Genomic DNA, 57671 nt, shown 5'->3' with positions numbered 1-57671 from the left:
GAACGAGAGGCCACACCGCCGTGCCTTCCGCCACCACACCGTCCCCGCCCTCCGTGCCCAGACCGGCCCCGGCCGCCGAGACCGGCGGCACCGGTCTCGGCACCCGGCTGGCCCTGATCGCGCTGGCCCTCATGTGGCCCACCCAGCTCCTGTCCCTCGCGGGCATGCTGGGAGGCAACGCCCAGGCGTCCGTGGCCCAGCACTTCCACACGACGGAGATCAGCTGGTTCATCCTGGTCAACGCCCTGGTCGCCACGGTCGTGACGCCGTTCGTCGTGAAGCTCGCCGACTTCTACGGCAAGCGCAACGCCATGATCGCCATCACCGCGCTCGGCCTGATCGGCGACATGGTCGCGGCCCTCGCCACGGACTACACCACGCTGCTGATCGGCCGCGGCATCGCCGGCTTCTACGGCCCCATCTCCGCCCTCGCCTACGCGTCCGTCCGTGAGCTCTTCCCGCCCAAGCAGGTCGGCACCGCGAGCGGAATGATCGGCAGCGGGATCGCCTTCGTGGCCCTCGGCGGCCCCTTCCTCACCGGCTGGCTCCTGGACTCCTACAGCTTCCGCGGCGTCCTGTGGGCCCTGGTGGTGGCCACCGCCATCGGGCTGGTGCTGCTGCTCACCGTCGTCCCCGAGACACCCCACCGCGTCGCGCGCACCAAGGTGAACTGGCTCGGCGGTGCCCTCCTCGGCGGCGGCGCGGCAGCCGCCACCTACGGCATCGGCAAGGGCGGCGAGTGGGGCTGGACGGACACCGACACCCTGGGCTTCGTCCTCGGCGGCATCGCGGCCGTGATCCTCTTCGTGGTGACGGATCTCAGGGCGGCCCACCCGCTCTTCGACCTGACCATGATGTCCCGCCGCCCCGTGTGGGCCGTCTTCCTGGCCACGGGACTGATCAGCGCGACGATCTACGGCACCGGAATCATCAGCCAGCTGCTCGTCCTCTTCCCGAAGATCCCCACCATCTCCGACGGCCTCGGCATGACCGCCACCCACTTCGCGATCATCGGCATCCCGGCCAGCATCCTCATCCTCCTCGTCGGCTTCGGCACCGGTGTCGCCCTGCGCAAGGTCGACTCCCGACTGCCCCTCGGACTCGGCGCGCTGCTCGCGGCCGCCGGCTTCCTGCTCCAGCGCCAGTGGCACTACACGGACATGCAGCTGATCCTGCTGGGCACCGTCTCCGCGGTCGCCATGGGGCTGATCGTCGCCTCCGTACCGGTGCTGATCATCGAGGCGGTGTCACCGGAGGAGCAGGCCACGGCCAACGGTCTGCAGGCCATGATCCAGGGCGTGCTCACCACCGTGATCACCCAGCTCGTCTACGTGATCCTCGCCCAGGACGGCGCGGTCATGCAGGGCACCCGGTTCTACCTCGACGCCGGATACAAGAACGCCATGCTCTTCGCCGCCGGGCTGGCCCTGCTGGGACTGCTCTCCGTGGCCCTCGTACCCCGGCTGAGGACGGCCCAGGACGTCGAGGCGGGCGAAGCCGCCCCCGTCTCCTGACACCGACCGGATCCGGGGCGGGCCGCCCGCCACGACCGCCCCGGATCCCCCCACGCACACGGTCACCACGCCCCCGTAGGAAAGGCAGGAACAGTTGATGCCCCGTCGGCAGTGGGTCGATGAAGAGGATGTCGCGCGGCGCCTGGACGCCATGTCCCTCAAAGAGAAGGTGACTCTGCTCACCGGCGGCGACGCCTGGACCCTGACACCGGTCGCCGCCGCCGGCCTCGCCTCCCTCGCCCTCTCCGACGGGCCCGTGGGCCCGCGTGGCACGTCCTTCGGCGGCGACACCCCGCCCGCCCTCCTCTTCCCGAGCCCCAGCTCCCTTTCCGCCGCCTGGGACGAGGACACCGCGTACGACGCCGGCCGTCTGATGGGCCTCAAGGCCAGGGAGATGGGCATCCACGTGCTGCTCGCCCCCACCGTCAACCTGCACCGAACCCCCTTGGGCGGACGCCATTTCGAGTGCTACTCGGAGGACCCGCTCCTCACCACCCGCACCGCGGTGGGCTTCATCAACGGCGTGCAGTCGACCGGTGTGGCCGCCACCGTCAAGCACTTCGTGGGCAACGACTCCGAGACCGAGCGGATGACCTATGACGCCCGGATCGACGAGAAGACGCTGCGCGAGACCTATCTCCCGCCCTTCGAGGCAGCCGTGCGCGAGGCCGGTGCCTGGGTCGTGATAGCCGCCTACAACTCCGTCAACGGCACAACCATGACGGAAAACACCGAGTTGCTGACGGGCGTCCTCAAAGAGGAGTGGGGGTTCGACGGGGTCGTGGTCTCCGACTGGCAGGCGGCCAGGTCCACCGAGGCATCGGCCCTGGCCGGGCTCGATCTGGTCATGCCGGGCCCCGACGGGCCGTGGGGCGCCGCGCTGCTGACCGCGGTCGAGGAGGGCCGCGTTCCCGAGGACGTGATCGACGACAAGGTCCGACGCATCCTGCGACTGGCCGCCCGGGTCGGAGCACTGGACGGCCTGGACACGCCGGAGACCGAACCCGTGCCCGACGACGTTCGCTCCCGCATACGGGATCTGGCCGTCCGCGGTTCCGTGCTGCTGCGCAACGACGGCATGCTGCCCCTGCGCCCCGACACGCTCCGCAAGGTCGCCCTCATCGGCCCCAACGCCGTCCGCTTCGCCCTGCAGGGCGGCGGCAGCGCCCACGTCACCCCCGAACACGTCGTCACTCCCCTCGAAGGACTGCGCCAGGCACTCGGGGACGACGTCGAGATCACCGTCCACCAGGGCGCCTTCCCGCATGCGACGCTCCTCCCGCTGGACGGTGACACCGCCACCGACCCCGTGACGGGCGAGCCGGGTGCACGACTGGAGTACCGGACGGCCGACGGCACTCTGCTCTCGGAGGAGCACAAGGCCCCCGCCCCGCACTGGTTCCCGCTGATCCTCGCCGACGAGGTCGACGAGCTGGTCGTACGCACCCGCCTCACGCTGCGGGAGTCCGGCACCCACCGGCTGTCCGTCCTCGGCCCCGGCCACATCACGCTCCACGTCCCGGGGCACGAACCGCAGACCCACGAGCAGCTCCAGGAAGACCACGACATCGGCTCGCTGCTGCTGTATCCGCCTTCACACACCTTCGGCTTCCCCGCCGCGCAGGGCGACACCGAGGTCGTGGTGCGCTTCCGGCCGCAGCGTCATCTCCCCTACCCCATCACGCTGTTGGGCCTCGGGTACGACACCCCGCACGGCACCGACGAGGAGGAGCTGGCCGCCGCCGTCACCGCTGCCGCGGACGCGGACGCCGTCGTCCTGATGGTAGGGAGCGACGCCCACACCGAGGCCGAGAGCGTCGACCGTACGACGCTCGCCCTGCGCGGACGGCAGGACGAACTCGTCGAACGGGTCTGCGCCGCCAACCCGCGCACGGTCGTCGTCGTCAACGCGGGCGCCCCCTTCCTGCTCCCCTGGGCCGACCGTCCCGCCGCCCTGCTGTGGTCGTGGTTCCCCGGCCAGGAAGGCGCGGCCGCCATAGCCGACGTCCTCACCGGCACCGAGCCCGGCGGCAGGCTGCCCACCACCTTCCCCGCCGCCGAGTCCGACGTACCCGTCCTGTCCACCCGGCCGGTCCACGGAGCACTCGACTACGCGGAGGGCGAACTGATCGGCTACCGCGGCTACGAGGCGGCCGGCACCGCACCTCTGTTCCCCTTCGGCCATGGACTGTCCTACACCACCTGGGACTACCAGGACTTCGTGGTCACCGGCGACATGGAGCGCGGGCTCACGATACGAGTCACCGTCCGCAACTCCGGTGAGCGCGCCGGACGCGAGGTGGTCCAGGCCTATCTGGAGCCGGCCGACGGCTCGGAGCCGCCGCGTCTCATCGGGTTCGCCCCCATCGATGCCGGACCGAGCGAGGCCGTGATCGCCACCGTGGCGGTGCCTCCCCGCGCTCTGGCCGTGCGGAGCGGGGAGGGCTGGGTGCCACGTCCCGGAGCGCACATACTGCGCGTCGGGCGCTCGGTGTCCGACATCCGGCTGACCGCCGCCGTGCCGAGGCCGGCATGATCGAGAGGACGCCCCCTGGAGGGGCCTGCGCCGACCCGAGTGAAGTACGGTCTGAACGTGAGCACACCACGCAGGCCCCGAGGTCCCTACCGCAAAGGCCTCGAACGCCGGGAGCAGATCCTGAAGGCGGCGCTCGACGTGTTCAGCGAGCACGGCGAGCGCGGCTCGTCGCTCAAGGAGATCGCCGACCGTGTGGGCATGTCCCAGGCCGGTGTGCTGCACTACTTCACCTCCCGCGAGGAGCTGCTGCTCGCCGTGCTGGCCGAGCGGGACGCCCTGGACGCCGAGGCGGTCTCCGATGCCGCGTCCCCGGGCGAGGCGATCGCCCGTACCGTGGCGCACAATGCCCGGCAGCCCGGTCTCGTGGACCTGTTCGTCACGCTCTCCGGATCGGCCTCCGACCCGGACCACCCGGCTCACGAGTTCTTCAAGCAGCGGTACGAACACCTGAGCACCCAGATCCGGAACGGTCTGGCCCAAGGCCAGGAACAGGACGTGGTGCGCGGGGACGTCAGTGCCGAGGCGATGGCCCGTCTGCTGCTCGCGGTGTCGGACGGGCTCCAGTTGCAGTGGCTGCTGGAGCCGAGCGTCGACATGACCGCCATGGTCGAGGTGTTCAACCGGATGTGCCTGGCCCTCGGGGATGTGCAGGGCACGGACGCCGGTTCCGCGGGCCCGTCCGCCGACCGCTCCCGCTGACCTCGGCCGGACACCGGCTCGGTCCCGGCTCCCGGCTCCTCTCCTTCGTCGCCGCACACGCGTACGTGCCGCGCACGCTCCTCGCCGCGCATCCGCCCCGTGCCTGTCCGGCGGTTCTCCGCCCCCTTCGTCCTTCACCACCCCAGCCCCGGTAGGCGCGCACACCGCCCACCGGTCTCCGGCCGCACCCGGACATCCGTCGTGCCGCCCTGCCCCCACACCCATCACCGGGACATCCACGCCCGGCGTCACCTCGTGAGGCGACGCCGGGCGGTCCCGGCCCGCGTGAAATCGAGGGAACACCCATGCAACGACTCACCGGCCGCCGCATCCTCGTCACGGGCGCCGCCTCGGGCATAGGCCGCGCGACGGCGCTCCGGCTCCTGTCCGAGGGAGCCCGGGTCGCGGCCACCGACGTCGCCGAGGACGGCCTCGCCGAAACCGCCGGGCTCGCCGCCGAGGCCGGCTCCGCCGAGCAGCTGAGCACCGCCGTACTCGACGTGTCCGACGAGACGGCGGTGCAGAGCGTCGTGGCGGGCACGGTCGCCGAACTCGGCGGGCTGGACGCCGTGGTCAACGTCGCGGGGATGCTGCGCGGCGCGCACACCCACGACTGCTCGCTCGACCTGTGGAACCGGGTCATCGCGGTGAACCTCACCGGAACGTTCCTGGTCACCCGGGCCGCGCTGCCCGCCCTGCTGGAGTCGGGCAACGGCGTGGTGGTCAACTTCAGCTCCACCTCGGCCCAGTTCGCCCACCCCTACATGGCCGCGTACTCCGCCAGCAAGGGCGGCATCCTGTCCTTCACCCACAGCATCGCCCAGGAATACGGCAAGCACGGCCTGCGCGCGGTCAACGTCAACCCCGGCAGCATCTCCAGCGGCATCACCGAGAACATCCACTCCCTCGTTCCCGAGGACATCGACTGGAGCCTGCTCGCCAAGCTCACCCCCGCCGTCGGCGACGGCTTCGGCTCGCCCGACGCCGTCGCCGGTGTGGTCGCCATGCTCGTCTCCGACGACGGCGCCTTCATCACCGGCACCGAGATCCGTATCGATGGCGGCACTCACCAGTAGCCGGCCGCGGGCACGTCGACATCCGGTGCCCGGCCCCTCCCCCTTTCCCGCACACGTACTCGACGTGCCCGCACGGCCGGAGGCCGAGATGACCCAGCACACCGACGAACTCCCGGCGGCCGAGGACGGCACACGGAAGCCCGGCGACGGCCCCGAACCGGTCAGCGGCCGGTTCATCACGCTCTACGTGCTCTCCTATCTGGGCCTGTACGTCGCGGTGATGACCCCGCTGCTGGTGTCGCTCGCGATGCGGCTGGAGACGATCGACCCGCAGGGCAAGACCAGCAGCCTCGGTCTGGTGGTGGGGCTGGGCACCCTGGTCGGCGTCGCGTCCGGTCTGGCGTTCGGGGTGCTCAGCGACAACACCACCTCCCGCCTCGGGCGCCGCAAGCCGTGGATTCTCGCGGGGATGCCCGTGCTGCTGGCCGGTGCGGCGTTGACCGGCGCCGGGACGTCGGTCTCCGTGCTGCTGGCCGGTTTCGTCGTCAGCCAGCTCGGACTGAGTGCCATCATGACGGCCCTGCTGGCGATGCTGCCCGACCAGGTGCCCGAACAGCAGCGGGGCAAGGTCTCGGGGCTGCTCGGCTTCACCGCGCAGATCGCCGGCGTGGCCGGGTTCCAACTCGCCACGCCGCTGCGGGAGTCCGGTGTGCTGCTCTTCCTCGTCCCCGCGGTCATCGCCTGCGTGGCACTGCTCCCCGTCGTCCTCTTCCTGCCGGACCGGCCCGTCCGGCGGCCGGCCGGTGACCGGCAGAGCCTCGCCGGCCTGCTGCGCGGTCTCGCCTTCAACCCCGTGCGGCAGCCTGACCTGGGCTGGGCCTGGGCCGGCCGGTTCCTGATCCAGCTCAGCCTGATGTTCCTGTCGACGTACCAGCTGTACTTCCTCACCGACCACCTCGACTACGAGCTGGAGAAGGTGACAGGCCTGCTCGCGCTCACCGGAGGGGTCGGGTTGCTGATGACGTCCGTCGGCGCCGTCGCCAGCGGCATCCTCTCCGACCGGTTGCGCCGCAGGAAGCCGTTCATCTACGCCGCCGCCACGGCGTTCGCTGCGGGCTTCGCCGTCATCGCCTCGGCCACCTCGTTCGCCCAGGTGTTCGTCGGCTCCCAGATCATCCTGCTGGGAGCGGGGGTCTTCGGCGCCGTGGACATCGCCCTCATCACCGACGTCATCCCCAACCGGGAGACCGAGGGCGCGAAGTACATGAGCGTCTTCGGCATCGCCGCCGCCCTGCCCCAGTCGGTGGCCCCGCTGATCGCTCCGTTCGTCCTCGCCGTCGGCGGCGGCGAGAACTACCCGCTCCTCTTCCTGAGCGCGGCGGGTGTGGCGGTGATCGGCGGGTTGACGGTCCGCCCGATACGGGGCGTGCGCTGACACGAAAAGCTAGCGTAATTCGGTTTTAATAATACGATGTGATCCCGGCCGTTCCCCGCGCCTTCCCGCCTTCCTGTCTTCCCGCCTTCCCGACGATCTCCGAGGAACCGGACCATGCCCCAGCCCCATCCCGAACTCGGCCTCGACCACAAGACCTCGCTGCTCTCCGGACGGGATCTGTGGTCCACCGAATCCGCCGAGGATGCGGGCATCCCCTCGCTCGTCCTGTGCGACGGACCGCACGGCGTCCGTCGCCAGCTGGCGGAGGCCGACCATCTCGGAGTCCACTCCAGCGAGCCCGCCACCTGCTTCCCGCCCGCCGTGTCCCTCGCCTCCAGCTGGGACCCGGACCTCGTGCGCCGTCTCGGTGAGGCGCTGGGACGCGAGGCCCGCGCCCTCGGTGTGGACGTCCTGCTCGGCCCCGGCGTCAACATCAAGCGCTCGCCGCTGTGCGGCCGCAACTTCGAGTACTTCTCCGAGGACCCCCTGCTGAGCGGCGTCCTCGGGGCGGCGCACGTCGAGGGTGTGCAGAGCCAGGGTGTCGGCGCGTCGGTCAAGCACTTCGCGGCCAACAACCAGGAGACCGACCGTATGCGGGTCAGCTCCGACGTCGACGAGCGCACCCTGCGCGAGATCTACTTCCCCGCCTTCGAGCGCATCGTCGAGCAGGCCCGGCCGGCCACCGTCATGTGCTCCTACAACCGCGTCAACGGCGTCCACGCGGCCGAGAACCACTGGCTCCTCACCCAGGTTCTCCGTGAGGAGTGGGGCTTCGACGGACTGGTCGTCTCCGACTGGGGCGCCGTGGGCGACCGCGTCGCCGCGCTGCTGGCCGGGACCGACCTGGAGATGCCGGGCAACGGCGGCGGCACCGACGCCGAGGTCGCTGCGGCGGTGGACCGGGGCGACCTGGACAGGGCCGTCGTGGACACCGCCGTCGGGCGGCTGCGGGCGCTGGCCGAACGGGTCCGGGCTCGGACCGCGCCGGGCGAGGCGGACCCGGGGGCGCAGCACGCTCTCGCCCGTGAGGTCGCCGCCGACTGCCTGGTACTCCTGAAGAACCGGGAGCGGACACTGCCGCTCACGCCGACCGGACGCGTCGCCCTCATCGGCGAGTTCGCGGAGACCCTGCGCTACCAGGGCGGCGGCAGCTCCCATGTCAACGCCACCCGCGTCGACAGCGCGCTGGGCCAGTTGCGCGCCCAACTGCCGGACGCCCACGTGGACTTCGCACCCGGGTACGACATCACGGGACAGGCCGACGCAGTACGGCTGCGCGAGCAGGCCGTCAGGCTCGCGGAGCAGGCGGACATCGCCGTACTCGTCGTGGGTCTGCGTGAGTCCGACGAGTCCGAGGGATTCGACCGCGAGCACATCGAACTGCCGGAAGACCAGGTCGACTTGATCCACGTGGTGGCCGAGAGGGCACGCCGTACCGTCGTCGTGCTGCTCAACGGCGGCGTGGTGAGCCTGGAGGACTGGCACGACGAGGTGGACGCCGTGGTGGAGGCCTGGCTACCCGGCCAGGCCGGCGGCGGCGCGATCGCCGATGTGCTCACCGGGCGGGTCAATCCGTCGGGCCGCCTCGCGGAGACCATCCCGTTCCGGCTCGCGGACACCCCGTCGTACCTCAACTTCCCCGGCGAGCAGGGCCATGTCCGCTACGGCGAGGGCGTGATGGTCGGCTACCGCTACTACGAGACCGCCGACGTGCCCGTCCGCTACCCCTTCGGCCACGGGCTGAGCTACACCACCTTCGAACAGAGCGGCTTCCAGGTCTCCGGCACCGGCCCGGACACGGCGAAGGCCACCGTCACGGTCACCAACACCGGCGACCGCTTCGGCAAGCACGTGGTCCAGATCTACGTCTCCGCGCCCAGGCGCCCCGTCAGCAGCCCGGCCCGGGAGCTGCGCGGATTCGCCAAGGTGGCTCTCGCACCCGGCGAGAGCACCAGCGTCGAGATCGACCTCGACCGCCGCGCCTTCGCCTACTGGGACATCACCCGCGACGGCTGGGCCGTCGCCGCGGGCGAGTACCAAGTGCAGCTCGGCGAGAACGCGCACGACGTCGTCGCCCACGCCACACTGCACCTCACCGGGGACGAGCTGGCGAAGCCGCTCACGATGGACTCCACCGTCGGCGAGTGGTTCGGTCATCCCGCCGTCGGTCCGGCCCTCACCGAGGCGATGATGGCCGGGATGACCGAGGAACAGGCTGCCGCCGCAGCGGAGAACGCGGACGCGATGCGCATGATCCAGTCCATGCCCATGCGCCAGTTCCTGGGCTTCCTGCCGGCCCCGCTGCCCGAGGAGTTCCTGGAGCGGCTCATGGGGATGAGCGCCGTTTCCGCGTGAGCGCCGCGCAGGCGTCTTGCGTACGGCGGGCCGACGGAGGCGGCGGACGACTGGTTCGGCACGGGATCCGTCGATCACCGCCGTGCCGTCGGTGATCGACGCGGACAGCCGATGAGGAACGTCTACGTGGGCGTTGCCGGACGGCGGCGCGGTTTCCATCCCCGGCGGGGCACCGAATCGATGAGGGCGCGGGTGTAGGGGTGTTGCGAACGGTCCAGCACCTCGGTCGTTGTTCCGCGGTCGACGACGCGGCCTTGGCGCATCACCACGATCTCGTCCGCGATGTGGGGGACGACGCCCAGGTCGTGGGTGATGAACAGGTAGGCGACCTGGGTCTGTCGGCGGATGTCCTGGAGGAGGGTGAGGATCTGGGCCTGGACAGAGACGTCGAGTGCGGCGACCGCCTCGTCCAGGACAAGCAGCCGGGGCTGGACGGCCAGCGCGCGGGCGATGGCTGCGCGCTGTCTCTGGCCTCCGGAGAGCGAGCGGGGTCGTGAGATGGCCTGCTGCGGATTCAAACCGACTTGCTCAAGCAGTTCCGTCATCCGCGCTGTACGGGCGGAGCCGCGCAGGTCGGTGTGGAGGGCGAGGACTTCGGTGATGCTGTCGCCGATGCGCTGGTGCCGGTCGAGCGAGGTGTAGGGGTCCTGGAAGACCATCTGCACGTGCTGGGCGAAGCGGCGCCGTTCGGTGGTTCGGGCCCGGGGACCGGGGGGTTGGCGGCCGGCGAGCAGGATCGTGCCGGTGGTCGGCTGTTCCAGCCCGGCGATCATCCGGGCAGTGGTGGTTTTCCCTGATCCGGATTCACCGACCACGGCGAGCGACGCACCCGGGGTGAGAGTGAGACTGACGTCGTCGACGGCGGTGAAGTCACCGAACGTCTTGCGCAGGCCGGTGGCTTCCAGGATGGCCCCAGGAGTGTGCTCAGGCATCACTGGTGCTCCTCTCCGCGGCGCCTGCCGCTGCCCGGGGATGGTGGGGGAAGTGGCAGGCTGCTTGTCCGCTGCCGGCGGGGAGCAGGGCGGGGTGCTGTGTCGTGCAGGTGTCCCGGGCATCGGGGCAACGGGGCGCGAAGGCGCAGCCCGGGCCGGTCTCGAAGGCTGACAGGGGTCTGCCCTTGATGGCCGTCAGCTTCTTGCCGGGGCCGCCCAGGTCGGGGCGGGAGGCCATGAGGGCGCGGGTGTAGGGGTGCTCGGCGTCGGAGAGATGGCCGGAGGGCAGTTCCTCGACGACGGAGCCGGCGTACATCACGGCGATGCGGTCACAGACGGCGGCGGCGAGGGCCAGGTCGTGGGTGATGAACAGCATGGCCAGGCCCCGTTGGAGGCGGGTCTCGTCGATGATGGCCATGACCTCGGCCTGAGTGGTGACGTCCAGGGCGGTGGTGGGCTCGTCGGCGAGCAGCAGTCGGGGCTCGGTGAGCAGCGCGGCGGCGATCATCACACGTTGCAGCAGGCCGCCCGAGAGCTCCGAAGGACGCTGACGCAGTCTGCGGGCCCCATCGGCGATGCCGACCTCTCCCAGGAGCGCGGCGGCCCGGGCCTCGGCCACAGCGCGGCGGACGCCTCGGGTGGTCACGAGGCCCTCGGTGAGGAAATCGCCGATGGTCCGTACCGGATTGATGTGAGCCCGCGGATCCTGGAAGACCATGGCGATCTCGTGAGACCGAATTCCGCGCAGTGCAGCCGGCGCCATGGCGGTGAGCGACCTCCCGTCGAAGCGGACCTCTCCTTCGACTCGGGCTCCTTGCGGCAGCAGGCCGAGCACCGTGCGGGCGGTGAGCGACTTGCCGGATCCCGATTCGCCGACCAGCCCCAGCGCGGCGCCGGCCGGTATGGCGAGGTCGACCCGGTGCAGCACGGTGCGCCGTCGGCGGTCGCCGGTCAAGGTGACGTGAAGGTTCTTCACTTCCAGGAGAGCGTGGGTCCCGGTCATCGGTTGTCTCCCAGGAGCCGTTGGGACAGACTGCCGCCGAGAAGGTTGCAGGCGATGACGAACACGACGATCACCACACCGGCATACAGGGACTGCTCGGGTCGGCCGGCCAGGATGCCGGTGGAGCCGTTCGCGACCATCAGTCCCCACTCGGCGGTCGGGGGCTGGACGCCCAGACCGATGAAGGAGAACGCGGCCACGTCCAGCAGTGCGTAGCCGTAGGAAGTGGCGATCTGGACCAGGACCAGAGGCAGCAGATTGGGCGTCAGATGGCGCAGGCAGATGCGTCGGCCGGAGACTCCGAGCATCCGCAGGGCGGAGACGTACGGCAGTTGGCGCTCACGCAGGGCGGCGCTGCGGACCACCCGCCCGATGAAGGGCAGATAGGCGACGGACAGCGTCACCACGGCCACGGTCAGGCCGGCGCCGAACATGGCAGCGACGACCACGGCCAGGATCAGGCCGGGGAAGCCGAAGACGATGTCCAGCAGGGCGGAGACCAGCCGGTCGTACCAGCCGCCGAGCCAGGCGGCGCTCACCGCGAGGGCGGTGCCGACCAGACCGGCGGTCAGGGTGACGAGTGCCGGTGCCAGGAGGCTGGAGCGGGCGCCGTACAGCAGCCGCGAGAGAATGTCGCGGCCGGCGTCGTCCGTGCCGAGCCAGTGAGCGGAAGAGCTGGGCTGGTAGACAGCGGTCGGGTCGACGGCGTTGGGATCGTAGGGCGCGATCAGCGGGGCGAACACGGCGGTGAGAACCGTCACCGCGACGACCGACCCGGCGACGATCAGCACACATCGCCCACGGATCAGGCCGCGCAGTCGGCCCAGCCGTGTGCTGCCGCGGCCGAGCGCGGCGATCTGGTAGGTGCTCATGAAGTGCCTTCCAGGGAAACACGGTGGTCGAGCGCGACGGTGACCACATCCACGAGGGTGTTGATCGCGACGAACACGACGACGGTGATCAGCGCCAGAGCCTGGACCACCGCGAGGTCCTGTTTGGCCGCGCTCTGGATCAGCAGGGCGCCGATGCCGTTGATGCCAAATGCCTGTTCCACGACAGCGCATCCGGCGATCAGCCCTGCGACGGCGACGCCGGCGACGGAGAAGATCGGTCCGGAGGCGTTGCGCAGGATGTGTTTGCGCACGACGACCCGTTCCGGGATGCCCCGGGCGCGCGCGGTCTGGACATGCTCCGAGACGAGTTCGGTACGCACCGCGGACCGGGTGACCTGGGCGACGTACGCGGTCCAGGCCGCGGCGAGGGCGAGCGCGGGCAGGGTGAGGTGCTCGACGCGCCCGGCGAAGCCGCTGCCCGCGCCGTAGGCCGGGAACCATCTCCACTGCACGGACAGCCACCAGATCAGCAGCACCGACATCACGAACGTGGGCACGGCCATGAAGGCGGTGGTCACCGCGGTCACCACGGTCTCGCCGAGACCGCCGCGCAGGGCCGCGACGGTCCCCAGCACGACACCGGGAACGATGATGAGGACGGCGGCATAGGCGATCAGGAAGAGGGTGTTGCCGATGCGGCCGGTCACCAGGTGAGTGACCGAGTCCCGGTAACTGAGGGACTGACCGGCGTCGCCGTGCAGCATCCCGCTCAGCCAGCGCCAGTACCCCTGGAGGAAGGGATCGTCGAGGTGGTACTGGCGGTGGATCTCTGCGAGCAGGTGGGGATTGGGCGGTTTGCCCCCGCCGATCAGCAGCGTGGCGGGATCGCCGGGTGCGACGAACAGGGCGCTGTAGACGGCGATGCTGGCGACGAGCCCGGTGACGACCAGCATCGCCGTGCGGCGGGCGATGAACCGCCAGATCATGAGGCTGTCTCGCCTGTGCCGCCGAGGTAGGCCGCCCAGGGCATGTTGATGTAGGCGAAGGACGCCGGGGCACCGCTGAGCCGCTTGTTCAGGAACAGGCGCTCGTACGGGGAGGCGATGGAGAGGACCGGCAGGTCCTTGGTGTACAGCGCCTGGGCGCGGACGAACAGTTCCGCCGACGCGTCGGGGTCCAGCGTCGCCTGGGCCTGTCGCTGGAGTGCGGTGACCTCGTCGTTGCTGTAGCGGACCCAGTTCAGCGGCGAGTCCGGTGAGGTGAACAGCACCGCGTAGGAGAGCGGGTCGGGGATCTCCACGTATCCGAGAACGATGGTCGCGTCGAGGCCCTGGCGGAGGGAGGGGTCGTAGAACAGGCCCGACATCTGTGTGGGCTGGAGCTGCTTGATGACCAGCGACAGGCCGATCTTCTTGGCCGCGGCCTGGAGGAAGGTGAGGATCTGCAGGGACTGCTGGTCGCCCGCCGCTGCCGCCACGGTGATGGTGCGCTGCTTCGGGGCGGCCTCGGCGACGAGCTTCTCGGCCTTGCTGATATCGACATCGGGGACGGCCGGCAGCCGGTCGTAGCCCTTGGCGTACACGGACGCAGCCTCGGACTTCTTCCACACCAGTGAGGGGATGAAGGTCTTGAGTTTCTGGGCTGCGCCGTCGTAGACGTTCTTCACCAGGGCGTCACGGTCCAGGATCAGGGAGAGCGCCTGGGTGATCCGGTGGTCGGCGAGCGGGGAGGAGCCACTCATCGGGTAGAGGAACACCGTTTGCGTGGATGGGCCGTAGTGAAGGGTGCCGGCGTCAGAAGCACGCAGAGCCTTCGCGACGGTGGAGGATATCTCGTAGCTGCCGTCGACCTGCCCGGACAGCAAGGCGCTGGTGAGTGTGCTGCTGTCGGTGATGAACTTGAAGGTCAGCTTCTTGACCTTGGGCCGGAGAGAGGTGTCCCAGTAGCGGGCGTTGCGGACCGCCGTGATGGATTCGCCGGATTTCCAGCCGCTCAGCTCGAAGGGCCCGGTGCACATCAGGCCCCCCTTGGGGGTGCCGTAGTCGGAGCCCGCCTTCTTCAGGTACGACGCCTCGCTGACCGCGCCGAACCCGTTGACCAGGTACTTCAGGAACAGTTCGTCGGGGGCTTTGAAGCGGATGGTCACCTGATGGTCACCGCTGGCCTTGATGGTGGTGACACTTGCGAGGACCTGGGCGTTGACGCTCTGGGTGGCGGCTTCGCGCTGCCGGGAGAGGCTGGCGACGACGTCGGTGGCGGTCATGGGGTTGCCGTTCCAGAACGTCACGTCCTTGCGGAGGTCGAGGACGAGGGTCTTCGCGTCCGGACGGTGCCAGGCGGTGGCGAGGCCGGGCGCGATGGAGTAGTCGGGCCTCAGCCTCAGCAGTGGATCGCAGAGGTTGGCCTCCACCGTGTTGGGCGAGTAGTCGCCGACCTTGGCCGGGTCGAGAGTGATCGGCTCGCCCATCGGCAGGTTCCAGGTCACCTCGTCCAGGACGCCGGTGGCGGCCGGGGTGGTGCTGGTCAGCTTCAGGGCATCGGGGGAAGCGGAGCCGGAGGACGTGTCGGCGCCGGACGTACAGGCGGAGACGGTCAGCAGGGTGGACAAGGCGGTGAGCGTGAGGATGGATCTGTGGGCCTGCATAGCGGCGCTCCTAAGGGAGTGGTGTGGTTCGGCCTGGGGCTACGGAGCGCGTGTGGGGACGCGAGAAGAGCGGAAGGAATCAGATCAACACGGGGATGCCGAGGGCGGGAGCACCGTGAGGGTGAGCCTTGAGGGGTGAACGCCACCGGTGCGCAGGGTCTGGGTACCGGGTTTGGTGGTGACGGCTGTCCAGGGGTTCTCGCCGGTGCCCGTCGTCGGGAGGTACAGGGGGAAGTCACTGGCGGCGAGGATCAGAGCGAGCCGGTGTCCGTGGCGCAGTCGGTAGCCGGTGTGCCCCAGGTCGATGGAGATCGCCTCGTCGCTCCCGACGGTGGCTTCGGCGCTGACCTGGCCGCGGACGATCAGACGGGCGTCGCCGTCGGGGGCCAGGTCGAGGAGCTTTGCGAACACGTCGAAGACGGGGGCCGTGCTGGTGACGTGCACCTCGACGGTCACCGGGCCCGCCAGATCGAGTGGACCGGAGGATGCCGGGGCGGTGAAGGCAAGTACGTCTTCGCGTGCGGCGACGGGCGCGAAGTCGGGATGGGTGTGAAGGTGCGCGAATGAGTTCTCGACCAGGGAGGGAACAGGTTCGTCCGGGTCATGGACCCACTGTGCGGACCGCTCCTCGGTGGGCGGGGTCCGGGTGAGAGCGCCGCCGGGCAGCGCATGTGCCGCGGTGGCCGGGTCGGCGAGCCAGAAGGTGCGGGTGTCGCTGCCCGGCGGCGGCCACGCCTCCGCGGTACGCCACCCCTGGTGGCCCAGCTCCCAGCGGACCCTGGGCAGATCCGTGGCCGGCCGGTCCTCCTTCAGGAAGACATCGAAGAATTCGATGGCGGGGTCGGTGTAGCCGGGAAGCATTCTCTCCAGTGCGGCTTCGTCGGCGTTGTGGTCGTCCTCGTCGGCGACCGGCGCATGCCCCAGCCAGTAGTTCTCGTGGTCGACGGCGCCGGCCCACAGGTATTGCGTGGCGGCCCAGGCGGGGCGGGAGGCGAGTTCGGCGTGATCCCGCATGTGGGCGGCACCGATGTTGTCGTACCAGCCGACGCAGTGGAGCACCGGCACAGGCAGGGCGTCGAAGGGGTCCGGCCCGAGCCGGGTGGGCATGCCGGCATGCCGGGGTGCCAGCAGATCGAACCAGAGCGAGCGGGCGCCGATGGCCCGGAACGCCTGCTCGTACTGGTCGATGACCGGGCGCCGGGTGCGGTCGGGCTCGTAGTCGTAGGTGTCGTTGTCGATCCAGTGGTGGGCGAAGTACTCCACGCCCTCCAGCCACACCGGGGGATCGGGCTGTCCCGGCCCAGCGGCTTTCCAGATGCGGTTGAAGTCGGCACTGGTCATCCGGGGAACGATCGCGCGCAGCGCGGGATGCCGGGCGGCGACCGCCGCCCACTGGGTGAATCCGTAGTAGGAGTCGCCGAACATGCCGACCCGTCCGTCGGACCAGGCCTGATGGGTGATCCAGTCGATGGAGTCGTAGCCGTCCTGGGGCTCCTGCAGGAACGGCAGCGTGGTGCCACCGGAACGGAACTTGCCGCGGACGTCCTGCACGACGAGGGCGTAGCCGCGGGCGGTGAAGCGGCGGGCGATGCCGTCGACGAAGACGTACCGGCTGTTCTTGTCGTAGGGCAGACGGATCAGCACGGCAGGATATGTGGCTTGGTCCGCGCCCGCGGAAGGCTCGGGAAGATACACGTCGGTGGCGAGCCGGACACCGTCGCGCATACGGGCGAGGTGCTGGCGGGCACCGGAGGTGAAGGGTGCGGGGCCGACCCGCTGGAAGGTGAAGGGCATGGATGTCTCCCGCCGAACTTTATACAACGGCGTTATGAAACAATGTTGTATGACACCCTGACACTGGTTCGCCCACCGGTCAACACCCTTCGAGGATGCTCATGCCCATTGAGGTAGACGAAGCCCGGCGACTCGACGAGATCGCCGTCGCCACCATCCAGGTCGCCCGCGAACGCGGTGTTCGCGCGGCCACCATTCGCGCCGTGGCGCAGCGGCTCGGCGGCTCCACCGCCATGGTCACCAACTACGTGCCCAGCCGCGCCGATCTGATGATCAACGCACTGCGCCATGCGGAAGACCTCTGGAAGCAGGAGCTGGAGGATGAGGTACTGGACGGACTCGACGGCATGGAGCGGCTGACCGCACTCATCCGCTGGATGTGCACCACCACACAGGACGACGAGGTACTGCGCCGCCTGTTGATGGAGATCCTCAGCGAGGGCCCCAAGGCGGGCGCCGCCGTGGAACGCGTACGTTCCGCGATGGCGCGCAGCAATCACGAAGAGATGAGACTCATGGTGGCGAATGCGGGGCTGCGTGACACCGAGCTGGCCGCGGATGTGCTGCACCTGCTCGTGCGGGGCTGCTGGCTGTCGATGCTGGAGTCCCCGCAGGACTGGTCGACCGACCGCAGCACCCGGGCGGCGCTGGCCGTGCTCGAACTTCTGCGAGGCCCCGAGGGAGAGACGCCCGCGAGCTCTTGACAGCCACAACGACAGTCGGAATCCTGAGCCGACATGCGACATGGTTATATAACACTGTTGTTTCTGGGGTCCTGGCCCCCCATCGGCCGCGCCGCTCACCGGCGGGACCGCATGCCACCGTCGTCAGCGCTCACAGCAGAGGCCGCCCATGCACACCCAAGATCCCGCTTCTGAACTGTGGCAGCTCGGTGCCACCGACCTCGCCGCCGCCATCCGGGCTCGCAAGGTCTCCGCCGTCGAGGTCACACAGTCCTGCCTGAACCGCATCGAGGCGACGAACCCGTATCTGAACGCCTTGGTCGAGGTCCGCCCCGAGGAGGCCCTCGACCAGGCCCGGCGGGCGGACGAGGCCGTCGCGGCGGGAGCCGATCTCGGCCCCTTGCACGGAGTACCTGTCTCCACCAAGATCAATACCGCTCAGCGGGGCCACGCCACGAGCCACGGTGTGCCCGCGTTCGCCGGTGACCTCGCGGCGGACGACGCCGCGTGCGTAGCGGCACTGCGCTCCGCGGGCGCCGTGCTGCTCGGCCGCAGCAACGCGCCCGCCTTCTCCTACCGCTGGTTCTCCACCAACGAACTCCACGGCCGCACGCTCAACCCGTGGAACCCGGCCCTGACCCCCGGCGGCTCCAGCGGAGGCGCGTCCAGCAGCCTCGCCGCGGGGATGACCCCGATCGCGCAGGGCAATGACATCGGCGGCTCGATCCGGTATCCGGCCGGCTGCTGCGGCGTGGTGGGTGTCCGGCCCACAGTCGGGCGGGTGTCCGGGTGGACTCCGCCCAAGTTGGTGGACACCCCGGAGGGTCCCGTCCCCCTCGACATGCCGCCCACCGTCCAGGCCTTCGCAGTCGAAGGCCCTCTCGCCCGCACGGTGGCGGACGCCCGGCTCACGCTGCGCGCGATGACCACCGGTGACCTGCGTGACCCCTATGGCGTCCCCTTGCTGCCGGACACCCGCCCTGGGGCCGGGCGGCTGGTCACCCTGGTCCGAAGCGTAGGGACCGTCCGCAACCACCCGGCCGTCGACCGTGCGTTGGACGTCGCCGCGGCACACCTGGCCGACGCCGGCTACGAGATCGAGGAACACGACGGACTGCCGCTGCTCGCCGAGGCGGCGCGCGTCTGGTCACTGCTCCTCTACGAAGACTTCCGTCTCACGCTTCCACTGATCGAGCAGGTCGGCGATCCCGACATTCGGGAGTCCCTGCGGCTGTCCTTCGCCGCGGCCGCAGCCGTGTGGGGCGAGCGCCCGACCCTTGACACGTACATCGGCGGCTGGGCGCGCCGCGGCTCGCTCATCACCGCACTGCAGGAACTGCTCGGCGCCGACCGGCTCCTGCTCACGCCTGTCTCCGCGGAGCCGGCCTTCGAGCAGGACGCCGATCTGGTCTCCGTCGAGCGTGCGGCTGAACTCGTCGCGGCTCAGTGGCCGATGACAGCTGTGCCCGTGCTCGGCTTTCCCGCTGTCAGCGTTCCGGCCGCGCTCGTCGACAACCTGCCGGTCAACGTCCAACTCATCGGTGGCCGGTTCGAGGAGGAGCGCCTACTCGACGCGGCACAGGCCATCGAGGATCGCACCTCGCCAGGGTTCCCGCGGACGGCCCCGGATTCCGCCCTTCAGTGACATTCGCGCTGAAGCCGCCCCAACAGCAGGGAACTTGACGCGGGATCGGCTGGAATCGACTGCATGCGGCGGGCAGACGGGCCCGGTGCCTCATGGGCGGCGCGGGCGCGCTCCCCTCCTCCTCTTGGGCCCGGCACGAGTTCACGCGAGGGAAATCTGTCGAAAACCTAGCGCTGTTCGGCATTAGGGAATAGGGTTCCGGCCAACCGCGATCCGGTGAACAGGCGCAGCCCCCATCAGCGGGCACCCCTGCGCCGCTCCGCCTTGCCGGACATCCGCCCAGACCCTCTGCTCCGCGCCCGGCATCCGACGCGCGCTCATGGGAGACCGCACATGCACAGACCGAGAAACCTCTTCCGCGCTGTATACGTCGCGCTGACCGCCGCGCTTCTCGCCGCCGGGACCGCCGCACCCTCCGCAGCCGCCGACCTCGACGACTCCCGGCCGCCCCACGGCTGCCGACTGGAGGCCGGACGTACGACCCTCACCGTCTCCTCGGGCGGACTCGACCGTGTCGTGGTGGTCTACGTGCCGCGTCGGGACGCGGGCCGCGGCGATCTGCCCCTGGTGCTCAATCTGCACGGAAGCCAGGGCGCGGCCACCTGGCAACTGGACGGCAGTCAGCTGGAGGAGACCGCCGAGAGCGAAGGCTTCCTGGTGGCGGCACCCCAGGGCGCGATGGTCCTGGGCGCCGGATACCAGTGGAACGTCCCCCATGTCACCGACGGCGACGGGCCGGACGACGAGCAGTTCCTCACCGACACGATCAAGGCGCTCGTCCGCACCGGTTGTGCCGACGAGCGCAGGGTCTACGGGACCGGGTACTCCGGCGGCGCCCGCATGGTGTCCCAGTACGCCTGTGACCACCCTGGGCGTCTGGCCGCGATCGCGGGGGTCGCGGGTCTGCGGGCGGGTGCCCCGGCCGCAGGAGCCGACGGTGGACCGGCGCCCGATCCCCGGACGTGCTCCCCCGACCGCCCTGTTCCGGTCCTGTCGTTCGCCGGCACCGGCGACCAGATCAATCCGTTCGCAGGGGGCGGCTCCCCCTATTGGGGCTACGGCGCCGTCGCGGCCCAGGACCGGTGGGCGGCCCTCAACCACTGCCGTCGAGGCCCTCAGGACACCCAGGTCACCGAGCACGTGACCCGCATCGACCACTCCGCCTGCCGCGGGGGCGCGGATGTCGTCCTGTACGCCATCGAGGGCGGCGGCCACACCTGGCCGGGCGCGACCGTACCCTGGCCACCCGTCCTGGGCACGGTCACCCAGGAGATCAGCGCCAACCAGATCATGTGGCGGTTCTTCCGGGACCACAGCCGCGCCTGAGCGCTCGTACCGGCAGGTGCTCGGGGCCGGGCTCCCGCGTCGGCGGCGGCCTCGCCGTCTGCCACGCCTCTCCGGCCCCCAGCACTCAACAGCCTGCCGGCCTCGCCGTCGTCCGCGTCATGTGCAGGCGGGCATGATCTGCTCGGCGTATGTCCTCAGCTGGTGGTGCTGGATCTCCGCCGCCTCCTCGCCCGGCAGCGCCTGGGCCCAGAACTCCCATACCAGCCAGTCCAGTTCACCACCGCACGTGTTCCGCAGTTCCTCGACCTGGTCCCGCACCTGGTCCGCGGTACCGCAGAAGAGGCCGCCCGCCTCGTACATGCGGCGCGTCAGGGCCCGGGCGTCCTCCAGGCGCATCATGCGGTGCGGGTCGTCGTCCGGGGTGCGGAGGCCCTCGTTGATGCCGAACTCCTGGAAGAAGTTCTGGAACCAGTAGCCCGACGTCCGCACCGCGAGGTCGAAGGCCTCGTCGAAGGTGTCGCCGATGACGATCTTGCGGACGGCACCGATGCCCTGCCCGAGCCGGAGGTCGCGGCCGTGCTCGCGGGCGCTGTCACGGTACAGATCCGCGGCCGTGCGCAGTAGGTCCCGGTTGCCGGAGTGCAGCAGTGTGCGTCCCTTGCGGGCGGACTCGATCGCGGTGGCGGGTGAGCCCACGGTGGGGATGAAGATCTGCGGCCTGCGGAGTGGTTTGGGGAGGACTCCGACCCGGCGGACGGTGCCGTCGGCGTCGACCTCGCCCGGGCCGCCGTACGCACGGGTCCAGTCGGCCACGGGCCAGTTCGGGATGCCGGTGGCCGGGAACGGTACCTGGAAGTGCTTGCCGTCGTGGTGGAAGGAGTCCTCGTCCCAGGCCCGTTCCACCAGGGAGAGGTATTCGTCGAAGATCTCCCGGTTGCGGTCGTCGGCCCCCGGCTGGAAGGCGGAGACGGACTCGTCCTGGGCGAGTGTCTGCATCCAACGGGTCTGGTAGCCGCGGGCGAAGCCCACGCCGAGCCGGTCCGGGAACATGTGGGTGAACAGCGCGATGTCCTCGGCGACGCTGATGGGGTTGTGCGCGGGAAGGATGATGGACAGCGGGACGAACATGATCTGCTCGGTCCGCGCCGCGAGCTTCGCGTAGAGCAACAGGTTGTTGGGCACGCTCTCACCACCCTCCGTCTGAAAGTGGTGCTCCGTGCTGCCGAAGGCGTCGAACCCGAGCCCGTCGGCCCAGTGAGCCAGGCGCTCATAGCCGGTCAGCATGGAGTGGTAGGCCTCGGCGTCCCGCCCGATCGGACGCCTGGCGCTTCGCTCCTCGGGCGTCACGGGGATGGTGGTGGACGGCATCAACAGCGTCTTCACTGGGTCCTACCTTCTCTTGGTGCGGGGCCGAACCGGTCTGCTCCCCCGGTCACTTCGGCCAGGCCCGTGTCCGCCCGTGCCTCGACCCGAGAAGCTTGGAACAGCCCGTTCCACATGAAACAGGATGCCCCATCTCGCGGCTTGGGGCAAGATGCCCCATCTGCTAGCGTCACCGCCATGACCAGGTCGGCCGGTGCACCCAACCCGCAGGTGGCCCGCTCCCGCGCGGCGGCGCTGAACGCCGGCCGGGAGCTTCTCGTGTCCGGCGGCTGGGACGCGGTCACCTACGTGACCGTCGCGGAGCGCAGCGGGGTGGGCCGCACCACGCTCTACCGGCACTGGCCGACGATCGAGCAGTTCCTGCGCGACCTCCTGCTGAGCCAGTGTGCCGTTTCCCATCACTCCCCCGCCGGCGACACACGCGAGGACCTCATCGCGGAACTCGACGGGTTCCGACTGCAGTTGTACGACCCGGCAGTGGTGCGGCCCATGGTCACGATCATGGAACGGGCATCACACGACCCGGAATTCGCCCACCTGGGCGGCGAGTTGTACACGACCTGCTCACACACCGTCGCGCAGATCGTCCAAGCGGCTCAGGAGAACGAGGAAGTCGACGGAACGCTCGACATCTCACGGGCGGTCGCGGAACTGTCGGGCCCCCTCCTCTTCCACCGGCTCCTCGGCCGCGAAGACACGACCCGCGAGTTCGTCATCGGCCTGGTGGACGACTTCCTGCGTGCCCACCGCCCCGGCACCGACAGCGGGTGACACCCACTCGCCCACTGCCGGGTAGCAGCATCGGTGGGCGGTCCTACCCTTGCCGACGTGACACTTTTCGAGGTGAATCCTGCCGAAGCGGACGACGGGTACGCAGGTGCTGTTCCCGGCGCCCCGGCCGGTCCGCTCCTGCGCCCCCAGTCGCTGCTGCTCGCCTTCCTCGGCGATCACATCCTGCAGAAGGGCCCGTTGTGCGTGTACTCGGGCAGCGTCATCGACGTGCTCGGGCGCGTGGGCATCGGGGAGCAGGCCGTCCGCTCCACCCTGACCCGCATGGTGAACCGCGGGCTGCTGCGACGGCAGCGGCACGGGCGCCGCATGTACTTCGGTCTGACCCCGCACGCGACGCGGATCCTCCACGACGGCCACGCCCGCGTCTGGCGCACCGGCGCGGTCAACGACGACTGGAACGGAAGTTGGACCCTGCTCAGCTTCTCACTGCCGGAGGACTGGAAGCGCCAGCGCCACGCCCTGCGTTCCCGGCTCGCCTGGGCCGGCTTCGGCCCTCTGTACAGCGGGCTGTGGATCGCCCCGGGCGACGTCGACGTCTCCGAGATCGTCGCCGAACTCGGCATCGCCGCCCATGTCAAGATCTTCCACGCGCGCGCGGACACCACCACCGACATCGACGTGATGATCCGCGACACCTGGGACCTGGAGACGATCGCCGCCCGCTACACGGCTTTCGAGCGACGCTGGATCACTCACGTCGGTGATCGCTCCGGCGACCCGCTGTCCACGCACCTTCGTCTGGTCGCCGAGTGGCTGGGCACCATCCGCACCGATCCCCGGCTGCCCGCCCGGCACCTGCCGGCCGACTGGCCCGCCCGGTCGGCGGAAGAACTCTTCCGCCGCGTCGCGGACCGGACGTCGGAGGCTGCCCACCGTGTGTCCGCCGACCTGCTGGAGACGGCGCCCCTCGCGTCCGCCTGAGCGGTCTCCGCGCCGACCGGTGTCCCCCTGGGAGCGTCAGCGCCCGGGAGGAACACCGACGGTGGCGGCGACGTACTCGAAGGCCCGGTTCTCCAGGAGTCTCCTGAGCTCATGGGCCAGTTCCCGGGCCGCCTCGCCGCGCCAGTCCGCCGGCAGCAGCACGGTCGGCAGGCCGGGGTCCAGGTAGGGGAAGCGCATCCACTGTTCGAGAGCCAGGGTGTGGACGGCGAAGGCGTCGCCGGGTTCGCAGTCGCCCCCGGCCTCCCGGACGGCGGTCAGCACCGGGGACCACGCGCGCAGGTAGGTGTCGTACGCGAGGGCGAGTCCCTCCAGGTTCCAGGCGCGGCGGGCGAGCGCGGGGGTGTCGCCGAGACCTTCGTGACGGGCGGTGAAGGCGTCGACGTACTGCTCCAGGCCGAGTCGGCGCACCCACTTCAGAACCGAGGGAAGGACCCGGGCCGGAGCGATCCACAGCCCGCTGTCGAGCTGGCCCATGCCGAGCCAGACGAGTCGCTTGCGCAGGGTGTACCGCTTCTCCCGCTCGGCCTCGGGGACGGAGAACGAGACGATGACCCAGCCGTCCTCCAGCGGGGCCGGCTGCCGCGGGGCGTAGACGACCTCGTCGCCCTCGTCGAAGACGAGCCGCGCCTTGGCCGTCGCGGCATAGCCGCGGACCGTGCCGCGTCGCTGCGGCATCAGCAGGTCGCGGCGGGTCATCCGGTCCACGGCCGAGCGTGTCGCCTGGGCCGGCACTCCCAGCCGCTCCATGAGCGTGATCAGGTCGGCCACCGAGGACCAGCCCCCCAGCAGCCGCGAGTAGCGCCCGTAGACGGCCAGGATCAGCAACTGGGTGCTGTTCTTGGCCTCGTCCTGCGGCAGATCCACGCGCAGCCCCATCCCTCGCCTCTCCTTCTGCGGCGCCGCGCCCTCGTTTCCCGCCCGGGGACTGCACACCTCCCGGATTCTATGCCGGACGTCTTCCGACCGGCGTTGATCCGACATAATCTGCCTTTCGGGCCGCCACGGCACCTGACGCACGATCAAGGAGGCGACCCGCGTGAAGCGCGATCTCTACGACACCGACCACGAGGACTTCCGCTCCCTGGCCCGGGCCTTCGTCACCAAGGAGGTCACCCCGCACCTCGCCTCCTGGGAGGCCGCGGGTGAGGTCGACCGGACGCTGTACCGGGCCGCGGGCGCCGCGGGACTGCTCGGGCTGGGGGTGGAGGAGGAGTACGGCGGCAGCGGTGTGGACGACTTCCGCTACCACGCGGTGCTCAATGAGGAGCTGTGCCGCGCAGGCGCCACCTCGGTCGTCATGAACCTCAACGGGTTCACCGACCTGATCGCCCCCTACTTCCGGGACCTCGCCACGCCCGAGCAGAAAGCACGCTGGCTGCCCGGGCTCGCCGACGGCAGCCTGGTCGCGGCCATCGCCATGACCGAGCCGGCCGCCGGCAGCGACCTGCGCGGAATACGCACACGGGCCGAGCGGCTCGTGGACGGCTACCTGCTGAACGGCTCCAAGACCTTCATCAGCAACGGCATCCTCGCCGACCTCGTGGTGGTGGTGGCCCGTACCACCGCCGAGGACGGGCAGGACGGGCTCAGCCTCTTCGTGGTGGAGCGGGGCATGCCCGGCTTCGAGCGCGGCCGCAAACTCCACAAGCTCGGCCTGGCGGCCCAGGACACCGCCGAACTGTCCTTCACCGACGTACGCGTCCCCGCCGCGAACCTGCTCGGTGCGGAGGGGCGGGGCATGGAGTACCTCAAGCGGAACCTGCCGCAGGAGCGTGTCAGCGTCGCCGTGACCGCGGCCGCCACGATGCGGCGGGTCCTGGACACCACGATCGCCCACACCCGGGACCGGGTCGCCTTCGGACGCCCGCTGTCCGAGTTGCAGACGACGCGGTTCACCCTGGCCGAGCTCGCGACCGAGACGGAGATCGCCCAGACCTTCACGGACCGCTGCGTAGGCGAACTGGTCACCGGCCACTTGACGGCCACCCGGGCGGCCATGGCCAAGTGGTGGGTGACCGAGCGACAGCAGCAGCTCGTCTCCCGCTGTCTGCAACTGCACGGCGGATACGGCTACATGACGGAGTACCCCATAGCCAAGGACTTCGTCGACACCCGCGCCGGCACGCTCTACGCGGGCACCACCGAGATCATGAAGGAGATCATCGGCAAGGCACTGGTGCGGTGAGATCCGGCGCCGTGGCCGCCGGCGGACGACAGTCGTGACGGGCGTGCCGGGTGGCGTGACGAACCACCCGAGGGACCGTCGGGCGGCAGTGGCGCTCAGTGCTGCGACGTCCTCGACGTGGCGACGAGGGTGACCGGGGACTGCGCGTTCACACTCGCCTCACCTCCACTGCATCCTCACCGCCTTCCTCCCGAGTCCGACAGCAGCACGACGCCGACGAGCGCCGCGAGCAGGGTGAGGCCCGATGACACGATCAGGCAGAAGCGGAGGCCGTCGAGAAAGGATTCGGACAAGGCCCCCAAGGCCCGGCCGGGGTCATCGCCGAGGTCCGTCATCCGGGACGCCGCCGCCAGCCCGTCGGCGTTCGCGACGCCGGTGATCCGGTGCGCGAGTTCCCCCGTGACGCCGGCGTCACCCAGGTGTTCGGGAAGGGTGCCGGTACCTCTGGCCGTCAGCAGCGTGCCCAGGACGGCGGGGCCGAGTGCGCCACCGACCTGCCGGAAGGCGTTGTTGCCCGCCGAGGCCATACCTGCCCGGTGCCGTGGCACCGCGGCGACGGCGGTCGCGGTCAACGGGGTGAGCACCATGCCCATGCCCGCTCCGAGCAGGGCCAGCCGCCAGGCCAGCGCGCCGAAGGAGGTGTCCGCGTCGATCGAGGCCAGGGCCAGCAGCGCACCCGCGGCGGCCAGCAGACCGGCGGTGATCATGACCCGGGGCGGGATCCTGTGCATCAGACGGCCCGCGAGTACCCCCACGACCAGGGACATCAGGCAGTGGACCAGCAGCGGGTATCCCGCGTGCAGGGTGTCCAGGTGCTGCACCATGCCGAAGTACAGGCTGAGGACGTAGAGAGAGCCGATCAGGCCGAGAAACGTGATCATGGCGATCAGCGCGGTCGCGCTGAAGGCCGGGCGGCGGAACAGCGACAGGTCCAGCATCGGGTCCGGGCTGCGTCGCTCGACCAGGACGAAGGCGATGGCACCGACCACCGCCAGCAGGAACGACCCGACGACCCGGCCCTCGGCGAACGAGGTGGCACCGCCCTCTATGACGCCATGAACGAGCGCGGTGATCGTCACCGCCGCCGTGATCTGTCCGGGCCAGTCCAGCCGACGCTCGTCGGGAGCGCGGAAGTCGGTCACCAGCGGCATGGCGACCGCCAGGGTGACGACCGCCATGGCCACGGTCGGCAGGTAGATCCACTGCCACGTGGTGTGCTCCAGGACCACACCGGCGATCATCGGACCGGCGGACAGCGCGGCCGCCAGCGACGCGGCCCAGAGCCCGACGAACGTCGCCCGCTCGCGCGGTTCGGGCACGGCATGGCTGATCAGGGCGAGCGTCGACGGCAGCAACGCGGCCGAGCCCAGGCCGGCGCACGCCTGTCCCACCCACAGGACCTCCACGGACTGTGCCGACAGTGACACCGCGGCCCCCGCGCAGGCCGTCGCGAGGCCCGCCAGGTACACCTTCCGGTGCCCGTACACGTCACCGAAGACGCCGGCGGTGAGGATGAGCGCCGCCATGGGGAGCTGGAACGCCGAAGAGACCCAGGTGAGCTGGGACGCCGAGGTGTCCAACGCCTGCTGTATGGCCGGCAGGCTCACCGAGACGGTGGTCACCGGCAGGAAGGCCACGAACATGCCGAGACAGGCCATGACCGGCGTGGACGTCCGCGACCCGGAAAATTGCAGATTCCGCATACTCAGCATCCACGCAATGAGCTCGACATCTTCACGCTGGCGCACGCCACCCCGTCCGTAGCAACACGACCGGCGTCGGTGCCTCCCACCGACGCGGGTCGCGCTGGTTGACGCTGTGTGCCGGAGTCGGCACACAGCGGTCCGTGACCGGCTACTGCTTCTCGCCGACCGCCGTCATGACGTGTTCACGCGCGGCACCGCCGAGGCGCCTCAGCCGCTCCAGGTCCACGCCCACGAGCGTGCCGTCCCGCTTCACCACGGTGCCGCGTACGAGGACGGTGTCGACGTTGGAGGTGTCCGCGGACGTCACCACGGTGGAGACCGGATGGTCCGCGCCGGGCATCGTGTTGATGGCGTCGGAACGGATCAGGACGATGTCGGCGTCCTTGCCCACCGAGAGGGTGCCGATACGATCCGCCAGGCCGCAGGCGGCGGCACCGTCGATGGTGGCGAACCGCAGCACGTCCTCGGCCGTCAGCCGTGGAGCGAACGGTTCCCGCGGATCGGCCGGGATCGTGGCGCCACGCGCCTGGGCGAGTGCGGTACGCATCTGGGTGAACATGTCCCCCGGCACGGCGCTCGCGACGTCCGTGCTCAGTGACGGCCGCAGTCCGTGCTCGACGAGCCGGTTGGTCGGCGGGACTCCCTGCCCCATGACGAGTTCGACGTACGGCGCGACCGACACCGTCGCCCCGCACTCGGCCAGCATGTCCAGTTCCCCGTTGTCGACTTCGTTGCCGTGGACGATCGTGGTGTCCGGCCCCAGGAGACCGGCCTCGTACATCACGCGCACCTCGCCGCCCGGCACTGGTGGGATCCCGGGAATACGCACGCCCGCGTGGACCGTGATGCGGGCGTCGAGGCTGCGTGCCAGGTCGAAGTCGTGTTTGGTGACCACCGGATCGACCCCGATCGTCCCACGCAGGGCCAGCGCGAACGTCAGCAGCTGGTCCGAGGACGAGAAGTACTCGCTCCTGACCCGCTCCGCGTCGTGCGGATGTTTCAGCGAGCTGTCCTTGACCCATCGGGCCCCGATGGGCGTGCCGTAGCCGAAGAGGGAGCGGATTCCGGTCTCGCGCAGGGCGGCGACCGCGGCGTCGGCATGGCCCGGTGTGGCGGCGTTGTTGAACCAGTCCACGGTGGTCGTCACACCGGCGTTGAGTGCCTCGTACGAGCCGATGAGATTCCCCGCGTAGATGTCCTCCTCCCGGAAGGCGGGGCCGAGCCGCATGAGGACTTCGCGGAAGTAGTCGCCGAGCGTGCCGTTCGTCAGCACACCACGCAGTACGGCCTGCCAGGTGTGCCGGTGGGTGTCCACGAAGCCGGGCACCGCGATGGTGCCGGAACCGTCGATCCGTTCGGCGTCGTCGGCACCGAGGTTCCGCCCGATCTCTGCTATGCGGCCGTCGACCACGAGGATGTCGCACTCGTCCGCTCCGAGGGACGCCTCGACGTCGGGGTCGAGTGAGACGACCCGGGTGTTCTGGATCAAAAGCTTGTCCACGGTGACCTACTTCCTTTCTTTCCGTACCTGCTCTGTGGCCGGGGTGCCGTCACCGGCGGCCGACAACGTGGTTGGTCAACGATCCGACGCCCTCGACCCGCACGGTGACGACATCGCCGTCGTCGAGGTAGCGGCCGTGGCCCGCGGAGGTGCCGGCGGGGGTGCCGGTGAGGATCACGTCGCCCGCCCGCAGGGGAAGCGTCGCCGACAGGGCGGCTATCTGCTCGGCGAGCGACCAGATCATCTGTTTGGTCGAACTGTCCTGCCGGATCTCGCCGTTCACCCGAGTGGAGAGCCCGGTCAGACCTGGTTGAGGCACGAAACGGGCGGGCACCAGGAGCGATCCGAACGGCTTGAGCGTGCTCTGTCCCTTCGCGATCAGGAAGTTCACCCCGAAGATCGGATGCTTGTGCCACGGATCGCGCACCGACACATCGTTGGCCACCGTGTATCCGGCCACGTACGAGAGGGCCTCCGACTCGGGGATGTCGCTGCCCCCTCGGGCCAGTACGGCGACCAACTCGACCTCGTAGTCGAGCTGTTCGCAGCCGGGCGGGCGCAGGACGTCCTCGCCGTCACCGATCACCGCCGACGGCGGCAGCAGGAAGTGGAACACCCGCTCCCGCGTCTTGTCGGGCGGCGTGGCGCCCATCTCCTCGACATGGTCGTAGTAGTTGGCGCCGCAGGCGTAGATCGTCGCACCGGCTACGGGCACCGGTCGGAGCCCGGCGTGTGACACGGGCTCCCACGTCGTGGGGTCCGCCCGGTCGACGGCGGCCTCGATACGGTCGCACCACCCGTCCCAGTCGGCGAAGAGTTCCTCCAGGCGGGGCGGCGCGTCGGGCAGTAGCGAGTCCAGGCGGCGGGCCACGTCGTCGACGACGACCGTGGGGACGGGGCCGCCCAGGGCGAAACGGGTCACGTTGTCTCCTGACGGGGTCGGTAGGGGGGCAGTTGGCCGGAGTGGCCGAGGCCGCGTGTCTCCTCGGGCCATGCGGCACAGACCGAACCGGTGAGCTGGGTCTGCAGGCACAGCGACGGGGCACACGCGCATCCGACGGGCGGCGCACCGTCCCGGGCCTTGAGCAGCCAGTCGGGGTCGGCGAGCAGCGGGCGGGCCATCGCGACGGCGGTCGCGGCACCCGCGTCGAGAACCTCCCGCACCTGGTCCAGGGTGGAGATTCCACCGCCTGCGAGAACCGGCACGTTCGCGACCTCCGCCAGGGCGTGGGTGTCCGCGCGCTGATAGTCGGGGCCCGCCGACAGGCCCGCGTTCTGCGGGGCCTTCAGGGATTCGAACGTGCCCGCCGCGGGCCGGAAGAAGTCCACTCCCGCGCGCTCCAGACGGGGGACGAGGGCGAGCGCCTGCTCAAGTGAGTAGCCGCCGGGCAGCAGTTCGTCGGTCATGATGTGATAGCCCACCGCCGTGTCCGTCCCCGCGGCCGTCCGGCAGGCGCGCACCACATCGAGGACGAACCGGGTCCCGTCGGCCCAGGCGTCGGTGCGTCGGTTGGTACGGGGTGACAGGAAGCCGGTGAGCAGGAAGCCCGACCCTCCGTGGATCTCGATGCCGTCGAAGCCGGCCGCGACGACCCGGCGGGTGGCGGCGGCGAAGTCCTCGATCACCTCGCCGATCTCGTCCGGGGTGATCTCGTCGGGGCAGACCTCCCCGACCGGGAGGAGGAACGGCACGGCGGAGGGGGCGAGTCGGCGTCGTTCCGCGTAACGCGCCCATGGGCCGGCGTAACGGCCGCAGTGCGAGAGCTGGGCGATGGCCAGCGCGCCGGCCTCCTTGATCCCGGTCGCGAGTCGGCGCAGGCCCTCGTCGTGCCGGTCGTGCCACGCCCCGGGCTGGCGGGCGTGCTGCCAGCCGGACTCGGCGACCGCGATCTGCTCGGTCATCACGGCGCCGACGCCGCCCGTCGCACGGCGGACGTAGTGGGCGACGGCGGCGTCGCCCAGCACCCCCTGGTCGGCGTAACCGACCGACGTGGGGGCGAAGAACACGGGGTTGCGGGCGGTCAACGGGCCGATACGGACCGGCGCATCGAGCCCGGGCCTGTTCCCGGCCCTCGTCGCGGCGCCCACTCAGTACATCCCGAGGCCGGGGGTGCGGTCGAGGCCGAGGTGGGTCCGCCCCCAGTGCTGGTAGTTCTGCTGGGGACTGAGACTCAGGTGACTGGCCGCGAGGTGCACATCCCGCCATACGCGCTGGATCGACCGGCTCGTGGCGAACCCGCCGGAGCCGCTCATCCCCATGAGCAGATCGATGGCCTCCACGATCAGTTCGGCGGCGCGGGAGTAGTCGCGGGTACAGCGGGCCCGCAGGTCGAGGCCGATGTCGGCGCCGGACCCGGAGAGTTCGAGCGCGCGCCGGATCAGCAACTCGGCCGCGTCGAGATCCGCGCCGATCTGCGACAGCTTGTACTGCACGCTGGTGAAGTCGGCGACCTTGTTGCCCTGTGCGGTGGCGCGTTCCGCCGCCGAGGCCAGGAACTGGTCCAGCGCGCCCTGTGCGGCACCGAGCATGGGCGTCACGAAGGTCGCCGGGGCGTAGGTGACCCATGGGGCGCGGTAGTAGGCCGCGTCGTGCAGGCCACCGCCGGGCGCCCGGCCCTCCCGGATGTCGGACAGTTTCAGCGTGCGGACCTCTGGTACGAAGGCGTCCTCGACGACGATCGTGTCGCTGCCCGTGCCCCGCATGCCGATGGTGTCCCAGCTCTGTTCGATCGTGTACTCCGACGCGGGGATCAGGAAGAACGTGTGCTCGGGAGGGTTCGTCCCGGGCAGCATCGCGCCGACGATGGACCAGTCCGCGTGGTTCACCCCGCTCGCCCAGGCCGTCCGGCCCGAGAGCCGGTAGCCGCCGTCGGTCGCGGTCGCCGTGAGGACCGGCGCGATCGCGGTGGTGACGGCCACGTCGGGGCCGTCCGCCCATACCTCCTCCTGCGCGGCCAGCGGGAACAGGGCGATGTAGTGCGAGTGGTGCACGAGCAGGCTGGCGCACCATCCGTGCGACGCGTCGACGGCCGAGATCTCGCGCACGAGGTCGAACCAGACCGTCAGGGGCAACTCATACCCGCCGAACCGGCGGGGCGCCAAGGCCCGGGCCAGGCCGGCGTCGGTCAGCGCCTTGGCCGAGCTCTGCGGCAGTGTGCGTTCGGCTTCCGCCCGATCGGCGTTGTCACGCACCGTCGACAGGATCGTGCGCATTCCTTCGAGGACCCGGTCCGCCGTGGTGGCGGTCGCCGGTGCGGCTGCGGTGGTCATCGTTGACTCCTCCAAGAGGCTCACCGTCCGAGATTGAGATACTAGTATTCGCTAAAACCAGGTATTCGACAACTCATGCCAGATCACCCGGGCATCGGTCTCCGCGCCGAGCTCCCGGTAGCGACCTCCGTGGAAGATCAGCGGCTCCCCCTGCCGCTCGGCGAAGTCCAGGACCTCGCCGAGGTACAGCAGGTGGTCACCCGCCGGATGGATGGCGACGATCCGGGCCGCGAGATGAGTGAGCGCGTCGGCCACCACGGGCACGCCCTCGAGTTCGACGAACCCGTCGGGCGGTGGCGCGCCCCGGCGGCCGGCGAAGTGGTCGGAGACGAGCCGGTGTCCACGGGAGAGCACACTCACCCCGTAGGTGCCGCTGCGTTCGAGCAGTCCGCGGATGCGGGCCTCTTCGCGGATGGAGACCAGGACCAGCCGCGGGCTGAGCGAGACCGACATGAAACCGTTGGCGGTCATGCCGTGCACCTTGCCGTCGACCTGCGTCGAGACGACCGTGATGCCGGTCGCGAAGCGGCCCATCGCGTTGCGGAACTCCCGGGTCGTGTCCACCGCACCTCCAGGCATTTCGCCACCTCCCCTTCGAGGTATAGTGCTAGTATCTCAGTAGTCCTATACCTCTCCCGATGAACCGTCAACCGGTTCGCACCGCCGCCCGCTTCGCCCGCCACCACCTGTGGACACCTCATGACGCTGCTGCAGCCCGCCACGCCTCGCGTAACGAAGGCCGACCTCGTCTTCGAGGAGCTCCGTCGCCAACTGCTCGCCGGCGAGCGGAAAGCCGGTGAAGTCCTGTCGACCTACGCCCTGGCCGAGGAGTTCGGCGTCAGCAGGCGTCCCGTGATGGACGCCGTGGCCCGCCTTCAGGGCGCCGGCTTCCTCGAAATCGTCAGCCAGGTCGGATGCCGCGTGATCGTCCCGAGCGTCCGGGACATGCACCACCACATCGAGGTCACGACCGCCCTCAACTCGTTCGCCGCGAAGGTGGCCGCCGAACGGAGCACCCCGGCCGCTCTGGACCGTATCCAGGCGGCCTGCGACGAGCTCGACCGACACGTCGCCGACGGCGATGTCGAGGCGTTCGACCGCGCCAATGTCACCTTTCACCGAGCCATCGTCGCCGCCGCCGAGAACCCGCGGCTGGAAGCACTGACGGAGCAGGCCTGGGACCTCGCCCGTTTCTTCCGGTACCCACGGCCGCCCGAGATGCTCCCGCAGCTCCAGCAGGAGCACCGGGACATCCTGGCCGCCATCCGGGCCGGGGACGGCGAGTCCGCGCACGGGCTCGCCGAACTCCACCAGTCGCATGCGAAGGAGTGGGCCGGCGAGCCGGAGCCGGACACGCGCTGACGCGGCGGGCCGGTACGGTCTCGCGGCGCGATCCCCTGACGGAGTCTTGTTGCCCCTCCATTGGAGTACTAGGATACTAGTATGGCTGAGGATGAGTTCGATGTTCTGATCGTCGGCGGCGGCCCCGCCGGACTCTGCTCCTCGATCGCCCTTTCGCGGCGCGGGGTGCGTTCCCTGCTGGTCGAGAAGCACGCGGGCACGGCGCCGCTGCCGAAGGCCCTGCACCTGTCGAGCAGAACCATGGAGGTGCTGCACGGCTGGGAGGTCGACGACATGCTGCGCCCCCTGGCTCTGCCCCTGGGCGACCACGCGCTCTTCGCCGGCAGCTCGCTGGCCGACCCGGACCATGTCCGCCACCCCATCTGGCCGGACAACCCCGACGTGAGCCGGCAGCGCTCGGTGCTGATCTCCCAGGAGATACTCGAACCCGCCCTCCTCGCTGCCGCCGAGAAGATCAGGCCCGGCGAGTTGCGCTTCTCCACTCGGCTCACCGACCTCCGTGAGGACGACGGGCCCTGGGAACCGGGCGTAGTGGCCCGGGTCGAGGGCCCGGACGGCACGCGTACGGTGCGGGCAAAGTGGGTGATCGGCGCGGACGGCGCGGACAGCACGGTCCGCCGCGTCGCGGGCATCGACTTCCCCGGCAAGGACGTGCACCGCTCGGTGAACATCCTCTTCCGCGCCGACCTGCGGACACTGGTGAGCGATCGCCGCAGCGCCTTCTACCACGTGCACAACGACATCGTGCACACACTGCTGGCCGTGGTGGACAACGAGTGGTTCTGGCGGCTGCACGTCGTACTGGGGGACGGGGAGACATACGCGGACTACGCGGACGAGCGGCGCCAGCTGGAGCTCGTCCGGGCCGCGGTCGGTGTGCCCGGCCTGGAGGTCGAACTGCATTCCTGCTACCCGTGGACCGGCAGTGCCAGGGTCGCTTCGCGCTATCGGTCCGGACGGCTGCTGCTCGCGGGCGACGCCGCGCACGTGAACCCGCCGTCCGGCGGACTCGGTATGAACGCCGGCATCCAGGACGTCCACAACCTCGTCTGGAAACTCGTCGCCGTGGTGCGTGGTCAGGCGGACGAGGGCCTCCTCGACACCTACGAGCAGGAGCGCAGGCCGACCGCCGTCCGTACGGTCGCCGAGGCCGTCCGCAACCACGAGTACGAGGAGGCACCGGCTCTCACCGAGCGGGACCGCCGGCGCAAGCACGCCCGACGCCGCCAGGACGGGCTGGTGCTGGGCCACCACTACACCGAGGGGGCGTTCGTGCCCGACGGATCGGCGGCGCCCGAAGTCGCCGAACCGTACAGCGACTTCGTCCCGGTCGGCCGGCCCGGACACCGCGCTCCGCACCTGTGGGTGACCTGGCAGGGTCGGCGGACATCACTGCTGGACGTGTTCGCCGAGGACCGCTGCACCCTGCTCGTCGCCGGTCCGCGCTCGGACCCGTGGGCCGACGTCCTGCCCCCGGCGACACAGCTGATCACGGTCGGCATCGGCGCCGCCGCCGTTCCGGAGCAGGAGGCGGAGTTCCGCGAGATCTACGGGCTGAGCCCCGGTGGCGCGGTGCTCGTGCGACCGGACGGAATCGTCGCGCTCCGGATGCGCCACCGTCCCGACACGACCGGTGCGCGGGCCTCGCTCGCCGACGCGGTGGAAGCGATGCACCTGTCCGAAACCGGCTGACCGACCACGAAGAAGGAACTGCATGTCCGAGATACCCGGGCCCGATCACGACCCCGAGGCCGAAGCCGCTGTCCTGACAGCTCGTTCCGTCGGCCTGCGGCTGTGGGCCTGTCACAGCAGCCCCGCCCTCGGCTCCGCACCGGAGGACATCGGCCCGTATCTGGCCGATCACCTGCGCCACCTCATCGGCTGGGAGCGCCGCGGCGTCCTGTTCGCCGGTGGCCCCTACCTCGACGAGGACGGCCGTCCCGGCGACAGCGCCCTCTATCTCCTCAGGACCGGCTCCGAGGCGGCGGCCATCGCGCTGGCCGCCGAGGAACCGCTGCACAAGCACGGCCTGCGGATGTTCACCGTCCGCCCCTGGCAGATCAACCAGGGAGGTTTCGCGGTGCACATCGGCATCTCGCACCAGACCGGCGGGCTGGACGGTCCGCCGACACCGCTGGACCACGAAGGAAGCACCCGATGACCGAGAATCTGCTGACCCATCTGCGCCACGTCGACCTCGCGGTACCCGACTACGACCACCAACTGGCGTTCTACTCCGGCGACTGGGGCCTCACCCCGGTCGAGAAGGACTCCGGTATTTCCTTCCTGGCCGCCGAGGGCAGCCCGGAGCAGTACATCATCCGGCTGCGCCGAGCCTCGGAGAAACGACTCGACCTGGTCTCCTTCGGGGCCGCCTCGCCCGCGGCCGTCGATCAGCTCGCCCAACGGCTCGCGTCCTCGGGCGTCAAGCTGGTGTCGGAACCCGGCGCGCTGCAGACCCCCGGCGGCGGCTACGGTTTCCGCTTCTTCGACTGCGACGGGCGTACCGTCGAGGTCTCGGCCGATGTCGCCACGCGGCAGCACCGCAAGGTCGAGGCACGCGAGTCGATCCCGGTCCGGCTCTCCCACGTCGTGCTCAACTCCGACGAACCCGGCCGGTGCCGGCTCTGGTACGAGAAGCATCTCGGGTTCCGGCTCAGCGACAGCCTGTGCGTGCCGGGCGGCCCCGATGTCATGCACTTCATGCGGATCAACCCCCAGCACCACAGCCTGGCGTTCTCCCGAGGACCGCATGTCTCCCTGAACCATGTGTCCTTCGAACTGCGCGGGCTGGACGAGTTCATGCGCGGCACCGGCCGCCTGCTCAAGGGCGGGCACGAGATGCTGTGGGGCCCCGGCCGGCACTACGTCGGCGACAACGCCTACTCCTACTGGCGCGACCCGCACGGCAACGTCGTCGAGTACACGACCGAACTCGAGATCGTCGACGAGGACACCTGGCACCCCGCCGTCCACGAACCCGGCCCCACCGACGACCAGTGGGGCACCGCCAACCCCATCGAGGAACTGATGCAGGGCCAGGCCGTCAACGACCTCGACCGCGGCCTGTTCGAGGCACCCCCGGTCTGACCGATGACACAGGACACCACGAGCACCGACCACTACAGGGCCGTCGCGGAGCTGCACACTGCCCCCCTGTGGCGCAACCTCGGCGACGTCCTGCCCGCCGAACCGCGCCCGACCGCCGTGGCACACCGATGGCGCTATGCCGACCTGCGCCCCCATCTGCTGCACTTCCTCGCCACGCTCGGCCTCGACGAGGCCGAGCGCCGGGTCCTCATGCTGGTCAACCCCGGCCTCACCGACCCGCCCGCCACCACCACCTCGCTCTACGCCGGACTCCAGGTCATCGGACCGCGCGAGACCGCCCAGGCACACCGACACGCCTCGCACGCCTTCCGCTTCGTGATCGAGGGCGGCGGCGCGGCGACCACCGTGAACGGCGAGCGGGTGCCGATGCGCCCCGGGGACCTGCTGCTCACACCGGGCGGGCACTGGCACGACCACGAGCACACCGGCGACGAGCCCGTGATCTGGCTGGACGCCCTGGACTACCCGCTGGTCAACGCCCTCGACGCGAGCTACTTCGAATGGTTCGAGCGGCGCAGTCAGCCGCACACGGTCCCCGACGACCTGTCGTCGCGGCAGTATGTGCACGGCCTGCTGACCCCTGCCTGGGGGCGGGCGGCGGCCGGGCCGTCGTCGCCGGTGGGCCGCTATCCGTGGGCGGAGACCCGCAGAGCCTTCGACGCCATCGCCGACGACGCCGAGGGCAGCGCCGCCGAGGGTGTGCTGCTGGAGTACCGCAACCCGCTGACCGGTGGCCCCGTTCTGCCCACGATGAGCTGCCGCGTCACCCGGCTCCGCCCGGGCTTCTCGGGGGTGCCGGTGCGCCGTACGTCCGGCTCGGTCCTGCATGTCGTCTCCGGGGAGGGGACCGCCGAGATCGGCGGGGTGACCCTCGACTGGGCGGACCACGACGTCATCGCGGTGCCGCCGTGGGCGCCCCTCCGGCTGCGCAACACCGGGCTCCGGGACGCCTACCTGTTCGGCTACACCAACGAGCCCGTGCTCCGCGCGCTCGACCTCTACCGCGAGGAGGAGTGCTGACGTGCGCTTCGCCGTCTTCGACGGGAACCGTCTCGGCGTGCTCGACCCGGGAGACCGGAACGGGCTCGTCGACGTGACCGATCTCGTGCCCGGCCCGTGCGGCCCCGGAGGACCGCTGCAGCGGCTGATCGAGGAAGGCCGGGTCGTCGGGCGGGACGACCTGGCCGGACGCCCGCGCAGACCGCTGTCCGACGTCGTCCTCGACGCACCGCTGCCCCGGCCGGGCAAGGTGGTGGGCGCCCCGGTGAACTACCGCGACCACCAGGCCGAGATGCGTGAAGAGCATTCGATCGCCGACCTCGGCGTCTTCCTCAAGGCGTCCTCCTCGGTGGTGGGCCCGGACGGTGTCGTCGAACTGCCCTACTCCGACGTCCGGACCGACCAGGAGGGGGAACTCGTCGTCGTGATCGGCCGGCGGGGACGGCACATCCCCGCCGGCCGGGCCATCGGCCATGTCTTCGGCTACACCTGCGGCCTCGACATGACCGTCCGCTCCACCGAGGACCGCTCCGCCCGCAAGTCGTTCGACACGTTCAGCCCCCTCGGGCCGTACGTCGTGACCACCGACGAGATCGACGACCCCGGCCGGCTGGACCTCACCTGCCGGGTCGGGGGCAGCGTCCGTCAGCACACCTCGACAGCGGCTCTGATCTTCGGAGTACCCGAACTGGTCGCGTACACCAGCTCGGTGATGACCCTGCACCCCGGCGACGTCATCTTCACGGGGACACCGGCCGGTGTCGGGCCGGTGTCAGACGGTGACCGTGTCGAGGTCGACATCGAGGGCGTGGGCCTGCTGGCCGTCACCGTCAGCGCGGCCGGGGCCCGGCCGTACGCGCGGCGGCCCCGTCCGACCCTCATACCCGCCGCGGCGGAGTGATTCCGCACCCGGCACTGCAAGACAAGGAGTTTCTCATGTCCACCCTCATCCGCGGCGGCCACGTCCTGACCATGGACCCCGCCCTCGGCAGCCTCCCCGCCGGGGACGTCCTGGTCCGCGACGGGCGGATCGTCGCCGTCGCCGAACGTATCGACGAAACACAGACCGCCGACTGCGAAGTCCTGGACGCCGCGGGCGCGATCGTCCTGCCCGGTCTCGTCGACGGCCACCGCCACGTCTGGCAGTCGCTGCTGCGCGGGGCAGCCTCGGACTGGACCCTCCCCCAGTACATGGTGGAAGCCCGGTCCATGTTCTCCGGCTGCTTCGACGCCGAGGCCGCGTACCTCGCGAACCTGGTCGGCGGCCTGGAGTCGCTGGCCGCCGGGATCACCACCGTCGTCGACCACAGCCACCTCCAGACCGACCCAGACACGACCGACGCCCTGGTCCGCGGCCTGCGCGACAGCCGGGTCGGCGGGTACTTCTGCTACGCGCTGCAGAACGTCGTCGACTACCAGGTCACACCCCCCACGGACCCCGACGAGATCCGGGCGGCACTGACCGGTGAGCCCGGGGCGTGGCACGACGAGAACATACGGCGTGTCCGGGCCGAGTACTTCTCCGACCCGAACGGCCGACTGAGGCTGGGGATCGCGCTCCCCGAGTCCGCGCCGTTCCTTCCGGTACCGGCCCTGAAGCCCCTCGCGGAACGGGTCGCCGCGCTCGACCCGGCGCTGGTCACCAGCCACTGGAGCATGACCATCCGGGACGGCGACCCGGACAAGTCACGGCTGGGCTGGCTCGCCCGGCACCACGAGTGGAACGGCCACACCGTGCTGACGCACGCCAACGGACTCGACGACGCCGACCTCGCCGAGCTGCTGAGGGCGGGGATCGGCGTGTGCACGACCCCCGACGTCGAGTGCGGCATGGGCAGCGGACCGCTGCTGGCCCGCCGCTTCGTCGCCATGGGCGGATCGGCCGCGCTGGGCATGGATCTGTCCAGCTACACGGCCGCGGACATCCTGCGCCAGGCCCATCTGCTGCTGCAGTCGGAACGCGCGAGCCTGGCCGCGGCGGACCCCATGCCCGCGGCGGAGACTCCATGGCCGACGTACGGCGCGTTGGAGCTGGCGACCCGCGTCGGCGCCGAAGCGGTCGGGCTGGGCGCCGAGGTGGGCACCCTCACCCCGGGCAAGCGGGGCGATGTGATCGTCGTACGCCCGGACCTGCTGCGGGCCGGCCCGGACCCCGACCCGGTGGCGGCGCTGCTGTTCTACACGACGCCGGCCGACGTCGAGACCGTGCTGGTCGAGGGGGAGGTCGTGAAGCGCGCGGGCAGGCTGACCGGCGTCGACCTCGACCAGCTGGGCCGGGACACCGCACACGCCGCGGCCCGGATCCACGAGCGGTACGAGGCGCTGCCCCGGCCCGTGCTGGAGAAGGTCTGGGCCGGCATGTTCAGCGACTGATTCTCCGCGACAACCACGCCGACGAGCCGACGAGCCGACGAGCCGACGAGCCGACGAGCCGACGAGCCGACGACAGGAGAAGCCCCAGCATGACCACCGCCCATTCCCCGGTGTCGGACCGGCAGCGTCGCGTCGAGGACGAGTTGGTCCAAGCCGTGCTCGCGTCCTTCGACGACACACCGGACCCTCGGCTGAAGGAGGTGATGCGGTCCCTGACCCGGCATCTGCACTCCTTCATCCGCGAGGTCCGGCTGACCGAGGCCGAGTGGCAGTACGCCATCGACTTCCTCACCGCGGCCGGCCGCATCACCACCGACCACCGCCAGGAGTTCATCCTGCTCTCCGATGTCCTCGGAACCTCCATGCAGACCGTCAACGTCAACCACGAAGCCGCCGGCCATGTCACCGAGGCAACCGTGCTCGGCCCGTTCTTCGTGGCCGGTGCTCCCGTGATCCCCCTGGGCGGCGACATGGCCTTCGGCGCCCCGGGAGAGCCCTGCTGGGTCGAGGGCACCGTCACCGACACCGACGGCGACCCGGTTCCCGGCGCCCGGCTGGAGGTGTGGGAAGCCGATGAGGACGGGCTGTACGACGTGCAGCGCGACGACGGCCGCCTCGCCGGCCGGGCCCATCTGTACACCGACGACCAGGGCGGCTTCACCTTCTGGGGGCTCACCCCGACGCCGTACCCCATTCCCCACGACGGACCGGTGGGACGCCTGCTCGGCGGGACCGGGCGCTCACCCCTGCGCGCCTCCCACCTGCACTTCATGGTCACCGCGCCCAACATGCGCACCCTGATCACCCATATCTTCGTGGAGGGCGACCGACTACTGGACTCCGACGCCGTGTTCGGTGTCAAGGAGTCCCTGGTCAAGCGTTTCGCACCGCAGGCCCTGGACACCCCCACCCCCGACGGCCGCGACCTGTCCGGACGGACATGGTCCCGCGTCCGCTTCGACATCGTGCTCACACCGTCGGACGCCTTGCCCGCACCTGGAGCGGACACCCATGCGCTTCGAGCATGAGACCCTCCCCCAACGCGTCCGTTTCGCTCCCGGCGACGCGGCGGCATCGGTGCTCGCCGAGGTGGAACGGCTCGGCGGCTCCCGGGTGATGGTCATCGCGGCGCCCGGCGAGAGCGATCTGGCCGCGCAGGTGACGGCCGGACTGCCGGTGGTGCTCCGGCACGACGACGTGGTGATGCACGTCCCCGTCGCGACTGCCGAACGGGCCCGTGCCGCGGCCGCCGCACACGACGTGGACGTCATGGTGAGCGTCGGCGGGGGTTCGACGACCGGACTCGCCAAGGCGGTCGCCCTGACCACCGGGCTCCCCGTCGTGGCCGTCCCCACGACCTATGCGGGGTCGGAGGCCACCAGTGTCTGGGGCCTGACCGAGGGGGCACGCAAGACCACGGGAGCCGACCCCCGGGTGCTGCCCCGCGCGGTCGTGTACGACGCGACGCTCACCCTCTCGTTGCCGGTGGCGATGAGCGTCGCCTCGGGCCTGAACGCGCTCGCCCACTGTGTGGACAGCCTCTGGGCACCCCGCACCGACCCGATCGCCCAGGCGCTGGCCGGGGAGGGCATCCGCGCGCTGGCCGCCGGCCTGCCGACCGTGGTCACCGACCCGATCGGGCTCACGGGCCGCGAACACCTGCTGTACGGCGCCTACTTGGCGGCCTTGGCATTCTCCTCGGCGGGCTCGGGGCTGCACCACAAGATCTGCCATGTGCTGGGGGGCGCATACGACCTCCCGCACGCCCAGACGCACGCGGTCGTGCTGCCTTATGTGCTGGCGTTCAACGCGCCCGCCGCGCCGGAGGCGGAGCGCCGAATGGCGACGGCGTTCGACGCCCCCACGGCCGTGGAGGGTCTGCGACGGCTACGACGAGCGGTGGACGCGCCCCTGGCGCTGCGGGACCACGGGTTCGACGAGGCCCACATCGACGACGCCGTGCGCGCGATCCTGGAGGTGGTCCCGGCCGGCAACCCGCGCCGTGTGACCGCCCAGAACCTACGGCGACTGCTGCGAGCCGCGTCGCGGGGTGCGGATCCGGCGACGGTGGCCGCCATGGGCGGCTGAGCCGGTCCGAAGAACATGCCGCTGGACAGACAGGCGCCCGACCCCGGCGGTCGGGACGCGCCGTCGATCGCATCGGTCACGAGAAAGAGAGAGGTAGAGCTGGAATGAACGCGGATCAGGCGAAGATCAGGCAGCTGGTGGAGAACTGGGCGCTGTGGCGGGACGCCGGCGACTGGGAACGGTTCGCCACCGTCTGGCACCCGGACGGATGGATGAGCGCCACCTGGTTGCAGGCCCCCGCCGCGGAGTTCATAGCCGCCAGCAAACAGGGCTTCGACAACGGCGTCAGCATCCTGCACTTCCTGGGCGGCCACACCTCGGACGTGGTGGGTGAACGCGCGGTCGCGCAGACGAAGATGACGATCAGTCAGCGCGCGGACGTCGACGGTGTACCGGTGGACGTGGTGTGCACCGGCCGGTTCTACGACTTCCTCTCCCGGGACGACGGCGAGTGGACGATCGTCCGCAGGCAACCCATCTACGAGAAGGACCGCCTCGACGTCGTCGACCCCGCCGCCTCCCTCAAGCTCGACCCCGAACTGCTCGCCCGGTTCCCCGCCGGGTACCGCCACCTCGGGTACGTACAGACGAAGGCCGGGTTCACGGTGAAGCCCGGCCTGCCGGGCCTGGTAGGCGAGGCGGTCGAACGGCTCTACACGGAGGGCGCCGCCTGGCTGGCCGGCTCGGAGCGTCCCGGAGACCCGGGGTGAACCGCCCGCGACCGGCGCCGGGACGGGAACCCGAGCGTGGCCTAGTAGAAGCCGTGCGAGGCCGGCCGCTCCAGCCCGAGCCGCAGCCGCCCCCAGTGCGCGAAGGTGAGGTCGCTGTTCAGAGCCACGTGCGACGAGGCCAGATGTACGTCCCGCCAGACCCTCTGGATCGACCGCTTCTCGGCGAAGCCACCGGATCCGGACATCTTCATGAGGGAGTCGACGGCGTCCACGATCAACTGGCCCGCCCGGCTGAAGTCCCGGGCGCACCGGGCCCGCGACTCCAGGTCGAACGGGCCGTCCGACTCGGCGATCGTCAGGCAGCGCCTGCAGAGCAGTTCGGCGGTGTCGAGATCCGCGGCGGCGCGGGCGAACCGGTTCTGCACGCTCTCGAAGCCTGCGACCCTGCCCCCCTGCGCCATGGCGTGTTCCCGGAACGCCTCCAACGCTCCCTGCGCCGCACCGAGCATCGGGCCAAGGAAGGTCGCCGGGGCATAGGTGACATAGGGGCTGCGGTAGTGCGGTGCGGCGTGCTGGAGGCTGCCCTCGGTGACGCCCTCCAGCAGATCGGTCATGGTCAGCACGCGATGATGCGGGACGAAGACGTCGTCGGTGACACCGGTGTTGCTGCCGGTGCCGCGCATCGCGACCATGTCCCAGGTCTGCTCGATGGTGAAGTCGGTGGCCGGCACGAGCAACATGGCCCAGACCCTTGTCTCCCCCGGGAGCAGGGCGCCGAAGGTGGCCCAGGTCGCATGCCCGATCCCACTCATCCAGGACGCACTGCCGGAGAGTCGGTACCCACCGGGAGCGGGGGTGACCTGACCCCTGGGGAAGTGGGCTCCCGCGATCAGTGCGTCCGGGTGGTCGCCCCAGACGTCCTGCTGGGCCTCGGGCGGGAAGTGGCTGATGTCGTGCGCCTGCGACCCCAACAGGGACGCGCACCATGCGTGGGACGCGTCGACCTGTCCGATCAGGCGGGTTGCCTCGAACCAGGTCGTCAGGTCGTGTTCGTGTCCGCCGTGCGACCGCGGCACCAGCAGCCGGGCCATTCCGGCTTCGACCATCGCGCGCACGGCCGCCGGTTGCAGGGTGCGATCCCGCTCGGCCGCCGCGGTGTGTTCGGCGATGACCGGAAGGATGTCGCGGATCCGTCCGAGGGTCTCCTGCGCGGTGGGGACGGCCGGAGCGGGGATCGTCATCTTCTTCTCCTTGGGATGGGGATCGCCGTCGGCGCCGTGGAGCGACCGGGGAACCGGCACTCTTCGAGCCGTGCTGACACGTGACCCGGTCGCGCTCGTGAACGCGTCGACGACCCGGATGTTCCCGGCACGGGCACATGTCCGTGCCTCCCGGGCATGACGTCGATGGCGTCCCTCGCCAAGGCCGTCGTCCGCTCGTGCCCGCCCCACGGCTGACATCGACGCTATGCGGTGTCCGGGCCGCGGACAACGGAATGTTTCGCATGACGGCTATTCCTGCCGCGAATACCCGCGAGTACCCGCGAATGTGAGGGAGGTTGTCGCGGATGGATCTGGTCGACGTGAACCTGAACCTGTTGGTCCCCCTGCAGGCCCTGCTGCGCGAACGGTCGATCACGGGCGCGGCCCGGCGGCTCGGGCTCTCCCAGCCCGCCACCAGCCATGCCCTGGCGCGCTGCCGACGGTTGTTCGGCGACGAGTTGCTCCATCGGGTGGGCCGAGGCTATGAGCTGACGCCACGGGCGCTCTCGTTGCAGGCGCCGCTGGACGACATCCTCACCAAGGTCCGGGGCACCGTCCTGGATCCCGCGGTCTTCGACCCCGCGACCACATGCCGCACGTTCACGGTCGCGGGGGCGAACTCCACACTGACCGTCGTCGGTCCGCGGCTGATGGAGCTGCTCTCGCACCGTGCTCCGCACGCCCGGCTCCGGCTGCTGTCGAACTACACCGGATCGCCCGACGAGCTGCTCCGGTCGGTGGACGTCGACGTGGTGCTGGTCCCCGACGTCCTTCCGACCGCACACACGCGCAGGCATCTGTACACGGACCGGTGGGTACTGGTCGCCGACGCCCGCCGGACCGATGTGCCGGACCGGTTCACACTCGATGCGATCGGTGACCTCCCCTGCGCGGTGTTCGAGGACGGACCGGCACGCGTCCTCCCGGAACGGACGCTGGAGGCCAACGGGGTGCGCCGACAAGTACGTGTGCAGTACTCGGACTTCCTGCTGGCCCCGATGCTGCTGCTCGACACCCGCATGGTCGGCATCCTGCAGGAGCGACTCGCCCGCCGGCTGGCCGCCCACCTCCCCCTACGGATCGAACCGCTGCCGATCGCCACCACCAACCTGTGCATCGACGAGGTATGGAACCCGCGAGCCGACCAGGACGCCGCCGCGCGGTGGCTGCGCCGAACGCTGCGCGAGGCCACCGCGCCACTGCGCCGGCCGGAGTAGTGTCCGTGGCCTCCTTGTCGAGCCGCGTCAGAGCGGTGAGCGCGTCGATGGCCACCGCCTCGCCATGACGGAGGTGGAAGCCGGACCCGGTCCCCGATGCGTGGGCCAGGGTGTGGCCGTGGTCGAGGATGTGCCGCAGGACGGTCTCGCGTTCGTCCGCCGGAACGGTCCGGTCCTTGCGTGCGGCGGTCCCGTCTGCCGGTGCGAAGCAGACGGGACCGTAAAGCCCCTGCGGTACGCGGAGATCAGCGGCCGACCCAGTAGGTGCGGGTGTTGGTGAACTCGCGGATGCCGGCGGCGGCCAGTTCGCGTCCGTAGCCGCTGCGCTTGGTGCCGCCGAAGGGCAGGCGCGGGTCGGAGGCGACGATGGCGTTGACGAACGCGGCGCCGCTGGTGATGCGGCGCGCCAGCTCGATGCCGCGGGGAGGCCGGGCGGTCCACACGCTCAGGCCCAGGCCGAAGCTGGTGGCGTTGGCCAGGCGCACCGCTTCGTCGTCGTCCGCCGCGACGGCGATCGCGGCCAGCGGCCCGAAGGTCTCCTCGTCGAAGGCGGCCATGCCCGGCCCGGTGCCGGCCAGGACCGTCGGCTGGAAGAAGTAGCCTTCGCCCGGAAGCGGCTTGCCGCCGGTCAGCAGCTGGGCACCGGCGGCGACGGACTCCTCGACCTGTCGCTCCACCGCCCCGCGCAGGTCGTCGCGCGCCAGCGGTCCGACCTGGGTGTCCGGGTGACTCGGGTCGCCGACCTTCAGGGCCTGCACGCCCCGCACGAAGGCCGCCGTGAAGGCGTCGGCCACGTCCTGGTGGACGATGAATCGCTTGGCGCACACACAGCTCTGGCCGGAGTTGGTGAAGCGGGCCTTGACCGCGGCGGAGGCGGCGGCCTCGATGTCGGCGTCCGCGAGGACCACGAAGGCGTCGGATCCGCCGAGTTCGAGGACGGACTTCTTGGCGGCACGTCCGGCGGCGGATCCCACGGCAGCCCCAGCCCGGTTGCTTCCGGTGAGCGTGACCGCGGCGATCCGGTCGTCCTCGATCAGGCGGGCGGTGGTGTCGGGCACGTCCTCGTCCGCGAGCAGCAGGGCGGTCACGAGGTGGTCGGGCAGGCCTGCCTGCGTGCACAGTTCCTGGAGGGCGAGCGCGCTGCCGGTGACGTTGGAGGCGTGCTTGAGGAGGATGCCGTTGCCCGCCACCAGCGAGGGCAGCGCGAAGCGCATGACCTGCCAGACCGGGAAGTTCCAGGGCATCACGGCCAGGACCAGGCCTGCCGGCTCGTAGGCGACCCAGGCCTCGGCGCCGTCCACGGGGACGCGGACGTCGGCGAGGATGTCGGGGCCTTTGTGGGCGTAGTAGTCGGCGGTCAGCGCCGACTTGCTCACCTCCCCCAGCGCCTCGGCCCGGGGTTTGCCCATCTCCTGTACGGCCAGGTCGGCCAGTTGGTCGGCGTGGGCGCGCAGGACCTGACCGAGGCGGGCCACGCGCGCGGCGCGTTCGGCGACCGGGATCAGGGCCCAGGCGCGGCTGGCGGCGTGGGCACGCTGGACCGCGGTCTCGACGCGCTCGGCGTCCCATGCCTCGTAGGAGGCGAGGGGCCGGCCGGTGGCGGGGTTGAAGGTCTGGATGGTGCTCATGCGGTGGGCGCACCCCCCTTGTCGCTCGCGGAGAGGTGCTCGAAGGTCTCGCCGGTGGCGGTGATGGTGCGGGTGACGTCCCGGCCGCCGTAGACCCAGTAGATGCGCATGACACCCCCGCCGCGGTTGAAGAAGCGGTGCGGGATACCGGCCGGCACCCAGGTGGCCTGGCCGACCTCGAGGTCGAAGAACTCGCCGTCGATCTCGGCGGTCGCCTCGCCTTCGAGGATCAGGACGGACTCCTCGACGTTGTGGCTGTGCAGGGGCAGGCCGGTGCCGGGCTGGAACACGGTCTGGCCGGTGGTGATGACGGCCTTCTCGGAGTTCCACTTGCCGACGTAGGGGATGGTGGCCACACCGCCACCACGGTCGAATCGTTCGACCTGGTCCGGGTGGATGAGCAGGTTCGGCTCAGCGGGCTGGGTGCACATCGGAACGGCTCCGTTCTGCGGTCAGGAGTGGTGGAACAGACGACGGGAGAGGGTGTTGACCTGGCTTCCGGGCACCACGTACTTGGCTGCCGCTTCCCGCCAGACCTTGAAGTGGGGTGCGGAGCGGTGGGCTTCGACGGCGGCTTCGTCGTCGTAGATCTCGTGGAAGACGAAGTGGTGGTCGTCCTCGATGTCGCACACCACGTCGAAGTAGCGGCAGCCCGGCTCGTCGGTGAAGGAACGCTCGGCGTTCTCCTCGATGGCGGCCAGGAAGTCGTCGCGGGTTCCGGGGACGACCTGGAGGGACACGGTCAGCGCGATCATGCGGGAATCTCCTGCGGGTTGGTGGGCTCGGCGTGCGTGGCGGGCAGGGGTACGCCCGTGGCCTGGGCGATACGGGCCAGGGAGGCCCAGGTGTCGTCGACGACGGTGATGCCTTCGCGTTGGAGTCGTTCGGCGGTGCGGATCTCCGGCTCGCCCGGGACGAAGATCTCGCCCGCGCCGGGCGCGGCCGGGGTGGACTTCGTCTCCTCGATCAGCGCGTCCATGCGCTGCTCGAACTCGGCCGGGTCGGCCATGGCGCGGATGTCGATGCACAGCAGCAGGTGGCCGACGCCGCTGCGGCCGGTGGGCTGGTAGGGGCCCACGACGCCGGAGCCGAAGGCGCTGCCGGTGAGCACCCCGGCCAGCACGTCGAACATGAAGGAGATGGCATAGCCCTTGTGGCCGGCCATCGGCAGGATGAGGCCCTCGATCGCGCGCTTGGGGTCGGTGGTCGGCACTCCGTCGGCGTCCGCGGCCCATCCTTCGGGGATGGGCTCGCCCCGCTCCTTGGCGTGGTAGATCTTTCCGCGGGCCACGGCGGTGTTGGCGATGTCCATCACCGCGATGCCGTGCCGGCCCGAGGGTGCGGCGATCGACCACGGGTTGGTGCCGACCCGCTTCTCCCGGCCGCCCCAAGGGGCCATCGCCGGGCTCGCGTTGGTGGCCAGGATCGCGACACAGCCGAGTTCGGCGGCCTTACGGGTGAAGTAGGCGGCCGTGCCGAAGTGGCCGGAGTTGCGTACCGCGACCGCGCTGATCCCGTGCGCGCGGGCGCGTTCGACGCCCTCGCGCACCGCCCGGTCGGTCAGGACCTGCCCCAGGCCGTCGTTGCCGTCGATGACCATGACGGCTCCGGTGTCGCTGACCACTTCCGGGGCGGCGACGGCCGCGGTGGCACCTGAGCTGACGCGGTCCAGGTACCAGGGCAGGCGCAGCATGCCGTGGGAGGCGTGCCCCCACAGCTCGGCCGTCACGAGGGTGTCGGCGAGCAGCCGCGCGTCGCCGGACGGCACTCCGTGCGCTTGGGTGGCAGCGGAAGCGAATCGCAGCAAGTCCGCTGCTCGGACGGTATGCGGCATCGGGCGGGCCTCACTCTCCAAGAAATGTATCCATTTCTGTATACATGAATGAGTGCAATGGAGTACAGCCCTGCGGGATCTTTGCCTGCCGAGGCGGTTCGCCGGGTTCCTGATGGCCGGACTTCTGTGCGCCGGGTTCGATCTGTGCTAGAGATGGTGAGCGGATTGGTTGACAGGTTGATAAGTGGCATACGCGAGGAGGCGCCATGAAGCTGGCAGTACTGCCCGGCGACGACATCGGCCCCGAGATCACGTCGGCGACCCTGGAAGTGCTCGACACCGCAGATCAGCGGTTCCACCTGGGGCTTGCGTACGACGAGCACGAGGTGGGCGTGGCTTCGCACCGGGCTACGGGGACGACCTTGCCCGAGAGCGTCCTCCGGGCCGCGCGCGAGGCAGACGGAATGGTGCTCGGCCCGGCCGGCATGACCGAGTACCCGCCTCTCGATCAGGGCGGTGTCAATGTTCCCGGCACCGTGCGCAAGCGCTTCGAGCTCTACGCGAACGTCCGTCCCGCCCGCTCACGCGGCGGCGTCAGCGACGCCCGGCCCGGCCTCGACTGCGTGATCGTCCGGGAGAACACGGAGGGCTTCTACGCCGACCGCAGTCTCCACAAGGGCTACGGGGAGTTCATGCCCACCGACGACGTGGCGATGTCCGTGCGTGTGATCACGGCTCGCGCTTCACGGCGCATCGCCAGGGTGGCCTTCGAGCGAGCACGTCAGCGACGCTGTCACGTCACTATGGTCGGCAAGCGTCACGTCCTACAGGTGACCGACGGCCTGTTCATGGATCAGGTGAGGGCTGTCGCCGCGGACTACCCCGATGTGGAACTGCGCGAGATCGACATGGACGCGATGGTCGCGGCCGTGTACACCCACCCCGCCGACTTCGACGTCATTCTCACCACCAACATGTTCGGCGACATCCTGTCGAACCTGACGGCGGCACTCTCCGGCGGACTCGGCCTCTCGGCGTCGCTCAACCTGGGCGACGACTACGCGGCCGCCAACGCCGGCCACGGTTCCGCGCCCGACATCGCAGGGCGTGGAATCGCGAACCCCACCAGCCTGATCCTCTCCAGCGCGCTGCTGCTTCGCTGGTGGAGCGGACGGTCGGGAAACAGCGCTTTCGAGTCCGCCGCCCGCCGGATCGAGGAAGTCGTGGACGAGGTACTGGGTGAGAGCAAGATCGTCACAGCGGATCTGGGCGGCAGCGCGTCGACCGTCGAATACACACGGGAGCTCTGCGCCCGCCTCGCCTCGGAGTAGTACCAGCGCCGAGAACCACTTCCACAGGAGACAGGACCTTGTTCGCCCTCATCGTTTCGCTTCACGTCCAGCCCGGTAAACGGGAAGAATTCCTCCGAGTGATGACAGCCAACGCAGAGGCCTCCCTGCGGGACGAGCCCGGTTGCCTGAGGTTCGACGTCGTCGAGCAGCACGACGCCGACAACCGGTTCCTCCTGTACGAGGTGTACCAGGACGAGCAGGCCTTCTACGAAGACCATCGTGGCTCCGAGCACTACGCGCGCTGGCGTGAACAGATGCCTCACCTCATCGTCGAGGGCGGGCACAGCAACACGTTCGGTACAGCACATCACTTCTCGCGGCAGACGACGCCCTCGTCAGGCTGACGTTCGGAAAGCCGGCCTCACACGGCGGCGGCGTACCCATGCCGTACTCGCCATACTGGTCGGCCTGCCGCGGGGATACAGTGTGGAGGACAGGTTGATGTCTGGCTCCACGGAGCCGGACCCCCGCGAGAGGATTCGGCATGACCGCTGGCCTGACCCGAGTGGAGCGTGTGCAGAGGGACGCTCCCGCACTTCAGGTCACACGGCAGCTCCTGAGCTACCTCCTGGAGTCCGGACAGGCTCAGGTGGGGCAGAAGCTGCCGGCCGAGCGGGAACTGGTGGAGATCTTCGGTGTCGGACGGTCCTCCGTACGAGAGGCGTTGAAATCCCTGAGCCTCCTCGGGCTGCTGGAGATTCGCCAGGGCGACGGAACGTATGTCCGCAACCCCAGCTCGGACCTGCTGCCACAGGTGATCGAGTGGGGCCTGATGCTGAGCGACCACAGAACGTCCGAAATGATCGAGGCGCGTTCGGTGATCGAGGTCTCCGTCGCCGAGTTCGCGGCAGCACGCCGCACAGAAGACGACTTGGCCGCCATCGAACGGCATCTGAGGGGTCTGAAGAACAGCATGAACTCGCCCGAAGAGTGGGTCGAGCACGACATGCAGTTCCACTTCGCCGTGGCGCGCGCCTCACACAACGGAGCCCTGGCCGACTATCTGTTGCGACTGCGTTCCCTGCTCGGAACGTGGATCAAGCAGAACCAGGCCGCCGATGGCGGCACTGCGGCCAAGTACCAGGAGCACGAAGCCGTGTATGTCGCCATCCGTGACCAGGACGCAGCCGCCGCCGGCGCGGCCATGCGCCGTCACATCAAGAAGGTCGCCACGCGACTGGACGCCCCGAAGCCCTCCCAGACAGCCGGCTGAATACCGTTGCGCTCCATCCCTCAGGCCGGAGCGGGCACTCTTCCCACGACCGTGTTCCGGCCGAACCCGTGAAACACGCGTGCCGTTCGCCTTCCCTCGCGGCGGTCAGGGGGACGTGGGTACGAGTACGGCGGCCTGCTCAGGAGTCAGGGGACGCGTGATGTGTCCCCTGAGCAGGAGGTACAGCTTGGCCGTTTCCTCCAGTTCCTCGATCGCGTCCGTGGCCTGCTCCAGGGTGGCGGCGGCGACCACGGGACCGTGGTTGGCGAGGAGGACCGCGTGGTGAGAACGAGCCGTCTGCTCGGCGAGCGGTTCCAGGGCGCTGTCGCCGGGGGCGTGGTAGGGCAGCAGCGGCAGGGTGCCCACGCGCATGGCGTAGTAGGCGGTCAACGGCGGCAAGGCGTTCGCGGGGTCGAGGCCGTCCAGGCAGGAGACGGCGACTGCGTGGGTGGAATGCAGGTGGACGACCGCCCGCGCGTCCGGCCGAGCCCGGTAGAAGGCAGCGTGCAGGAAAGCCTCTTTGGTCGGCTTGAGTCCGTCGAGGTGGCGGCCTGCCAGGTCGGTGCGCGACAGGTCGGCCTCTTGCACCGCTCCAAGACTCGATCCGGTGGGGGTGAGCAGGAGGCCCCCGTCTCCCAGACGGAGAGACAGGTTGCCGGTGGACCCGTGGGTGAGACCACGTGTGAACAGGGAGCGGGCGGTTCGTACGAGGAGTACGCGAGCAGTCGTATCGTCGAGAGGGGCAGTCATGTCGTCTCCTGGGATGCGCCGGTGAGTGTGCGGGTGAAGAGGTCGGGGGCGCCGAAGTTGCCGGACTTGAGCATGAGGGCGAGATCGCCGGCCTTCGTGGTGGTGTGCGTCCAGGGCACACCGGAGTCGACTTCTTCCCCGACCAGCACGGCGCGGATGCCAAGGGCCGTGGTGACAGCGCCGGAGGTTTCGCCGCCGGCGACGATGAGTCGGCGTACACCGCCCTCGACGAGACGAGAGGCGAGGGTGCCCAGCATTCCCTCGACCTGGGCGGCGGCCTCGTCCACACCCAGCTGGTTCTGGACGGCGGCGAGTTCTTCCACGGAGACGGAGGCGTGGATGAGGACGGGCAGGTCTGGGCTCTGATCGCGGTACCAGTGCAGCGTCGAGCCGATGACGTCGTGGCCGGCGGCGGCGCCAAGGACGTCGAGACGAAAACAGGGCAGACCGGCGGCGTGGAACCGGGCGATCTGTTCCAGGGTGCGGGCCGAGCAACTGCCGGCCAGCACGGCGGCACGCCCCTGGGGCGGGGGCGGCCCCGCCGTGGCCGGTCCGGTCGCGGGGTGGGCGCGTCCGAGTCCCTCGGCCAGACCCGCGGCGCCCCCGACGACGGGGAGTTCGAGGGCCGCGGCTCCCAGAACGGCGAGGTCGTCGTCGGTCAGGGCGTCGGCGATGACGTGGCGGACACCGGCCCTCCGGTGGGCCTCGACGGCGTCACGGACAGCCTCGACGCCCTGGTCCGTGGTGGAGCGGTCGAGCAGTGCCACCGGATGGCGGGTCTGCGCGGAGAGCAGACGTACGAGGGAGGCGTCCGTCATGGGGTTGAGGGGGTGGTGGCGCAGCGGCGAGTCGGACAGCAGCTGGTCGTGGACGAACAGATGTCCCTGGTAGACGGTGCGGCCGTTGGCCGGGGAGGCCGGGCAGTGCAGGGTGATCGGGGCCGTCGTGGCGTCCATGAGCGCATCTGTGACCGGACCGATGTTCCCTCGTGGTGTGGAGTCGAAGGTGGAGCAGTACTTGAAGTAGAGCTGGGCCGCGCCCCTGTCCCGCAGCCATCGCTGGGCGGCCAGGGAGTCGGCGACCGCCTCGTCGGCGGGCGTGGAGCGGGATTTCAGGGCGACGACGACAGCGTCGCAGTCGGTGGGCGGCACGGTGGTGGCGTCCGGGGTGCCGAAGACCAGGGCGGTGCGCAGGCCCGCGCGCCGGAAGGCCGCGGCGACATCGGTTCCGCCGGTGAAGTCGTCGGCTATGCAGCCGAAACGAAGGGGCATGGTCAGTCTCTCGCGCGGGTGTGCCTGTGCAGGCGTGTCGGTCGGCGCCGGCGGTCCGGCGATGTCGATGGTGACGGCGTCGGTGAACGTGGTGGTGACGGAGCATCCGAGGTCGCGTGCGGAGGTGCCCGCGGCAATCACCTCGGCGACAGGTTGGCGTTGCTCTGACCGGCGATGTCATGCCGTGACCGTCGCCGGGTCGCGGACGGGCACGAACTCACCGGTGTGGTGAAGGTGTCGCGGGCGGTGCAGTCACACAGGGCCTTCACGAGGGGAAGGCCCTGGCGGTGCGGCGGTTCGCAAACGCCTGCGCAGGTGGCCATAGGGGTGGAGCGCGCATTCTTCGTGCGGCTCCGGGGAGCCCTGGCCGGTGATCGCGGGGCCGCGTCAACCGGCCGGACGAACCACTCGGCTACTCCCACGGCGCCACCTGCTTTCCGAGGGAACCCGCACCGTGAGCACCAAGACCTTCGCCTTCCGTACCGACGGCGGGGACGGCAGGCGGGGGCGCCGAGAGTAAGGCATGTCGGGTAGTGGGTGCGGGCGGCCGGCGACGTCGGCGTGCTCGGATGCCACCCGAAAGTGCCGAGCCTCTCGGCATCGACGTGGTGGGCGCCGGCTGCCGTGAGTCGATGCTTCGTCGGCCCAGGGCTGCCCGGCATGTACGCCCCGGACACGCCGCAGGTTCTCCAGCCGGGCAGAACGGTGCCGCATGCCCGGCCGAGGGTGGGAGACACACCGAAGCCGCCAGCGAGACGGGCCACAGGACAGCTTCGGCCGGGGACACGACGAAACCGAGCGGCATCGGCGTACGGCAGTCGTCGCCGAGGACGGTGCGGCCCATGGCCCGGGAAGGTCGAGGGGTCATGGAGCGACCGCCGCGGTGACCGGCCCGGCCGTGGTGGGGGCGAGCAGTTCGCTCAGCCGGCGGGCGGCGGCCCCCGCGCCGTCCAGGACCGGGACCTCCAACAGCGCGGCCAGGGCCTCGCGGGCCGGTGCCAGGGAGTACTGCGCCAGCAGCACCACGTCGGCAGGTGGCCCTCCCGCGAACCGCAGCGCATCGGCCAGGTGACGGGCCGTGGTCTCCGGGGAGTCCGCGCGGGCGGCGTCCTCGCTGAGCGCTGTGACGACCTCGACCGCACGGTCGGGACGGACTCTTGGAATGAGAGCCTCGAGTTGGGTCACGGCGGCGGGGACGGCGGGCGGAGCGGAGGCGGCGACGACCACGCGCCGGTAGGGGCCGGTCAGGGCAGCCGTGAACATCGCCTCGTCGGACTTCAGGAGAGGGATGTTCCACAGGGTGCGGGCGGTGTCGACGACCTCTCCGTAGGAGGAGCAGGTCAACAGCAGTCCATGGGCGCCACCGTCCACCGCATGTCCGATCAGGCCGAGCATGCGCCGACGCAGCGCGTGGTTGAGTCCCCCGACATGGCGAGCGTCGTCCAGGAGACGGTCGTCGAGCAGGTTCCACAGCGTGGCCTGACGAAACTCTCGCGCGAAGGCCAGCTCGGCGATGCGGCCCGCCGCAGGCACGGCGTGGATCAGGGCGACCAGGGGTTGAGGTTCGATCACGGGAGCATGGCACCTCTTCCGGAAGGCTGGGACGCAGGGTCCCGGCCGCGGGCCCGCTCTGGCGACGCGGAGGCGCTGTGCGGCAGCGGGCTCCCCGGGGTGGGTGCGGCAACGCTGGTGGCGTGGCCACGATCGCCACTTTAAGAGCAACCGGTCAACCGGTCAACCTTTATCTCCTTGCTCCGCTCCGGGAAAGTCGCCACCGGAGGCACTCCCGCATGGTCGCGTGCCTGCGAGCAGCAGCTCGACGCCGCCCTGCCATCGGCCCGTTCGGCCTGACGGAAATACGTCCCCGGACTACCGGATCCACAACAGGCCAGGGAAGCTGCGCGACTTGATCGCCTTCTGCACGAGGGGCCGGTCAATCCCCGACATTCACTCGACCATGATCCTGGCGAGCTCAGCCATCGGATCCTCATCCCGGTATTGACGTGATGGCCGAACTCCAGTTGTCTACCCATCCGATTCACTGGTTGACCGGTTGACTGGTTACCCAAGGGGCAACCTCCTCATCCCGTGCCGACCGCCCACCTTCGGCAGCCCACGCCACGGGCCCCTGCTGCCGCCGCGCGTCCGAGAGCAGCACACCGCCTACCCCGGCCGACTCCACAGCTCGGCGTGCGACATCCCCTTCGGGCGCCGGTGGCACCGCCGCCGGCCTTCGCGACCCAAGGAGTCGATCTTCGGCCCACTGGGGCACGGGCACCGCCCGTCGGCATCCTGCGGCAAATGCTGTCTACCAAGCTCTATACACCACTGAATCCAAAGATGTATACAGGCCATGTTACGGCTGCATAGAGAGGAGATGACCATGCTGGTCATCCTGGGATTCGCGATGGTCGCGACGTTCCTCTACCTGATCATGAGCAAGCGTGTCGTCCCCATCGCGGCGCTCGTCCTCGTACCCATCGTTTTCGGCCTGATCGCCGGAGGAGGGCTCGGTCTCGCCGAGGACATCACCGGCTCCATCGAGGACGTCGCCCCCACCGCGGCACTGCTGTTCTTCGCCATCACCTTTTTCGGCATCATGATCGACGTGGGTCTCTTCGACCCCCTCATACGTGCCCTGCTGCGGATGGTGCAGCATGATCCCGTCAAGATCGTGATCGGCACAGCACTCCTGTCGGCGATCGTGTCCCTGGACGGCGACGGATCCACCACGTTCATCATCGTGACGTCCGCGTTCCTGCCGATCTACCTTCGCCTGGGCATGAGCCCGGTGGTGCTGACCTGCGTCACGGCCACCGCCAACGGCACCCTCAACACCGTGCCATGGGGCGGGTCCACTGCCCGTGCCGCGGCTGCCCTGAAGGTGTCTCCCATCGACATCTTCGTACCGATGATTCCCGCGATCGCCGCTGGCCTTGTCGCGACCATGGTCTTCGCCTACTTCCTCGGCCGCAGCGAGCGGCGCCGTCTCGGCCTGGTCGACCTGCGTGAAGGCGTGCTGCGCAAGAAAGCCGGAACGGGCTGGGCCACAGTTCCCGCCGCCCAGCCCGCCCTGGCCGGCGCATCAGCCGGTACGTCGGCCGCGGATGCCTCCGACGCTGCTGGTCGGAGTGGCGACCACCGAGAGGACACGCCCGCACCGTCGACGGCCGAGCCGAACGACGCAGCGGAACTGATCACGTCCGACGGCCGGATCAACCGGCCCAAGGCCCGGCCGAAGCTGCTGTGGCCCAACCTGCTGCTGACGCTCACGGTGATGACCCTGCTGGTCGAGGGAACCATCGAACCGGCGGTCATCTTCTTCCTCGGGGTGGCGATCGCCCTGGTCCTGAACTTCCCGCATGTCGCCCAACAGCGCGAGCAGTTGGAGGCTCACGCCTCCAGCGTCGTCAACGTGGTCGGCATGGTCTTCGCCGCGACCGTCCTGACCGGGGTCCTCAGCGGCAGCGGCATGGTGGAGGCGATGGCCGCCTGGCTGGTGGGCATCATCCCCGAATCCCTGGGCGGGCACTTCCCTGTCATCACCGGTCTGCTCTCGATCCCGATGACCTTCTTCACCAGCAATGACGCCTTCTACTTCGGCATGCTGCCGATCCTGAACGAGACCGCGGGTCATTTCGGCATCTCCTCCGTGGAGATGGCCCGGGCCTCCCTCATCGGCCAGCCCCTGCACCAGTCCAGTCCGATCGTCGCCTCGTTCCTGCTGCTGGTGGGACTGGCCAAGGTCGAACTCGGCGACCACCACCGCAAGACGATCTGGCGCGCGGTCTGCGTCGGACTGATCATGCTCCTCGTCGGCGGCCTGACCTTCGCCTTCCCGCTCTGACCGGCCCGCGGCAGAAAGAGATGTCATGAGAGCACAACAGGCTTCCCGCCGCAGCGCCCTCGCTCTGGGCACCGGCGCCGCTCTTGCCCTGTCCGTCGGGGAGGCCCGGGCCACCGAGCGGGTGCCGACTGCCGGACGGACGCATGCGCGGTTCGCCTACGTGGGGTGTTACACCACGGCGGAACGCAACGGCCAGGGGAAAGGCATCGCGGTGTTCCGCGTCGACGGGCCCGGGCGATGGCAGTTGCTGGAAACCATTCCCACGGCCGACAACCCGTCCTTCCTCGCGCTGGACCGGACCCAGTCCTTCCTCTACGCCGTCCATGGCGACCGCGACCAGGTCAGCGCCTATGCCGTCAGCCGGCGGACCGGACGGCTCACCCCGCTGAACAGCCAGTCCAGCCAGGGCACCAACCCCGTCCATCTCGCTCTCGCCCCCGACAACAGCCGGCTGCTCGTCGCCAACTACGCCACCGGCACCCTTGCCGTCCTGCCCATCGCCCGGGACGGCACGCTCCGCCCCGCGACCCAGGTCGTCGGGCTGACGGGCACGGCCGGCCCTCACCGGAGCCAGCAGACAGGTCCCCACCCCCATCAC

At 70.2% G+C, this 57671-nt stretch carries 50 protein-coding genes and 1 pseudogene; 28 read left to right on the top strand and 23 right to left on the bottom strand.

Annotation, left to right across the window (positions count from 1 at the left end):
* Positions 1-53: 53 nt before the first annotated feature.
* From FNH08_RS03160 to FNH08_RS03135, 6 genes are all read left to right on the top strand, one after another.
* Positions 54-1514, top strand: coding sequence for an MFS transporter (locus tag FNH08_RS03160; protein WP_322723569.1), 1461 nt, complete (start codon positions 54-56; stop codon positions 1512-1514).
* 97 nt (positions 1515-1611) lie between these two features.
* A complete protein-coding gene (locus FNH08_RS03155) occupies positions 1612-4050 on the top strand; it encodes a beta-glucosidase family protein (protein WP_152769678.1) in 2439 nt (812 codons plus the stop codon).
* Positions 4051-4107: 57 nt separating this feature from the next.
* On the top strand, positions 4108-4749 hold the full coding sequence (locus tag FNH08_RS03150; protein WP_322723568.1) for a TetR/AcrR family transcriptional regulator: 642 nt from the start codon (positions 4108-4110) through the stop codon (positions 4747-4749).
* Between the two features lie 305 nt (positions 4750-5054).
* Complete coding sequence (locus tag FNH08_RS03145; protein WP_152769677.1) at positions 5055-5825, top strand: SDR family NAD(P)-dependent oxidoreductase; 771 nt, start codon at positions 5055-5057, stop codon at positions 5823-5825.
* An 88-nt stretch (positions 5826-5913) separates the two neighbouring features.
* On the top strand, positions 5914-7200 hold the full coding sequence (locus FNH08_RS03140) for an MFS transporter (RefSeq protein WP_194238347.1): 1287 nt from the start codon (positions 5914-5916) through the stop codon (positions 7198-7200).
* 114 nt (positions 7201-7314) lie between these two features.
* Entirely contained in the window at positions 7315-9555 is a 2241-nt protein-coding gene (locus tag FNH08_RS03135; protein ID WP_152769675.1) for a glycoside hydrolase family 3 C-terminal domain-containing protein, read from the top strand.
* Between the two features lie 122 nt (positions 9556-9677).
* Here the strand turns inward: FNH08_RS03135 and FNH08_RS03130 are convergent, their stop codons facing one another.
* From FNH08_RS03130 to FNH08_RS03105, 6 genes are all read right to left on the bottom strand, one after another.
* Entirely contained in the window at positions 9678-10487 is an 810-nt protein-coding gene (locus tag FNH08_RS03130; RefSeq protein WP_152769674.1) for an ABC transporter ATP-binding protein, read from the bottom strand.
* Positions 10480-11490 (bottom strand): ABC transporter ATP-binding protein, encoded by a 1011-nt coding sequence (locus tag FNH08_RS03125; protein ID WP_152769673.1) that lies wholly within the window; start codon positions 11488-11490, stop codon positions 10480-10482. The genes FNH08_RS03130 and FNH08_RS03125 overlap by 8 nt, the downstream gene beginning before the upstream one ends.
* Positions 11487-12362, bottom strand: a complete 876-nt coding sequence (locus FNH08_RS03120; RefSeq protein WP_152769672.1) for an ABC transporter permease — start codon at positions 12360-12362, stop codon at positions 11487-11489. Before FNH08_RS03120 ends, FNH08_RS03125 begins: the two co-directional genes overlap by 4 nt.
* Positions 12359-13309 (bottom strand): ABC transporter permease, encoded by a 951-nt coding sequence (locus FNH08_RS03115; protein ID WP_152769671.1) that lies wholly within the window; start codon positions 13307-13309, stop codon positions 12359-12361. Before FNH08_RS03115 ends, FNH08_RS03120 begins: the two co-directional genes overlap by 4 nt.
* Positions 13306-14967 (bottom strand): ABC transporter substrate-binding protein, encoded by a 1662-nt coding sequence (locus tag FNH08_RS03110; protein WP_152769670.1) that lies wholly within the window; start codon positions 14965-14967, stop codon positions 13306-13308. Before FNH08_RS03110 ends, FNH08_RS03115 begins: the two co-directional genes overlap by 4 nt.
* An 84-nt stretch (positions 14968-15051) precedes the next feature.
* A complete protein-coding gene (locus FNH08_RS03105) occupies positions 15052-16761 on the bottom strand; it encodes a CocE/NonD family hydrolase (RefSeq protein ID WP_194238346.1) in 1710 nt (569 codons plus the stop codon).
* Positions 16762-16862: 101 nt separating this feature from the next.
* On the opposite strand from FNH08_RS03105, the gene FNH08_RS03100 reads away from it, so the two are divergent.
* The 3 genes from FNH08_RS03100 (at position 16863) to FNH08_RS03090 (ending at position 20415) form a co-directional block, all read left to right on the top strand.
* The gene (locus FNH08_RS03100) at positions 16863-17465 is read left to right on the top strand and encodes a TetR/AcrR family transcriptional regulator (protein WP_152769669.1); all 603 of its coding nucleotides are present in this window, start codon (positions 16863-16865) and stop codon (positions 17463-17465) included.
* Positions 17466-17613: 148 nt separating this feature from the next.
* Positions 17614-19089 (top strand): amidase, encoded by a 1476-nt coding sequence (locus FNH08_RS03095; RefSeq protein WP_152769668.1) that lies wholly within the window; start codon positions 17614-17616, stop codon positions 19087-19089.
* A 333-nt stretch (positions 19090-19422) separates the two neighbouring features.
* Positions 19423-20415: an alpha/beta hydrolase family esterase gene (locus tag FNH08_RS03090; protein ID WP_152769667.1), complete on the top strand. Its 993-nt coding sequence runs from the start codon at positions 19423-19425 to the stop codon at positions 20413-20415.
* Between the two features lie 117 nt (positions 20416-20532).
* Here the strand turns inward: FNH08_RS03090 and FNH08_RS03085 are convergent, their stop codons facing one another.
* Positions 20533-21759, bottom strand: a complete 1227-nt coding sequence (locus tag FNH08_RS03085; RefSeq protein ID WP_322723566.1) for an LLM class flavin-dependent oxidoreductase — start codon at positions 21757-21759, stop codon at positions 20533-20535.
* A gap of 177 nt (positions 21760-21936) precedes the next feature.
* On the opposite strand from FNH08_RS03085, the gene FNH08_RS03080 reads away from it, so the two are divergent.
* Both FNH08_RS03080 and FNH08_RS03075 read left to right on the top strand, forming a co-directional pair.
* Complete coding sequence (locus FNH08_RS03080; protein WP_152769666.1) at positions 21937-22530, top strand: TetR/AcrR family transcriptional regulator; 594 nt, start codon at positions 21937-21939, stop codon at positions 22528-22530.
* 72 nt (positions 22531-22602) lie between these two features.
* Positions 22603-23472, top strand: a complete 870-nt coding sequence (locus tag FNH08_RS03075; protein ID WP_407704323.1) for a PaaX family transcriptional regulator — start codon at positions 22603-22605, stop codon at positions 23470-23472.
* 36 nt (positions 23473-23508) lie between these two features.
* Here FNH08_RS03075 and FNH08_RS03070 read toward each other — a convergent pair whose 3' ends face one another.
* Entirely contained in the window at positions 23509-24369 is an 861-nt protein-coding gene (locus FNH08_RS03070) for a PaaX family transcriptional regulator (RefSeq protein WP_194238345.1), read from the bottom strand.
* 160 nt (positions 24370-24529) lie between these two features.
* Between FNH08_RS03070 and FNH08_RS03065 the strand changes: the two genes are divergently transcribed.
* Positions 24530-25678 (top strand): acyl-CoA dehydrogenase family protein, encoded by a 1149-nt coding sequence (locus FNH08_RS03065; protein WP_322723565.1) that lies wholly within the window; start codon positions 24530-24532, stop codon positions 25676-25678.
* A 176-nt stretch (positions 25679-25854) separates the two neighbouring features.
* Here the strand turns inward: FNH08_RS03065 and FNH08_RS03060 are convergent, their stop codons facing one another.
* The 6 genes from FNH08_RS03060 to FNH08_RS03035 all read right to left on the bottom strand — a co-directional run bounded on the left by FNH08_RS03060 (position 25855) and on the right by FNH08_RS03035 (position 32734).
* The gene (locus FNH08_RS03060) at positions 25855-27381 is read right to left on the bottom strand and encodes an MFS transporter (RefSeq protein ID WP_194238344.1); all 1527 of its coding nucleotides are present in this window, start codon (positions 27379-27381) and stop codon (positions 25855-25857) included.
* A gap of 151 nt (positions 27382-27532) precedes the next feature.
* Positions 27533-28885 carry an amidohydrolase family protein gene (locus FNH08_RS03055; RefSeq protein WP_152769663.1) on the bottom strand — a complete coding sequence of 451 codons (1353 nt, stop codon included), beginning with the start codon at positions 28883-28885 and terminating at the stop codon, positions 27533-27535.
* 49 nt (positions 28886-28934) lie between these two features.
* Positions 28935-29807, bottom strand: coding sequence for a fumarylacetoacetate hydrolase family protein (locus FNH08_RS03050; protein ID WP_194238343.1), 873 nt, complete (start codon positions 29805-29807; stop codon positions 28935-28937).
* Positions 29804-30973 carry an NADH:flavin oxidoreductase gene (locus FNH08_RS03045; protein ID WP_322723563.1) on the bottom strand — a complete coding sequence of 390 codons (1170 nt, stop codon included), beginning with the start codon at positions 30971-30973 and terminating at the stop codon, positions 29804-29806. Before FNH08_RS03045 ends, FNH08_RS03050 begins: the two co-directional genes overlap by 4 nt.
* Entirely contained in the window at positions 30974-32155 is a 1182-nt protein-coding gene (locus tag FNH08_RS03040; RefSeq protein WP_152769660.1) for an acyl-CoA dehydrogenase family protein, read from the bottom strand.
* Between the two features lie 51 nt (positions 32156-32206).
* The gene (locus FNH08_RS03035; RefSeq protein WP_152769659.1) at positions 32207-32734 is read right to left on the bottom strand and encodes a flavin reductase family protein; all 528 of its coding nucleotides are present in this window, start codon (positions 32732-32734) and stop codon (positions 32207-32209) included.
* A 120-nt stretch (positions 32735-32854) separates the two neighbouring features.
* Here FNH08_RS03035 and FNH08_RS03030 point away from each other — a divergent pair, with 120 nt between their 5' ends.
* From FNH08_RS03030 to FNH08_RS02985, 10 genes are all read left to right on the top strand, one after another.
* On the top strand, positions 32855-33517 hold the full coding sequence (locus tag FNH08_RS03030) for a GntR family transcriptional regulator (RefSeq protein WP_152769658.1): 663 nt from the start codon (positions 32855-32857) through the stop codon (positions 33515-33517).
* 81 nt (positions 33518-33598) lie between these two features.
* Positions 33599-35209, top strand: a complete 1611-nt coding sequence (locus FNH08_RS03025) for an FAD-dependent monooxygenase (protein ID WP_152769657.1) — start codon at positions 33599-33601, stop codon at positions 35207-35209.
* 22 nt (positions 35210-35231) lie between these two features.
* A complete protein-coding gene (locus FNH08_RS03020; protein ID WP_152769656.1) occupies positions 35232-35678 on the top strand; it encodes a YciI family protein in 447 nt (148 codons plus the stop codon).
* The gene (locus tag FNH08_RS03015; RefSeq protein WP_152769655.1) at positions 35675-36607 is read left to right on the top strand and encodes a VOC family protein; all 933 of its coding nucleotides are present in this window, start codon (positions 35675-35677) and stop codon (positions 36605-36607) included. The genes FNH08_RS03020 and FNH08_RS03015 overlap by 4 nt, the downstream gene beginning before the upstream one ends.
* 3 nt (positions 36608-36610) lie before the next feature.
* Positions 36611-37648: a cupin domain-containing protein gene (locus FNH08_RS03010; RefSeq protein ID WP_152769654.1), complete on the top strand. Its 1038-nt coding sequence runs from the start codon at positions 36611-36613 to the stop codon at positions 37646-37648.
* Between the two features lies 1 nt (position 37649).
* On the top strand, positions 37650-38528 hold the full coding sequence (locus FNH08_RS03005) for a fumarylacetoacetate hydrolase family protein (protein WP_322723561.1): 879 nt from the start codon (positions 37650-37652) through the stop codon (positions 38526-38528).
* 35 nt (positions 38529-38563) lie between these two features.
* On the top strand, positions 38564-40000 hold the full coding sequence (locus tag FNH08_RS03000) for an amidohydrolase family protein (protein ID WP_152769653.1): 1437 nt from the start codon (positions 38564-38566) through the stop codon (positions 39998-40000).
* Positions 40001-40089: 89 nt separating this feature from the next.
* Positions 40090-41028, top strand: a complete 939-nt coding sequence (locus FNH08_RS02995) for a dioxygenase family protein (protein ID WP_152769652.1) — start codon at positions 40090-40092, stop codon at positions 41026-41028.
* Positions 41012-42088 carry a maleylacetate reductase gene (locus FNH08_RS02990; RefSeq protein WP_152769651.1) on the top strand — a complete coding sequence of 359 codons (1077 nt, stop codon included), beginning with the start codon at positions 41012-41014 and terminating at the stop codon, positions 42086-42088. Before FNH08_RS02995 ends, FNH08_RS02990 begins: the two co-directional genes overlap by 17 nt.
* Positions 42089-42192: 104 nt before the next feature.
* Positions 42193-42798: a nuclear transport factor 2 family protein gene (locus tag FNH08_RS02985; protein ID WP_152769650.1), complete on the top strand. Its 606-nt coding sequence runs from the start codon at positions 42193-42195 to the stop codon at positions 42796-42798.
* A gap of 41 nt (positions 42799-42839) precedes the next feature.
* Here the strand turns inward: FNH08_RS02985 and FNH08_RS02980 are convergent, their stop codons facing one another.
* Positions 42840-44000: an acyl-CoA dehydrogenase family protein gene (locus tag FNH08_RS02980; RefSeq protein WP_194238342.1), complete on the bottom strand. Its 1161-nt coding sequence runs from the start codon at positions 43998-44000 to the stop codon at positions 42840-42842.
* 326 nt (positions 44001-44326) lie between these two features.
* Here FNH08_RS02980 and FNH08_RS02975 point away from each other — a divergent pair, with 326 nt between their 5' ends.
* On the top strand, positions 44327-45238 hold the full coding sequence (locus FNH08_RS02975) for a LysR family transcriptional regulator (protein ID WP_152769648.1): 912 nt from the start codon (positions 44327-44329) through the stop codon (positions 45236-45238).
* Positions 45239-45275: 37 nt separating this feature from the next.
* Here the strand turns inward: FNH08_RS02975 and FNH08_RS02970 are convergent.
* The 5 genes and pseudogenes from FNH08_RS02970 to FNH08_RS02950 form a co-directional block, all read right to left on the bottom strand.
* Positions 45276-45407 (bottom strand): annotated as a pseudogene (locus tag FNH08_RS02970) (3-dehydroquinate synthase family protein); the annotation flags it as partial.
* Positions 45408-45483: 76 nt separating this feature from the next.
* On the bottom strand, positions 45484-46866 hold the full coding sequence (locus FNH08_RS02965; RefSeq protein WP_152769647.1) for an aldehyde dehydrogenase family protein: 1383 nt from the start codon (positions 46864-46866) through the stop codon (positions 45484-45486).
* Complete coding sequence (locus FNH08_RS02960) at positions 46863-47297, bottom strand: cupin domain-containing protein (protein ID WP_152769646.1); 435 nt, start codon at positions 47295-47297, stop codon at positions 46863-46865. The genes FNH08_RS02965 and FNH08_RS02960 overlap by 4 nt, the downstream gene beginning before the upstream one ends.
* A 21-nt stretch (positions 47298-47318) precedes the next feature.
* Complete coding sequence (locus FNH08_RS02955) at positions 47319-47621, bottom strand: putative quinol monooxygenase (protein ID WP_152769645.1); 303 nt, start codon at positions 47619-47621, stop codon at positions 47319-47321.
* Positions 47618-48673: an Ldh family oxidoreductase gene (locus FNH08_RS02950; protein ID WP_265579732.1), complete on the bottom strand. Its 1056-nt coding sequence runs from the start codon at positions 48671-48673 to the stop codon at positions 47618-47620. Before FNH08_RS02950 ends, FNH08_RS02955 begins: the two co-directional genes overlap by 4 nt.
* A 233-nt stretch (positions 48674-48906) precedes the next feature.
* On the opposite strand from FNH08_RS02950, the gene FNH08_RS02945 reads away from it, so the two are divergent.
* The 3 genes from FNH08_RS02945 to FNH08_RS02935 all read left to right on the top strand — a co-directional run bounded on the left by FNH08_RS02945 (position 48907) and on the right by FNH08_RS02935 (position 51205).
* On the top strand, positions 48907-49971 hold the full coding sequence (locus FNH08_RS02945; protein ID WP_152769643.1) for an isocitrate/isopropylmalate dehydrogenase family protein: 1065 nt from the start codon (positions 48907-48909) through the stop codon (positions 49969-49971).
* 38 nt (positions 49972-50009) lie between these two features.
* Positions 50010-50336: a putative quinol monooxygenase gene (locus FNH08_RS02940; protein WP_152769642.1), complete on the top strand. Its 327-nt coding sequence runs from the start codon at positions 50010-50012 to the stop codon at positions 50334-50336.
* 140 nt (positions 50337-50476) lie between these two features.
* Complete coding sequence (locus FNH08_RS02935) at positions 50477-51205, top strand: FadR/GntR family transcriptional regulator (protein WP_152769641.1); 729 nt, start codon at positions 50477-50479, stop codon at positions 51203-51205.
* A gap of 105 nt (positions 51206-51310) precedes the next feature.
* Here FNH08_RS02935 and otnC read toward each other — a convergent pair whose 3' ends face one another.
* The 3 genes from otnC to FNH08_RS02920 all read right to left on the bottom strand — a co-directional run bounded on the left by otnC (position 51311) and on the right by FNH08_RS02920 (position 54798).
* Complete coding sequence (otnC, locus tag FNH08_RS02930) at positions 51311-51955, bottom strand: 3-oxo-tetronate 4-phosphate decarboxylase (protein ID WP_152769640.1); 645 nt, start codon at positions 51953-51955, stop codon at positions 51311-51313.
* Positions 51952-53226: a 3-oxo-tetronate kinase gene (gene otnK, locus FNH08_RS02925; protein WP_152769680.1), complete on the bottom strand. Its 1275-nt coding sequence runs from the start codon at positions 53224-53226 to the stop codon at positions 51952-51954. Before otnK ends, otnC begins: the two co-directional genes overlap by 4 nt.
* Positions 53227-54090: 864 nt before the next feature.
* Positions 54091-54798, bottom strand: coding sequence for an aspartate/glutamate racemase family protein (locus FNH08_RS02920; protein WP_322723557.1), 708 nt, complete (start codon positions 54796-54798; stop codon positions 54091-54093).
* An 811-nt stretch (positions 54799-55609) separates the two neighbouring features.
* On the opposite strand from FNH08_RS02920, the gene FNH08_RS02915 reads away from it, so the two are divergent.
* Positions 55610-57073: a CitMHS family transporter gene (locus tag FNH08_RS02915; protein WP_152769639.1), complete on the top strand. Its 1464-nt coding sequence runs from the start codon at positions 55610-55612 to the stop codon at positions 57071-57073.
* A 25-nt stretch (positions 57074-57098) separates the two neighbouring features.
* The coding region (locus FNH08_RS02910; RefSeq protein WP_152769638.1) for a lactonase family protein at positions 57099-57671 on the top strand (573 nt) is incomplete at its 3' end.

The sequence above is a fragment of the Streptomyces spongiae genome, from assembly GCF_009377185.1.
GTDB classification, from domain to species: domain Bacteria; phylum Actinomycetota; class Actinomycetes; order Streptomycetales; family Streptomycetaceae; genus Streptomyces; species Streptomyces spongiae.
The sequence above is the reverse complement of the archived record's forward strand: the minus strand, read 5'-3'. Positions and strand labels throughout refer to the sequence as shown.

Coding starts and splice junctions, on each gene's coding strand:
- FNH08_RS03155 (WP_152769678.1), top strand. CDS start 1,612: ATGCCCCGTCGGCAGTGGGTCGATGAAGAGGATGTCGCGCGGCGCCTG.
- FNH08_RS03145 (WP_152769677.1), top strand. CDS start 5,055: ATGCAACGACTCACCGGCCGCCGCATCCTCGTCACGGGCGCCGCCTCG.
- FNH08_RS03140 (WP_194238347.1), top strand. CDS start 5,914: ATGACCCAGCACACCGACGAACTCCCGGCGGCCGAGGACGGCACACGG.
- FNH08_RS03135 (WP_152769675.1), top strand. CDS start 7,315: ATGCCCCAGCCCCATCCCGAACTCGGCCTCGACCACAAGACCTCGCTG.
- FNH08_RS03130 (WP_152769674.1), bottom strand. CDS start 10,487: ATGCCTGAGCACACTCCTGGGGCCATCCTGGAAGCCACCGGCCTGCGC.
- FNH08_RS03125 (WP_152769673.1), bottom strand. CDS start 11,490: ATGACCGGGACCCACGCTCTCCTGGAAGTGAAGAACCTTCACGTCACC.
- FNH08_RS03120 (WP_152769672.1), bottom strand. CDS start 12,362: ATGAGCACCTACCAGATCGCCGCGCTCGGCCGCGGCAGCACACGGCTG.
- FNH08_RS03115 (WP_152769671.1), bottom strand. CDS start 13,309: ATGATCTGGCGGTTCATCGCCCGCCGCACGGCGATGCTGGTCGTCACC.
- FNH08_RS03110 (WP_152769670.1), bottom strand. CDS start 14,967: ATGCAGGCCCACAGATCCATCCTCACGCTCACCGCCTTGTCCACCCTG.
- FNH08_RS03105 (WP_194238346.1), bottom strand. CDS start 16,761: ATGCCCTTCACCTTCCAGCGGGTCGGCCCCGCACCCTTCACCTCCGGT.
- FNH08_RS03100 (WP_152769669.1), top strand. CDS start 16,863: ATGCCCATTGAGGTAGACGAAGCCCGGCGACTCGACGAGATCGCCGTC.
- FNH08_RS03095 (WP_152769668.1), top strand. CDS start 17,614: ATGCACACCCAAGATCCCGCTTCTGAACTGTGGCAGCTCGGTGCCACC.
- FNH08_RS03090 (WP_152769667.1), top strand. CDS start 19,423: ATGCACAGACCGAGAAACCTCTTCCGCGCTGTATACGTCGCGCTGACC.
- FNH08_RS03080 (WP_152769666.1), top strand. CDS start 21,937: ATGACCAGGTCGGCCGGTGCACCCAACCCGCAGGTGGCCCGCTCCCGC.
- FNH08_RS03070 (WP_194238345.1), bottom strand. CDS start 24,369: ATGGGGCTGCGCGTGGATCTGCCGCAGGACGAGGCCAAGAACAGCACC.
- FNH08_RS03060 (WP_194238344.1), bottom strand. CDS start 27,381: ATGCGGAATCTGCAATTTTCCGGGTCGCGGACGTCCACGCCGGTCATG.
- FNH08_RS03040 (WP_152769660.1), bottom strand. CDS start 32,155: ATGACCACCGCAGCCGCACCGGCGACCGCCACCACGGCGGACCGGGTC.
- FNH08_RS03035 (WP_152769659.1), bottom strand. CDS start 32,734: ATGCCTGGAGGTGCGGTGGACACGACCCGGGAGTTCCGCAACGCGATG.
- FNH08_RS03030 (WP_152769658.1), top strand. CDS start 32,855: ATGACGCTGCTGCAGCCCGCCACGCCTCGCGTAACGAAGGCCGACCTC.
- FNH08_RS03025 (WP_152769657.1), top strand. CDS start 33,599: ATGGCTGAGGATGAGTTCGATGTTCTGATCGTCGGCGGCGGCCCCGCC.
- FNH08_RS03020 (WP_152769656.1), top strand. CDS start 35,232: ATGTCCGAGATACCCGGGCCCGATCACGACCCCGAGGCCGAAGCCGCT.
- FNH08_RS03015 (WP_152769655.1), top strand. CDS start 35,675: ATGACCGAGAATCTGCTGACCCATCTGCGCCACGTCGACCTCGCGGTA.
- FNH08_RS03010 (WP_152769654.1), top strand. CDS start 36,611: ATGACACAGGACACCACGAGCACCGACCACTACAGGGCCGTCGCGGAG.
- FNH08_RS03000 (WP_152769653.1), top strand. CDS start 38,564: ATGTCCACCCTCATCCGCGGCGGCCACGTCCTGACCATGGACCCCGCC.
- FNH08_RS02995 (WP_152769652.1), top strand. CDS start 40,090: ATGACCACCGCCCATTCCCCGGTGTCGGACCGGCAGCGTCGCGTCGAG.
- FNH08_RS02990 (WP_152769651.1), top strand. CDS start 41,012: ATGCGCTTCGAGCATGAGACCCTCCCCCAACGCGTCCGTTTCGCTCCC.
- FNH08_RS02985 (WP_152769650.1), top strand. CDS start 42,193: ATGAACGCGGATCAGGCGAAGATCAGGCAGCTGGTGGAGAACTGGGCG.
- FNH08_RS02980 (WP_194238342.1), bottom strand. CDS start 44,000: ATGACGATCCCCGCTCCGGCCGTCCCCACCGCGCAGGAGACCCTCGGA.
- FNH08_RS02975 (WP_152769648.1), top strand. CDS start 44,327: ATGGATCTGGTCGACGTGAACCTGAACCTGTTGGTCCCCCTGCAGGCC.
- FNH08_RS02965 (WP_152769647.1), bottom strand. CDS start 46,866: ATGAGCACCATCCAGACCTTCAACCCCGCCACCGGCCGGCCCCTCGCC.
- FNH08_RS02960 (WP_152769646.1), bottom strand. CDS start 47,297: ATGTGCACCCAGCCCGCTGAGCCGAACCTGCTCATCCACCCGGACCAG.
- FNH08_RS02955 (WP_152769645.1), bottom strand. CDS start 47,621: ATGATCGCGCTGACCGTGTCCCTCCAGGTCGTCCCCGGAACCCGCGAC.
- FNH08_RS02945 (WP_152769643.1), top strand. CDS start 48,907: ATGAAGCTGGCAGTACTGCCCGGCGACGACATCGGCCCCGAGATCACG.
- FNH08_RS02935 (WP_152769641.1), top strand. CDS start 50,477: ATGACCGCTGGCCTGACCCGAGTGGAGCGTGTGCAGAGGGACGCTCCC.
- otnC (WP_152769640.1), bottom strand. CDS start 51,955: ATGACTGCCCCTCTCGACGATACGACTGCTCGCGTACTCCTCGTACGA.
- otnK (WP_152769680.1), bottom strand. CDS start 53,226: ATGCCCCTTCGTTTCGGCTGCATAGCCGACGACTTCACCGGCGGAACC.
- FNH08_RS02915 (WP_152769639.1), top strand. CDS start 55,610: ATGCTGGTCATCCTGGGATTCGCGATGGTCGCGACGTTCCTCTACCTG.